Here is a 57,671-nt window from a genome sequence, read left to right on the forward strand (position 1 = left end):
TAGTTGGGGTGACGCTCTATCTACCGCTACTGGTGAGTATCACCGGGGGTGGAGGCAGTACTTGGGTAATTTCGATGCTATTGGGAGGTACCTATTTCTTCTTTAGGATGCTACTTATTCACTATAGTATCACCATATTCCCGAAGCTACTTAATTTCCCTCTGCATTTAATTTTGTATCTTTGCACTTGCGAAATAGCTCCGTTGCTATTTTTGTTGGTATAAATCGATAAGGAAAGAGTAATGCCTCAAAAAATTAAGACCATTTTGGTGTCGCAACCAAAGCCAACCAATACTAAATCACCCTACTTCCAGCTGATGGAGGAGACGGGTGTAGAAATAGATTTTAAGCCGTTATTTAGTATCACTCCTGTGAGTGCTAGAGAGTTTAGAGATCAGAAGATTGAGATCTTGGAGCATACGGGTGTGGTACTCAATTCTAAGACTGTAGCCGATCACTTTTTTAAGTTAGTAAAGGAGCTGAGGATAGAGTTGCCAGAGGATTATAAGTACTTCTGTAATTCAGAGTTCGTGGCTACATATCTGCAAAAGCATATTACTGTAAGGAAGCGTAAAGTCTTTTTCCCAGAGAAGAATGGCAATGTAGGAGACCTCCTTTCGCTACTTCTGAAGTATGATAAGGAGCACTTCTTTGTCCCAGGGATTGACGGTGTGAAGGAGCGTTACTCCGAGGACTTGGCAGCAAATAATATTGTCCACACTCTCGGAGTTGTTAGCAAACTTGAGTTCACCCCCGTGACGAAAGAGGAGATAGAGGGCTATGATATGCTGATATTTTTCAGTCCTAATGGCGTGCAGTCGCTATTCCATAGCATCCCCGAGTATGAGCAGGGTGATCAATTGATCGGCTGTTTGGGTGAAGGTACTCTCAAGTCGCTCAAGGAGGCGAAGCTAAGAGTGGATATGCCTGTCCCTAATAAAGACTTTACCAGTATCAATGCGGCACTCGACCACCTTGTGAAGAGTACAAAAAAGAAACATGCCTGAGAGTCAGATACTCAAAAAGGAAGAGAGAATCTACCTCCGAAGCGAGCTCAATGAGCTATTCGCCTCGAGAGGTAGCTTTGTTTGTTACCCTTTTAGAGTGGTCTACTTGGAAGTCCCCCGACAAGAGCTTCCACTCAAGATGATGGTCTCCGTCCCCAAAAGGCGGCTGAAGCATGCCGTTGACCGCAACCGTATAAAGCGGCTCACTCGTGAAGCTTATAGGCTCACTAAAAAAGAGCTAGTGGAGCAGATTGATCCTGAAGTGACGCTCCTGATTGGCTTCATTTACCTAAAGGACCGGCTGAGTAGGTACTCCACAGTCCAGCAGGCAGTGGAGGAGGCCTTCAAGAAGCTACAACCACCTACTAAAGAACCGGTAGAAGATGATTAAGAGGTGTATCAAGTGGGTGTCGGAGCTATTGGTACAGCTCCTACTTTTGCCTATTTACTTTTACAAGCGGGCCATCTCGCCGATGCTTCCCCCTTCTTGTAGATTCACGCCTAGTTGTAGCACCTACGCTGTTGAGGCACTAAAAAAGCACGGCCCAATCAAAGGGCTCCTCCTCGCTATATGGCGCATATTACGGTGCAATCCATGGGGCGGAAGCGGTTACGACCCTGTCCCTTAAGTATATGATTCCTTACCTTGACTTCCATACCCACGCCGAGGGCTGTAAGAAATACCTCGCGGACAAAGATGTGATAGTCATTCAATCATTGCATCTGGGCGAAAAGGTTGAGCCTAGAGCCAACTTTGCTACTTGGGGGGTGCACCCTATGCTAGAGGGGACAAAGGAGTTCGTTGACCAGCTGACGCAAGATAGGGAGCAGCTGATTTCGGAGTGGTACCGCACCTTGTCATTGACCCCTAAACTCATTGGGGTGGGGGAGTGCGGTTGGGATAATCGCTCCCCTCTTTCACTCGAGGAGCAAGAGTTACTTGTAGACTTTCATATTGCTTTGGCCGACCAGCTCGGCTATCCACTTATTTTTCATATCGTGGGTGGATGGCACCACTTGCTAGCCAAAAAGAAGTCTCACTCCAAGTCCGAAGTGCCATGGATCGTTCATGGATTTAGAGGAAGCGCTGCTCTTGCAAAGCAACTTACTAGTGCAGGTATTTTTCTTAGCCTACACCCCTATTGCTCAAGTGGAGTGTGCGATAAGTATTTCTTGGAGACCGATGATACACCAATGGCAATAGAATCACACTACAGAGCCAGAGACTTGCTACGTGAAGAGCAACGACAGGGGGTAATTAACCTTTTTTGTGGCTTGTTTCCTGTAGAATCTCAATTAATTACGGTACATTTGTAGTGTGAGAGATGAATGAACTAATGTGTAATCATTAAATAAGGCAAGATTATGAGAAATAACGATGGTCTGAAGCTTTTGATAGGCGTAGCTATTGGTACCGCTATTGGTGCTGCTGTTGCCTACTTTTCCGACAATAAAAAGCGCAATGACTTTATCGATGATATGTCGGATTATGGTGATAAGGTGAAGAGCAATATCAAGGATGCCTATTACGATGGCAAGATCCGTGCTCGTAGAGCCAAGAGAGACCTTTCAAGATACATGGCTGACATTAAGGATGATGCTGGTCATCTATACGATGATGTAGTCTCTTCGGCTAAAAACATGGGAAAGAAGGTAAAGGAGGAAGCTGAGGAGTTGGCTGACCTTACAGAAGAGGAGCTCTCCGACCTAAAGGACGCTGCAAGAGAGGAAGCAGAGAAGCTTTCTAAGAAGTAACCACTCCAAGTAATTCGGTGATATTGACTCACCACACCACTTTACCAGTGGTACATGGAGAGAAAGATAGGATGGGTGGGTGACTCTATGGCCTCACGAGCTGATCGTGAGAGCATTGAGTCGCTCACCCATTACTTTTAATATTTGATTATAATAAATAAATGATATGCCAATGACAAGCATCAAAGAGACTTTTAGTGAGGTGATTGCCGAGCTAAAGGATTATATTGAGGCAAAAAAAAGCCTGATAGAACTCAAAGCAACAGAAAAGGGAGCCCCCATTGTTGCCAAGTCTATATATGGCTCTATTCTGGTGGTGCTGAGCTTAATTGTGGCGACTTTCACGTTGGTGGCTGCGATATTTGCCCTATCACTCGTCTTTGTGACCAATGGCACAGAGGCTTTTGCCACTCTATCGGCACTGACCTTTTCGGCGGTCTGCCTATTGGTATTCTTCCTACTCATTTTGGCAATACTGCTAGCATTGCGCAAGCGCGTAACGAGGAAGATGGAAAACCAATTGGTCAATAATTATCTCGATAAGCAAGAGGCCAAAGAACACAATCAGGAGAGAGAAACATTGATAGCAAGTGAGCAAACAGCCCTCGCTGCAACTGAAATAAAGGAGGAGGTACAATGAGCAACTTAACAACAACAACTCAAGCAAGGTTGAAAGCACGAGAGGATAGATTGGAAGCTCGTGCCAATATGCGACTAGATAGGGTCAAGGAAAAGATAAATTATCTCAAGAGTAATAGCGGTAAGATGGTCATTGACGATGCTATTGATAACCTACGAAAAACCTCACCCGGTGTAGGCAAGATAGCTAGCTTTATCAATGGCTTTATTAGTAAAAATAGAGAGAAGAAGGTGGCGAAGGAGCTCGCTCAAGAGCGGCTAGATAGCAATCCCACCAGTAGCTTTAGCACCCGAGATGACCAAAGCCAAAATGGCCTTCTCACAGGGATTAAGAGCTACCTCCTACCTACACTCTACTCCCTCGGTGGTATGCGATTGCTATCATATAGTCTCAAAGGGACTGGCAAGATACTCCGAAGCGGTGTAGGGAGATTATTTGGTCGACGTCGTAAACGAAAGTAAGCGAGAAAAGAGTTTGATTTTGGCTATACGATAGACCATTTCATTTAAGAGAGTGGTGAATATGCCCAGTACTTCAAATATTTTGGGTAAATTTGCCCTTGAAAGATGATGGGTGATGAATAAACTTATCCCTGACGAATAAATAATAATTAATACATAAATAAGAATACTGATATGATTAAGATTGGTATCAACGGCTTTGGCCGTATCGGACGCTTTGTGTTCCGTGCTTCAACAAAGAGAAATGACCTAGTAGTGGTAGGGATTAATGACCTCCTATCTGTTGACTATCTAGCGTATATGCTAAAATACGATACAATGCATGGTCAGTTTGATGGCGAGATCTCTTATGACCTTGATAAGAGCACTTTGACTGTCAATGGCAATACCATTCGTTGCACTCAAGAGCGTGATCCTAGAGACCTTAAGTGGAATGAGATTGGTGCTGAGTATATTGTAGAGTCTACTGGTCTATTCCTTACTGCCGAGAAGGCTCAAGCTCACCTCGAGGCTGGTGCTAAGTATGTTGTGATGTCAGCTCCTTCTAAGGATGCTACCCCAATGTACGTAGTCGGTGTAAACGAAGATAAGTACGAAAAGGGCACTAAGATTGTGAGCAACGCAAGCTGTACTACCAACTGTCTTGCCCCTCTAGCAAAGGTTATCCACGATCATTTCGGTATTAAGGATGGTCTTATGACCACTGTACACTCAGCTACTGCTACTCAGAAGACGGTTGATGGTCCATCAATGAAGGACTGGAGAGGTGGTCGTGCAGCAGGTGGCAATATCATCCCTTCTACCACAGGTGCAGCTAAGGCTGTGGGTAAAGTAATCCCTGACCTCAATGGTAAGCTCACTGGTATGTCTTTCCGCGTACCTACACTCGATGTTTCTGTAGTAGACCTTACTGTTAATCTAGAGAAGCCAGCTTCTTACGAGGAGATCTGTGCAGTGATCAAGAAGGCATCTGAAAATGAGCTTAAGGGTGTTCTTGGTTACACTGAGGATGCAGTTGTTTCAAGCGACTTCCTTGGTGATACCCGTTCATCTATCTTCGATAAGGAAGCTGGTATCGCTCTTACCGATAGCTTTGTGAAGCTAGTATCTTGGTACGATAATGAGATCGGCTACTCAAATCGTGTGCTCGACCTTATCGCTACTATGCACAAGGTAAATGGCTGATAATTAGAGGTCACTCTAATTGTGAAATAATAAGTCACCCTAAGGAGATATTCTCCCTAGGGTGACTTTTTTAGTCCCCATACCAAGCAAAAGCATTCATTCCCCTCCCAATGAGAATGGCACTTCGTGCAACATTCTCATTTGGAAAAGGCAAAACGACTGCTTGCGGTCGGACGGATCCTAGCCCCTGGTCGGAGGGCCTAGCCCGAACGACAAGGGGAATACAATAATCTTCCCCCCCTCACACGACCTCCCCTCGTGGAAGGTCGGACAACTTGAACTGGGACTTTACCTGTTTTTTTAAAAAAAAACGATGTTCATGTATTCTATGGTACAGATTTATACCGTGCGACATTCTTCTATAAGGAATATTGGATGAGGGTAAAAACTCTAAGGTAGTAGGTCAAAAGTCGAGATGCAACTAAGCAATCGGCGAGATGCAACTCGGCACTTGCTTAGTTGCATCTCACCGATTGCTTAGTTGCATCTCAGCAGACGCTTTGGTATGGTATTGAATTACAGATGGTTGTGGAGGGGTATCTGTGATCCCGTTTTTAGCCGGATTTTTACTTTGTAATCTCTGCCTGGGAGAGTTGCTATTGGTGGGACTGCATGGTGGATGTCCGACGTATCAGATGGTGGAGCTGGCTGATTAGCTTCTCTCTTATCTTTTCATCTTGGATGATTGATAAGGCTGTTAGTCCCTTGTCAATCAGCAGCAAAACCAACTCTCTATTTTGCAGTTGTTTATCCCTTATCCTTTCAATTAATTCGCTAGGTTTCTCTTTAATCGTCCAGTGACCATCCTCATTCCTCTGATAGTCGGCAATTAATTCCATTCCGAAGAGAGCATACAGGCGTATTCTGTCAATGTCTGTATTCTCGTAGGCGTCGTCCAACGTCTTAAGTATACCGTTACAAGCTTGGTTGTGGCTTTCAAAGTCGGCTAGTCTGCCGCTATCCATAAGTTGTACCTCACTGGCATATCTTGAAAAAAGATTGACAGCAGTGAGTTCTGGTGGTGCAGAGATACACATTAGCTCTACCTCAAAGCCAGCCCTTTTGAACTTTCGAGCGGTGTCAGCTACTACTTCGCTTCGCCTCATAGTCCCTTCTACCGATACATTTAGCCGATTTCTTATGGCTTCGTCTATCAATCCCTCTGTAAATACATTGGAGAATATCTGCGTTTCAGATGAGTACTTAAGGGGCTCCTTTATCAGTTCTTTGTGTAGTGGGTGGTGCTCTCTATACTTGTCGCCATTTATGGTGAGTATACTTGGAAGCTCATTTTGGGCTATCTTTGCGAGTGCACTCTTTCCAGCAGATGGTTGTCCTCCCAATATGATAGCTCTTGGGTGTCCGCTAGGCTCTTTATCACTAATATAAAACCCCTTAAGCTGAGTCAATAGTGCTTCTACATCACTTCTCTTCATAATATGCTTTTAGGATGGGTGAATAAAGCTTTACTACTTTGTCTTGAATGTTTTTTGAGACTTCATCGTCTCCCAAGACCGCCATTTCCTCATACTCTAGGGTGGCCTGTTGCTCTATAAGGTTGGCTCGCTCTTCGGGGTCTTCAACCGTTAGAAGCTTATTCAGCGTCAAAGTCCTTAGCTTGGCGATGGCATTTGCCATCACCTCTTTGTCGGTAAAGGTTCGAGCAATTTCTAGTTGTCTTTCGGTCATAATGGTATGGTATTTATCTTTATCTATTCGATGAAATGGTGGAGCGACGGACGAGGAGGTACCAGATGCCGGCAACGATGCCCTTGAGAATAGAGGAGGCACCGATGATCCACCAAAGGGTGGTGATATCCTTGGTGAGGGGCAATAGGAGGAGGGCGGCGGGAATCCGGAGCAGGTTGCCAATGATACTGATGAGGGAGGGGGGGAGTGTCTGGCGGATACCGTAGAAGAAACCTTGGCTGGTGATCTCTATCATACTAAATACTTGTGGTACTGCTTGAATGGATAGGTAGATGCCACCAGCAATGTAGGCGGCTTCCTCAGGGACAATGAGTGCGAAGAGCCCTTCGCCCCAAAAGAAGTAGATGCAGAAGCCCAGGACGCCCACAATCAGCGATAAGATCAGTGTGTAGCGCACCCCTTTGTAGATGCGGTCTATCTTATTAGCCCCATAGTTTTGCCCGGTAAAGGCACTAAGGGCGGTAGAGAATCCTTGGGCGGTATTCCAGCAGAGCCCCTCTAGCTGCCCTCCAGTGGTGAGTGCCATCACTCCGAGATGCCCGCCATAGAGCGAGGCAAGGTGACCTAGTGTGAGGTTGATAAAAGCAAATAGGCTATTCATCACAGCCACAGGGGTGCCGATACGCAGTACGCTGTAGGTAATCCCTTTAGTTAGTTTGATGAATATCTTGATTCCACCCAGCAATTGGTCTCTGTAGCACATCTGTAAGAGGAAAAGAGCTAGCACGATCCCTTGGGAGAGGATGGTGGCGAGTGCTGCCCCCCTAACCCCCAAGCCCGCTACAAATATAAGGAGTGGGTCGAGGAGCATATTGAGAAATAGTCCTATACTACTTATAATGAAAGGAATCTTGGAGTGACCCGTAGCATTGTAGATGCCGGTGTAGGCGACCGTGGGAAAGATGAGGGGTAACCCTAGCGCCACTATGGAGAGATAGTCGGTCCCCATCTTGTGGATAGAGGTCTCGAGCCGATAGATGCCTATCAACCCTTCATTAAATAGGAGGTAGATAGCCATCACCACCACGCCCATAATGATAGCAATAGTAGAGGTGTGGCTGGCGTACTGGCGAGCTTCATCCTGCTCTCCTCTGCCTAGAGCATTGGAGACCCCCACCTCGGCAGCTACCTTATTCAGCATAGAGAGTGAGCTGGCAATCCACGTAAAGACCGAGGCTGCTCCCGTTGCTGCCACTGCCTCGGAGGAGAGACGCCCTACCCACGCCATATCGGTAAAGCTGTAGAGCATCTGTATGAAGGAGGTCCCTAGTATCGGGAGGGCAAGGTGCACCAGATGAGGCCCGATCGGTCCTCTCGTGAGGTCTTTTGCTTGGCGGTAGGTAGCCATCTTATCCGTAGGGGGTTACTTTTTCTTTTCTGTGGAGAGCATACCACACGCTGCCGATATATCTTCGCCACGTGAGCGTCGGGTGGTGGTGCATAGTCCGTGCTTATTGAGGTACTCCTCAAACCAAAGCACCTGTTCCGAGGTGGGGGTATGGTAGGGAATGCCTGGGATAGCGTGGTACCGAATAAGGTTGACCCTACAATCGAGTGGCTTGAGGAGGGCTATCAGACGGTCGGCGTGTGCCTTGGTATCATTGAGACCCTCAAATAGAATGTACTCGAAGGAGAGCCGCCTCTGACCCGAAAAGTCGTATTGGCTTAGCTGTTGCACCACCTCCTCTATATGGAAAGCTCGCTCCACAGGCATCAATTGTAGTCGCTCCTCGGGTATCGCATTGTGTATACTGATAGCGATGTGTACGCTCTGCTCCCGTAGAAGTCTATTGAGCCCTTCCTTTACGCCTATCGTGCTGACCGTGATCCGCTTGGGGCTCCACGCCAGACCGTAGTCGGCGGTGAGTATCTCTATCACCTTTGCTACCTCCTCATAGTTGTCCAAAGGCTCGCCCATCCCCATAAAGACTAAGTTGGTGAGCTTATCGGAGTGGGGGATACTGAGCACCTGATTGATAATATCGGCACTTGATAGATTGGCCAACCAGCCCATTTTACCCGTGGCACAAAATGAGCACGCCATCTTGCACCCTACCTGACTGCTGATGCAGAGGGTGGCTCGATTAGCTTCGGGAATGTAAACGGTCTCAAATTGGTAGGCGGGATTGGCAAGTAGAGGGAAAAGGTACTTCTCTGTGCCATCCGTGGAGATCTGTCGGTGCGTGAATGGAGTGCGACCGACCTGATAATTCTCCGCCAATTTAGCTCTAAACGACTTAGAGAGATTGGTCATCTCCTCAATGGAAGTGGCTCGCTTTTGGTAGAGCCATTCTGCTATCTGCTTGCCTCTAAAGCGAGGTTCACTCAAAGAGGTAACTAGCTCTTGGAGCTCCGAAAGTGTTTTGCCAATGAGTGGGGTCATAGCCATGGTGTTATTTCTTTACTTCTACAATCTCTGGGGTCTTTTCCCAATTCCATAGATATCCCTTTGCTTGGTAGCCCATCTTCTCTAGTAGGGTAAGGTAGCCTTTGATCTGAGCTCGGTACTGCGGTATATCTGTATTCTCGCCAAACTTATAGTCAATCACGATGGCATTGCTCCCCTCTATGATCAGCCTATCGGGTCGCCTATGCTGGTCGTACTCACCGATGTAGATAGATTGCTCGGTGAGAATGCTCCTTCCCTCCTTGGGGGTAAACCAGTCTCGTAGCTGTGGGTCTTCTGCCAGAGCTGTATTAAATTGGTTGATCAGGGTCTGCTTCTCCTCCTCTGTCTTAGGTAGGCGGGCAACGGCGTGCTCAAAGTCGTCCCACGAGATCACTCTCGACATCACATCGTGCATCTTAATCCCGTGCTGAATAGCTTCACTATCAAAGGCGGCTTCGGACTCTATCCGCCTAAGAATTGATTGGCGTGGCTCTTTATTAAGGTGTAGCTCCACCTTTGTCGCTACTTCTTCCTTAGTGGAGGTCTCCTCTTTCTTCTTATCCCCCCTTTGCTCATTACCATAGGTCCAAACCTTTTCATTCTCACACTGTAGCATACTATCCTCGCTGGGGTCTAGCTTCTTGAGCAATCTTAGTCGCTCGTGTACGATACGGGTCACTTTCTTAGTGGTGGGTTTCTCTTTAGTATAGAGGTAGAGCCGCTCTTTCGGGCGTGTAAATGCCACGTAGAGTAGGTTGAGATTATCGAGGTAGTTGGCCTCGTGTATTTCTCTATACTTCCTGCCAATGAGCGAATTGAGGTGTGGTGCAGAGGGGGCTTCAGGAATGATATAGAAGGGGAGTGGATGCTGCACAAAGCCCTCAGGAAGGTACTTCTCGGTGTCACAAAACTCCAAACTGTTATTTAAGCTAAGCTTAGAGATATCCCAATCAAGATAGGGCATAATCACCACGGGAAACTCCAACCCCTTTGCTTTGTGAAGGGTGATCAGCTGTATCTTGTCGTTTTCGTCATTGCCCATGGTTACCATCTGCCGGACACCGATGCGCTTCCACCAATAGCTAAATTGGAGTAGCGTATTGGGCTCATTCTCTACAAACTCATGGAGTAGGTCTAGGAACGAATTGATATAGAGCTCCTCCTCACTTGGTATCTCGAGATTTGCCAGGAGTTCATTGGTTATCTCAAAGAGGGTAGCTCCCGTTTGCACTATTTGGATCAGTTGCTCTATCTTCTCCTCATCGGATATCCCAAAGGTGTGGCATGCCACCTCAAAGAAGACCTTTTTCTGGCTGTTTTGAGGGTCGGCTACATGCTGGTATAGTGCCGTGATCAGCTTCACTGTGCTTGAGTGGCTCACCAGTAGAGCTTCATCCGAGAGAAAGGCAAAGCAGTGGCGATTGGCCTTGTCCTCTGTGGCGAAGTTATTCAGCATCTCTGCTATCTTCGTTGCTTCATTATTGGTGCGTACCACGAAGGCGATATCCCCTGGGTTGTAGCCATCTTTGTGAAGGTCTAGGAGCAGATTTTTTATCCGATTAGTGAGTACCTCCTCTACCGGCTCGCCCTCATCGCCTGCCTCTAGTTGCTCAAAGCGTACGTAGCCATGCCCATTCTTCTTGTTAGGCTCTTGGCAGACGTTGCTCTCGTATATCTTCTTGTAAACCTCATTACTCTCCCCGTCGAGATCAGTATGGGAGGGGAAGTCGTAGATGTTATCAAAGAATAGGTTGTTGAAGCGCACGATGTTTTCGTCACTTCTCCAATTGATTTTCAGTGGGTCATCATTTGTAAAGTATTGGAGTATGCGGTCACTCTCCACCTCACTATTAAGTAGAGAGCTATCGGTACCTCGCCACCTATAGATGCTTTGCTTTACGTCGCCTACGAGGAAGTTCTCCTTCATCTGGCTCAGGCTTTCAATGAGTAGCACCCTAAAGTTTTCCCACTGCGTGCGGTTGGTGTCTTGAAACTCATCGAGCATATAGTGGTCAATCCTTCCGCCCACCTTTTCATAGATAAGGGGGGTAGAAGCACCGTTGATCACCTTTTTAACCAGTTCGTTGATCTCCTCGATCAGCACCACCTTGTGCTCCTCTTGGTATTGTGCTATCTCCGTTTGTAGCTGCGAGAGAATAGGGAGCAGGCTCAGATGCTCCTTGAGCAGTTTAGCGAGCTGATAGTCTCCTGCATATTGACCAATCACATCATTAAGGTCGTATAGCTTCTGCTCTATATCGTCAAGACCATTCATTAGCTCCGGAAACTGCTTTGCCACCACTTTGAAGTTCTTACTAGAGAAGATCGCCAACTTCCCATCTTTTCCCACCTTTATTCTGCCGTCGTATACAGGCTTTTGTGGGTCCGTGATCTTCCTAAGGATCAGCTCGGATAGCTCCTTCCCTTGCAGAGCTTTTAGGAAACCATAGCTACTAAGTGCCAGTGCTTCATCGGCGTATTCTGCAAGAGTGTCTTGAAGGATGTCGAAAGGCTTCTCCATCTCTGTGAGAGCTTCCTCGGCCTTTGTCTTCAATTCCATTGCAGCTAGATCAATATCCTTAGGGTCGAGAGCTTGGATAGGGTATTTATCCGCCTGAGGGTTGTAGAGCATCTCCTTGGCAAGATTGATAATAGCCGCACGAACATCAGTGCTATCACCCTCCTCCACTCGAGAGAGAAGCACTGAGCCCAATCGAGTAAATACATTGCTCTCTTGATTCAAAAGGAGACGATCCACCGACATCTCAATCGCCCCATCCCTATCGAGTGCCACCTCGGCATTGGCGCTACTATTCTCCAGCTCAATCACGAAGGTGCGGACAATCTCCTGAAAGAAAGAGTCGATCGTCTGTACCCTCAGAGATTCATAGTCGAGTAGGATCTCCTCCAGCACCTCCCTTGCTTTGCTTTTCTCTTTATCTATTTGTTGTGGTGTTTTCTTTGGCGCCCCCTTCTCTTGCTTTCTTCCGTTGAGAGAAATCTCATATAGCTCCTTCACAATCCTCTCCCGCAGCTCCGTCGTTGCTTTATTAGTGAAGGTAGCAACAAGGATCCTCTTGTATCCCCCCTCCATACCATCCGAAAGTAGCAGATCCAGGTACCGATGCACTAGCGTGTAAGTCTTACCACTCCCCGCCGATGCTTTGAATATATTAAGCGGTCTTTGCTCCTTACCTGCCGACTTATTAACCGCAACTTCCGTCATCTCCTTCTGCACTTTTCGTATCCCCACTGCTGAAGTAGAGTCACTACACGCTCCACCACCTCGCCCTGTATCAGTATTTCGCCCTCCTTGGCACTGCCACCTACACCACAAGCCACCTTCAGTCGCTTTGCTAGAGTCTGCAACTCATCATCACTGCCTATAAATCCCTCCACCAGCGTCACTACCTTGCCCTTCCGTCCTTTATTATCTCTGCGTACCACTAGAGGTTGCTTCTCAGGGGGCAAAGTCTCCACCTCAGGGGTGCTCTGGAGCTGGTCCATTAGGTCTCTATTGGTAGAAAATATCATACCGCCTCTATCGTGCTTCGCCATGGTGATGAGATTATTGGAGTGATGACTTCCGTAGAATGTCATGATACCGCTTTGGCGTACTCAAGATGTCCATAGCTCCCTGCATAGTAGGATCGTCTTGGAGTGTGATAGCAAACTGCCCCTCCTGCCCGAAATAGTGCTGAGCAAGGCTGCCTTGGAGCAGACGCACAATCTGACCCCGACTCTTGGCGAAAGCTTGCTCAATTGAGGGCGTAAGCGCTTTGCGAAGAGTGGCAAATGCCTCCTTGCTCACCTCTTCATATCCCTCAAACTTAGCTACCTGCTCCACCGACTTCAGCATCTCTAGGCTCATCTCGCCAAATTCAAAGTCCTCCCCCTTTAGCTCTCCAATAAACCGAGCCACCTCCTCATCCGAGATCACAATATCCTGTAGCTCCTTTGCCTGTGGGTGCTCCAAAAAGAGTTGGTTGGCAAATTGGAAGATCCGCCCTTGGTTGCTGAGGGCAATCGTAATGGCATCCATCATCTCTCCCTCAATCTCCACATCTGGTCGAATGCCACCGCCATCACGTACCTCACGCCCCCCTGCCGTGTGAAATACATTGGTCAAGCTATCGGGTACCGAGGCAACTGATCCATCGGGATTACGGTGTGAATAATCGAGCTGCTGAATGCAGCGCCCACTCGGTATGTAGTAGCGCGAAGTGGTCAGCTTGAGGATGCCATCATACGGGGTTGGAAGCGTGGTCTGTACTAGCCCCTTTCCAAAGCTCTTACTCCCTACGATCACCGCTCTATCCAGATCCTGTAAAGCACCTGCCACGATTTCACTTGCCGAAGCCGAGCCTCCATTGATCATCACCACCAGAGGTATCTCCAGGTCTATAGGCTCCTGCTCGGTAAAGTACTCCTGCGAAGTCTGTGGTAGCCGTCCCTTAGTATAGAGCACCTTGGTCCCCTTTGGTACAAACATACTGAGTAGCTCAATAGCTCCTCCCATTACACCGCCACCATTGCCACGGAGGTCTAGGATCAGCGACTTCATCTTGCCCCCCTTATTGAGCTCGGCATAGGCTCTCCTCACATCCTCAGCACTCTTCGTGGTGAAGCTATTGAGGCGGATATAGCCAATGCTATCTTGGTAAAGGCCACGGCTCACCACTTGATCCACCACCACAGATCCACGCACAATCTCCATCTCCTCTGGATCACTTTTCCCCAGCTTTAGTATCTTCACCCGTACACTAGTGCCAGCAGGGCCTTTTAGCTTACTACTCACCTTGGAGGGCGTGCCAGGCACTACTGATACCCCATCGATCTCCAAAAAGGCATCACCCATGCGGAGCCCTGCACGCTCTGCCGGCGACCCTGGCATGGGGTACTGTACATAGACTGTGCTATCCACTAACTGGATATAGGCACCGATGCCCGCATACTCCCCGGTGGTCATTACTTGGAAATCCTCCTTCTCCACCTCAGGGATATAATTGGTATAGGGGTCTAGCTGTGCCAGCATCGCATTGATGGCCTCTGTACTCACCTCCTGTATATCAAAGGTATCTACATAGTAGGCGGCTACTCCTGAGAGGGCAGAGTTAAATATATATTGTGCCCTACTTACCGCTATTTGGTTCTTGTCGTTGTGCGACTGGGCATATAGCCCTAGAGAGGGCATCAGCAGCATCAGCCCCGCCACCATTGAAATGATCTTATTTAGCTTCATATAGTTATTGCCATTACTTCATATATTATTATCAACAAATATACCAAATTCTACTGAATAGTAATGGAGATATGGTGCTTTATCGTGGTGTCCGGCTAGTCTGCCCTGTCCGACTTCTCCGATGAGGGTACCTACAAAGGGGTAACCACGTTAGTTCCCGCTTTAGCGGTTGCTCTAAGACCTTTTTGGATAGATCGATCCTGGGCGAATCTAGTGGGTATTCATCATAATTAGCTATGAGATAACTAGCTAAAATCACTACTAATGGGTATTGATGGGCGGTCAGTTATTGCCTACCTTTGCTCATGAATTGATAGGAGAATAAGCATTTTATCTTTACATACCATATAGTAAAATAGCAATAAGAGTAATATGAAGAAGATCTCAATTATCTACGGTACGTGTACCGATCATACCAAAGAGGCGGCAGAGTTGATCGCTTCTAAGCTGAGCGACTTCCAGCCTGAGCTACACAATGTAGCCGATTGTGGCACCGAACCATTTGAGCAGTCCGATTGCTTGATTCTCGGCACCTCCACTTGGGGTTGCGGCGACTTGCAGGACGACTGGGGCGATATGCTAGACAAGCTTTCGGGCGTGGAGCTAACGGGCAAGCAGGTGGCTCTCTTCGGGCTAGGCGACTCCTCGAGCTTCTCCGATACCTTTGTTGATGGCATGGGCGAGCTATACCACTTCTTTAATGACAAAGGCTGCAAGATGGTAGGCGAGGTGCCCACAGATGGCTACTCTTTTGATGATTCCACCGCTGTAGTCAATGATGAGTTTGTAGGTCTCCCACTCGATGCGGATAATGAGGAAGACCAGACCGAAGAGCGCATCGAAGGCTGGGTGAGCCAATTAAAACCCTTACTATAGAGATAGAAAGGAGGCGGATATGAGCGGAGCAATGGGAGTGCTATCTCACCTTACCTATGAGTATCACAAGAAACTTAGGAGCTTGGCACTTTATACTTTTCACTCCTCCCTTAAGGGTGAGGTGGAGAATTGGCTTTGTAGCCGTCATATAGAATATATCCTACAGAAGGTTACACCGGTCAAGTACAATGTCTTCTTTGGAGACGGTCCTTGCCTAGATGTTATCCGACATATAGGAGACGACAAGCCCCTTGCGGAGTACACCCCAGAGGAGGATTTTATGCTCGGAATTATGCTGGGATACGACCGATTGGAGCAGTGCCGTCGTTATCAAAAGCGAGTTGATCTATCTAGAGAGATAGAGACCCATTGACTTTCGATCCAAGTAGGCACACTGTTACTGTCCTAAAGTGCCTAGATGGAAAGAGGGTAAAGGCTCGCAAAGATCTACTCATTAGAGTGATGTGGTAGGTGTTAGGTTGGTGGTGACCTATTGGCTTTCTTCAAGTTTGTCCTTGAGGTGCCAATGGGTCCCCACTTTTTTATGCCCAAAACAGACGTCTGACCTGTCCGACTTGTCCGACCTGTCTGACCTGTCTGATGAGGTGCCCCCCCCCAATGAAGGACCTCCTCGCGGAGACCCTTTGAAATTGATGTTCTCAAAATAGGTTTCGGACGAGATAGGAGCAAAGCATTTATTGAGTTGCAACTAAGCGTTTGCTTTGTTGCAACTCGCCGATTGCTTAGTTGCAACTCGGCATTTGCTTAGTTGCAACTCAGTTTTCGGTTTCTTATCTTATTGTATTACAGTGAGATACAAAAGGGCATTTGGACTGCTGTATTTTTTTTCAATAAATAGCAGTGAATTAGGCGTAGATTGTATGCCAAAAGTACTCCCAAACTACCTCTAAAAATAATGGCTCAGATGTTTGGTTTATATTATAAACTTTTGTACCTTTGGTGCGAGAAAGGTGGTGCGCACCCTTTTTTATTGAACGAATGGTTTATAATGTAAACTTATTATTTCTGAAGATTATGGAAGAGAAGAAGATGAACGAGATGGAGAGTTTGGAGACGATCACCAAGATGCTCCAAGCTACTAAGGGTGAGGATATGCGATCCATCGTGATACGCTTTAGAGTGTGGGGAACGGCCTGCCTACTTGTGGGGTTACTCGCTTTCTTTGCCACCACTTATCTAATAAGTCCTTGGTGGCACACTATGTGGTTTTCAATGTTTTTAGTGCCCCTTATCCCTGCGGCACGTGGCGAGCATGAGGGGCATAGAGTCACCACCTTTCTTGATGAGAGTATCGCTAAGGTGCTAGGTGCTACGGGTACTTACTTTGCTGTGGCTAGTGTGGCAATTATTATTTTTGGTTTGTCTACCGGCAATTGGATGTTTCAGTTACTCGCCCCTCTAGCGGTGGTAATATTGAGCTTCAACTTGATGCAGGTATGGGCGTTGACCAAGCGACGTGGATTTTATCTCTTTTCGCTAGTAATGCTACTCGCAGGGATGCTGATGCTTTGCCGTGTGGTGCTCAATCTGCCTCTGTTTACCCCTTTGGATCATCTTTGTACTGGGATATTGCTCGGACTGCTATTCCTAGTCCCTGCCAACTTCAATAGCCGACCAAAAAAGGTAAGATCATGAGAGAGCTGGACCCATTATTGCATTCACAGCTGCGACTATCTATTGTATCAATATTGCTCTCTGTGGCCGAGGCGGATTTCGTCTATCTCCGACAGAAAACGGGTGCTACCAGTGGCAATCTGAGTGTGCAGATCGATAAACTCTCTGAGGCAGGCTACATAGAGGTGGAGAAGGAGTCGGCCGGGAGATCAAGCCGTACTACCTGTCGCCTCACGGCTAAAGGGCGTGCAGCATTGGAGGAGTATATCCAGATATTGAGAGAGGATTACTTCCACCTCCCATAGTATAGTTTCTTACCTAAGGCAAAAAAAGACCTCGGTAGAGGGGATCAGACAATCCAATCTAAGTCTGACCCCTCGGCCGAGGTTTCTGCTATCAGCTCACAATAATATTGGTGGAAGCGTCCGACCTTTCTCAATAATAAAGCTACTCACGCGTATAAAGTCAAACAGTCAAGTAGCAAATTAAAAGGTTTATCGGACACCAAAGGATAATAACTAAGAATCCTCTGTAAAAGCTCATAATTGGAGCTTTTGCAGAGGAGAATAATCAAATATAAAGGCGTTCCCTCAAGCTAGACAAGATGAAAACCATCAAAAAAAACAGACCAAAACTCCTAACCTCGAATGTGCAACAGTCTCTATTTAGAATTTTATGGATAAATTTGCACATCCAAATAAGAGATACAATGAAAACTAATTAACTATTGATGGAGATAACACTCTGCTATATGATAAAAAGATCACCCCAATGATCCTGCCGTTTGAGGTAAGCCACGTAATTGCAATATGCTCTTATAACCTCGCTACGTTTTGATTAGATAGGTAGAGTTGTCCCGATCAAAAAGTTCTGGGATCATCATCCTGAAATCCTATTCCACACTTCACCTTTCCCATTGTTCAGCCAATTGGCTTTTCACTCTATAGTATGCAAAAGAGAACGTTTAAACATTACTCATAATTATTCTTTATGATGTCTTATGGTAAAACATTTATTATCACTATGCTGTAAGCTTATAGCTCTTGTGCTAACCTTGTCAATAGCAGCTTCCTTGCATGCACATGCACAAAATAGTAGCACAGCACAGACCGTCAGAACACCTGAAGGTGCGATACGATGCAAAGTCTTATTCTCAGACCAAACACCAGCTGTTGGCGCTACCGTTTATCTCAATGGCAAGCCCGTAGCAGTTACGGGGGAAGGTGGAAGCTGTTTTGTAAGGATTACAAAATCTGAAAAAACAATTGAGATTGGAGCATCCTATGTAGGAATGTCGCCCGAAAAGCAAACCTATCATGGGGAAAAACAAATGACCTTCATTCTACAGACCGATAATGCTGAACTAAGCGAGGTGGTCGTGACTGGCTACCAGACTGTAAATAAGAGGCAATGGACTGGCTCTGTGGTCACTATTAAAGGTGCTGAAATAGCCTTCCCTGGTATAACCACGCTGGACAAAGGATTGGAAGGATTGGTACCTGAGATGTTGGTGATACCCACGGCGGGTGATGTAGGAATGACTCCTCGCTTACGTATTAGAGGAACCAGTACGATTCTTGGTGTTCGTGAACCTCTTTGGGTAGTAGATGGTGTGGTGGTGCGTGATCCAGTCACTATCCCAGCTGAAGACATTAACGACCCAGACTTTGTCAATCGAATTGGCAACGCCATAGCAGGTATCAATCCTGCTGATATTGAGCGAATTGACGTATTAAAGGATGCAGCTTCAACAGCGCTATATGGAGCACAAGCCGCCAATGGCGTCATCGTAGTAACTACTAAAAAAGGAGGGTACGGCAGACTTAGCATCAACTACGCTGGCGGGATAGGTCTGGCCGTTCGTCCTCGCTACACGGATAAAAATATTGACTTAATGAATTCCCAAGAGCGCGTTCTTTTTTCTCGTCAGCTAGTAGAGTCCGGATATTATTTCCCCTCTAATATGTATCAAGTAGGATACGAACATCTAGTGCAAAAGCTCTACAATAAGGAGATCAGCTTTGATGAGTTTGAAAATCGCGTGAATAAAATCTCGTCACTCAACACAGATTGGTTTGACCTATTGATGCGCGATGCGTTATCCACCGATCAGCACCTCTCTATTTCGGGAACTTCGGGTAATCTCAATTATTATGCCTCATTAGGTCACAGTTTGAGTAATGGAGTGGTGAGAAATAATCAGACCCAACGCACGACTGCGTACCTCAAAGTTATAGCCGATCTGAGTGTGCGTAGCCAACTAACAGTATGGCTGCGGACGGCATTAGAAAACCGTGCCTACAATGCCTCCTCTATCAACCCCGTGGACTATGCTTACAACACATCGCGTACGATTCCCACCCATGAGGAAGATGGCAGTTATTCATTCTACAAGCGTGGTGATGATGATTACTACAACTATAGATTTAACATCCTGAACGAGTTGGAGCACAGTGGGTACAGACAGGATCATTTTGACACCTCTGTCAATGCCGCTTATGATTTGAAACTGACCAATGATCTTTCTCTGTCGGCACTAATGACCCTTGCCACCTCAAACACCAATGGCGAAGAGCATCATGATGACCAAACTTATTACGTTGCAAACCTGAGGTGGACAGATTATGGAAGGGAATTCAGTAAAGTAGCCTTGGAACATAGTGAACTCCCCTATGGTGGTGAATTAAACCATTTCCAAGAACGCTTTCGCTCTCTTTCTGGCCGTTTGATGGTCAACTATACCCATACTTTTGAGAATGAGGATGTACTAGCTTTTCATATCGGCTCTTCACTAGAGAGCACACACACTAAAGGCATGAGACAGTTGCAACGAGGATACTTTCGCGATTATGGCGAGAAGTTCGTAGCGCCTGAGGATCTTGATAAATTTCCTGCATACAAGGCTTGGCTGATAAGTGAAGCTGCACAGCCCAAACGCATGGATGACCTTCTCAATCAAGGATCACTATTCGCCACTTTTTCTTACTCATTTCATAATAGACTCACTCTAGGGATAAATGGTCGTACCGATGCATCCAATCGTTTTGGCTCCCAAAGTAATCGCAAACTATTACCCGTATGGTCACTCTCTGGCAGCTATGATTTCTCAACTCTTCTACCAGAAAACTCGTGGCTAGACTACCTCTACCTGCGCACTTCATATGGCACTCAAGGAAATATGCTACGTGATCAATCTCCAGTGCCCATAATTCAGAAACTAAGTACCGACCCTTACTACAATGAGAAACTTGCTATTTTGGCACGCTACCCCAATCCTGATCTAAGGTGGGAAAAGACACATTCCTTCAGTGCTGAACTAGACTTTTCGGCATGTGATCGAAAGATTGCTGCCACCCTATCTTATTACAACAAATACACAAGCGATGCCTATATGAATTTAGATATTGATTTAGTCAACGGCATTCCCTCTTATGTAGTAAATAGTGGTGACCTTCGCAACCAAGGATTCAGCTGTGCCTTATCTGTACAGCCAGTGCACACGAAAAACGTCACATGGCGTATTTCCACGTCATTCTCCAAAAGTTTCAACCGCCTAGATAGCAAGCCCGAGTATGAGCGTTTCTCGGCAAAGGACTTCCTTCATGGGCGAGCCTTAGTCAAGGGTGAGGCTTTGGGTACTTTCTACACCTATCGCTTTAAAGGACTCAATCCAGAGGACGGAGGCCCACTCTTCTACGATGGAGAAGAACGTATGGAGGATTTCTTCGGAAAGAGTAATTACGAGGTCTACCAGCAAGTGCTAACTAAATCGGGAACACGACTTCCCTCTATGTTCGGAAGTTTTCGTAACCTCATAACTTGGGGAAATGTCACACTCCGCTTTAACCTCTCGTACAGTTTAGGAGCTAAGACTCGTCTCTTCAAACCTTATCGAAACGCTAAAAACTTCCTACCAGAAATGAACGTAAATAGGATGTTTTTGGATCGCTGGATGGCTCCAGGTGATGAACTGCACACCAATGTTCCCGCCGTAATAGACCAAATGGTCCCCGCCGTTTCAGCGAAGTACAACCGCCACTATTCACGTAGGCAATCCAAGAATATGCCAGTCATAGCAGAAAACTCATGGGAGATGTACAATTATGCTGATATCCGTGTTGTTTCTGCTGATTACCTGAAGTGTACAAATCTCAGCCTCAGCTACAGAATACCTGAGAATTGGCTCAAGCGTTTCCACATTGAGAATGCTACACTCACACTATCTACAAACAATTTATTTATAATAGCACGTCCAGAATTAAAGGGTCAAACCCCTGTACAAGGAGGATTCACAGAGGTCAACCTATCTGAGCGTCCACAATATAATCTACAATTTAACTTCACCTTATAGACTTGCAACCTATGAAACGAATAGCACACTATATATTGATCATTGCCATTACACTATCGACCCTTGGGATCGTCACTATGACTTCCTGTAGTGGCTTTCTCAACGAACGTTCAAATGACTTAGCCTACATTCACACAGCAGATGATCTAGACGAGTTACTTATCGGCTCTTGCTACCTATCCGTAGCACCCACCACGCCACGAAAATATGAGAGCTATTACTTCTCATACCTTCAATATATGGCCGATGAGACTGAGGAGTTGATTGGCAATACCCGCTATAATCCAGAAGCGAATATTCGTCCTCGTGTATTTGGATATTACACGTGGCAACAGCATGTGGGTGATGCTTTTGATGGTCTTAAAAGCTACAAGGAGAGCATCGATTGGCTAAGAGTATACAATCATATCCTCACCCTTAATATTGTATTAGATGAAGCCGAACGAATTGACACTCCCACAGTGGCAGACCAAAATCGTATCAAGCGAATAAAAGCTGAAGCACACTTTCTGCGTGCTGCCTATTATTTTCAATTGGTCAACCTCTATGCTCTGCCCTATGCTCCAGAAAATCTAGATAAGCCAGGTGTGCCCCTCAAGGAATCACACTTCATCGAAAAAAAGAAGTTTACACGTGCCACCATTTCTGAAGTATATGCCCTAGTATCCAACGATCTAAGCTTGGCTATAAAGGAGATTGAAGGGCAACAGACACGCTCCCTATATCGAATATCAGAGGCAGGAGTACTACTCTTTGCTTCACGAGTAGCACTTTATATGCAAGAGTGGCAGAGAGCTGAAGAGTATGCCTCAAAAGCATTGAGCCTACATCCCACTCTTTGCAACCTCAATGCTTTGGGAGTGGATAGCTACTTCTTTTCGGTTGATAACCCCGAGCTAATTTTTAGCATGGGGGGAGGGTTAGTGTGCGCAGAGATGGGTAGTAGCTCACCCATTGGAGGCTTCTCTGTCTCAAAAGAATTATATCAACTATACAATAAGGACGACCTACGTGGCACCCGCTTTATCGAACGTATCAAAGTCAAAGGAGCACAGCCAAATGGCTACCAGCTAAGGGCATGTAAGACAACGCCAAAACTTATGGGAAAGAGCGAGGTGTCCGATGTATTTGTGCTTCGTAGTGCAGAGATATATCTCAATCTAGCAGAAGCTTTGGCAATGCAAGGCAAAAGTGCAGAGGCTGTGCGATTTCTTAAACAACTACACCAAAATCGCTACAAGGTTGGAGTGGCATTACCCGATATTGACACCTCCCCAAAAGGATTAATAAACGAAATCCGCAAAGAAAGACGAATGGAACTCTGCTTTGAGAGTCAACGATGGTTTGATATTCGCCGTTACCGCGTTCAATCTCAATCCCCAGAGAAGATAGAGCTGACCCACACCTACACTATATACAAAAAAGAGGGCAGAAATAGCTTCCCTGATATCACTTACTTCTATACACTTCCGGCTAACGAAGATGAGGGATATGTATTACCCCTACCTCGCGAAGAACGTACTTTCAATGATATTATTCAAGAGAATCCACGCATTGAGCGCAAACCAACTAAAATAATTCAACATGAGACCAAATAGTTATTCACACATCGCCATTTTCCTGTTACTTGCGTTATCAGTAGCTTGCTGCAACAAAGAACACATGATGGTTGAGATTGCTCCTGAGATAAATCTCTTTGCTCCTGATGATACTGACCACTCGCCAGAAGCGACACTTCGACGTTCATTTTACGAGCAAACCGGAGCCTACTTGCTCTTCAACGACACGCTCAAACGTGAAGGTCGCAGTCGTGTGCTCAGCATCCCTTACAACGTCACGATAACAGGAAGTGACTACTACGAGGCACAACTCTATCGTCTAAAGTATTTGACTACAATAGGTCAGCGAACTGAGGCTGCGAACTTCATCCAAAACAATGTAGCAAAGTATATCAGCAAAAAGGCTATGCCTTACTCAGTATTATTAGTGGATACGATTATTGCCTACCCATATGATAGAGTATTAAAGACTTACAATATGGAGAAGCCCAACAGAAAGCAAGTCACAGTCTTTGGAATGCAGACGCTAGCTATAGCACACCTAATCGACATTGGCACAAAAAACCAAGAAGAGCAACAGAAATTAGCACGAACCATTCTAAATAATATGGTTAATGAAATGATGAGTCACACGCCAGAGAAATCCTTAGCCCCTTTCTATGCCATCAGTGCAGCTTATTACGACAAATCATTTTCGAAAGAAGAGGGCAATCTACCAAACGTCAAAGATATGCGTGAATTAGGATTTATCAAGTGCTATCGCTTCAAACCTGATTACATGTCTTTTTATCCAGCTGAGAGAGACTTAAAAACCTTCCTTAAAGTATTACTAGACATGCCAGAAGCTGAATGGCGAAGTAAAAACAAGGAGTTTCCTTTAGTCATTCAAAAGTTTGAGCTCCTCAATCAGATCATAGAAAAGAGAGGAATAAGCCTAGCATACTTGAATATGTAATGACTATCGCACAAAGCTAATCACCGTCGTATAACAGTTTCTCCAATGGGTGTAGGCACGACGGAGGGCGTCCCAGTAGCTACGTTGCTGGAGGGGTTGTCCGTCGAGTGCTATGGTCTCCTTTGCCAGAAGGTAGTGCTCAGAGGGCTTAGTGACCGGCTCTCCTTTTTGGTTTTTCGGCTCTGTATCTATTTGTTTTTGTGGGGGTGGGTTATCAAAAAATTGGTAAGTTTGTGGTTGAATAGAGTGGCTATCACGGAGAGCAGTTTTTTGGGAATGGAAGTAGATAAAGAGGAGTACACACCTCAGCAAGGTGGGGTAGAGGATCGCAAAGCTTTTGTCAATAAGTTTTGGGACTTTGTGGAGGGGCATATCTTGGAGCGTGCCTTCAATGGTCGTATGATCGCATGGATTGTGGCGATTGCCCTCTATGCGGTGGTCCAGGTGGCGTACAACTACTCTGCGATGCGTAAGATCCGTATGATCTCCACGAATAATACCACGCTACAGGACCTCCGGATGGAGCATATCACCCTCTCTACTGAGCTGATGAATGATAGCCGTATCACTAGTATTGAAGAGAGGGTGGAGGCGGCAGGGCTATCGATCTGCACGCCCACCACAGCACCTATAGAGATTGAGAAGTAATGACGGGCGAGGATCTACGAGAGAAGTCGCGGCAACGCAATAGCTTACAGCGGACAAAGCGAATCCACAAGGGGTGGGAGCTCTACATGAAGTTTGGACTCGTCCTCCTTTTGCTAGGGGTGGTGGTACTAGTAAAAGTAGTCATTACCTCTACCGTGCAGGCGAAGCAGTGGGAGGCACTGGTTCGCTATGCTGGGAAGTCGCGGAGTGCCATTGACCCCCTTCGGGGCAATATCTACAGTGACCAAGATGTGCCGGTAGCGATTACGGTGCCAAGGTACGAGGTAGCTCTTGACATGGGAAGTGACTCCTTTGATGGAGAGTTTTTTGAAGCTGGAGTGCAAGAACTCTCCGAGGGACTTGCAGAGGTAGTTGGGGGGCAGTCGGCTGCTAGCTACAAGCAGGGGCTTTTGCGAGCTCGCCAGAAGCGCTCGAAGTACTACCGTCTATTTGGTTCGCGTGAGCTCTCCTATACCGAGCTTCAGGCACTGTTGGAGCTCCCCTTCTTCAAGGGTCGTTCCAGGTATCGCTCGGGCTTGATCACCACGAAGTATATCCGCAGGGAGCACCCCTATGGCAATCTTGCCTTCCGTACCATTGGGCGAATCATGAATGAGCCCGACTCCTTGGGTATGACGCACGGCAATAGCGGGTTGGAGATGAGGTTTGACTCCCTCCTCTGTGGCAAAGCAGGAGTGAATCGCTGGGTGCGGGTGCCCCCACGGTGGGAGCCAGTGGAGGAGGTGCCTGCCACCAATGGAATGGACGTCTATACCACGCTCAATGTGGATATTCAGGATATCGCCGAGAAGGCACTTCGTCGTAAGTTGGTGGAGGTGGATGCCGATTGGGGCTGTGTGGTGGTGATGGAAGTGGCTACTGGAGCGGTGAAAGCTCTAGCCAATCTGGATCGTATGGGCGAGGGAAACTATATGGAGCGAACCAATCATGCTCTAGCCGACCTGATTGAGCCCGGCTCTACTTTCAAAGCGATCTCCATGCTGGGGGTACTGGATCGAAAGGGAGTGAACCCACAGGATACCGTGGATGTGGGGAATGGTCTCTACACCATCGGCCGAGGGCTTACAATCCGTGACCACAATGCTCATAAAGGGGGATATGGCAAGATTACCTACAATGAGGCGATCTACTTCTCCTCCAACGTAGGAGTGGCAAAGGCGGTTCTGAAGACCTACGGCGACGACCGTCAGGGCTATTTGGATGAATTGAATAAGATGACAATCTTTGACCAGATTGACTTTGAGATCCCAGGCACTGCCCGCCCACGCTTCCAGCAAGATGTAGAGAAGTGGTCCAATAGTACGATGCCGTGGAGCTCTTATGGCTATGAGATATTAATGCCACCAATCTACACGCTTCGCTTCTACAATGCCGTGGCAAATGGGGGTAAGATGATGGAGCCCTACCTAGTTCGCGAGGTAAGTAGCGGTGATAAGATTGGTTACAAGCGAGAGCCAAGAGTGGTTAATAAACAGATCGCCTCCTCTAAGGCGATTGAGGAGCTTCAATTGATGCTCCGTGGTGTAGTGACGGAGGGTACCGGAACAGCTATGAACTCTCCCTATGTCTCTATTTCGGGTAAGACAGGTACGGCTCAACGACTTGGTGGAGGTGCCTTTAAGGGGGCAGGTCACAATGTAACCTTCTGTGGCTACTTCCCAAGTGAGCGACCACTCTATAGCTGTATTGTAGTGGTGAGCCGTCCGAGAGGCGTTTACCCTTCGGGTTCTATCCCAGGGGCAGTGCTTCGTGAAATTGCGGAGAAGACCATCGCCACTTCCTACACCCAGTCGCTTGGTGAGGTGCTTCCCGATTCTTTAGCCACCTTTGGCCAAAGGGTGCTGGGCGGTACCACCGAAGGGGTGAAGCATGCGATTAAGTATACAGGAGCAAAGGTAGATCAATTACATAGCAGTGGGACGGAGTGGCTATCGCACCAAGGGGGGGATAGCCTACAGATACTAAGTGCACTCAAACCAGAGGTGGGCACGATGCCCGACCTTATGGGGATGAGTGTGATGGATGCCCTCTACCTTGCCGAAAAAATGGGGCTAGATGTTCGGCTCAATGGACAAGGAGGAGTGGTAAAACAGCAATCAATCCATAAGGGAGGAAGGACAAAGCAAGGACAGTTATTAATATTGACGCTACGCAACGAGTAGAGTATGAAACTAGATAGATTGATGAAAGGAATCGCCCACGATGTAGTGTCGGGCGAACTAGATAAGGAGATTCGGCAGATTACGGCCGACTCAAGAGTGGTGGAGGAAGGCATGCTCTTTGTGGCACTCCGTGGAACGGTCACGGATGGTCACGACTTTATCGATATGGCTATTGAGAAGGGAGCCACCGCTATCCTATGTGAGGAGGTGCCTCAAGAGCGAAAGGAAGGGATCACTTACCTCCGTGTGGAGCATACCGATGTGGTGATCGGTGAGGTGGCTGCCAACTTTTACGACCACCCTTCCCGTAAACTCAAGTTGGTAGGGGTGACAGGGACCAATGGTAAGACAACTATTGCGACACTCCTTTACCGCCTATTCTCCCACTTGGGTCATAAGAGTGGTTTGGTATCAACGGTCTGTGTGATTGTGGATGGGGAGGAGATTCCGAGTAAGCTCACCACCCCTGATGCGCTCACCCTTCAGCGATATCTCTGGCAGATGGTAGAGGCAGGCTGCGAGTATGCCTTTATGGAGGTCTCTTCGCACGCCGTGCATCAGCACCGTATCGGAGGCACCTATTTCAGGGGAGGTATCTTTACCAACCTCACTAGAGACCACCTTGATTATCACGGTACCTTCCTCAATTACCTCCACGCAAAGCAAGGCTTCTTCGATGGACTGCCCAAAGAGGCTTTTGCCCTCACCAACTTCGATGAAACCAATGGTATGGTGATGGTGCAAAATAGCGTGGCAGAAGTGCATACCTACGCTATCAAGCGTGATGCCGACTTTAAGGGAAAGATACTCGAGCAACACCTAGATGGTACCGATATGCTTTTTAATAGCCACGAGGTCTATACACGCCTAGTAGGGAGCTTCAATGCCTACAATATGTTGGCGATATTTGGGGCAGCTATTTTGCTCGGACAGCCTGAGGAGGAGGTGCTGAGAGAGATGAGTCGGCTCACCCCAGTGGATGGTCGCTTTCAGACCGTCACAGCACCCAAGGGGTATGTGGCTGTGGTTGATTATGCCCATACGCCCGATGCTCTCGCCAATGTGCTGGGGACGATTCAGGAGCTACAAAAGCACCACGGCGGTCGTATCATCTCAGTGGTTGGTGCGGGAGGTAATAGAGATGCTGGCAAGCGGCCCATTATGGCCGCTACCACAGCCAAACTCTCAGATATCGTAATCCTCACTTCGGATAACCCTCGTCGCGAAGATCCCGAGCAGATCATCGACCAGATGATGGAGGGGCTCGATGAGGAGATGAAGCGACGTACGCTCAGGATCACTAGCAGAAGAGATGCGATCCGCACCGCCTGTACTATGGCGATGCCTAGCGATGTGATTCTCATTGCCGGTAAGGGCCACGAGACCTATCAGGAGGTGAATGGCGTTCGCCACCACTTTAGTGATATCGAGGAGGTAGAGAAGATCATCGAAGGGGAGAAAGGAGGAGCTACTCACTGATGCTTTACTACCTATTTGAGTCGCTCAATGCACAAGGTGTCCCAGGAATGGGTGCCTTTACTTATATCTCTACTCGCGCGGCCCTTGCCCTTATCGTTAGTCTACTGATCAGCACATTGATCGGAAGTAAGATCATCGATTGGTTACGGAGTAAGCAGATGTCGGATGCCATTCGTCCCCTTGATATTGAGGGGCAGATGGCAAAGGTTGGGACCCCCACTATGGGTGGTATCATCATCATCATTGCCATTATTATCCCCACACTGCTTTTCAATAAACTCAATAATCTCTACATCATCTTGATGCTAGTCACCACAGTATGGCTGGGAGCTCTTGGCTTTGCCGATGACTATGTGAAGGTGTTTAAGAAGAATAAAGAGGGCATCCACGGTCGCTACAAGCTTATTGCTCAGCTAGGGCTAGGGGTGTTGGTGGCTCTGGTACTGATGACTAGTCCAGCGGTGGTGATTAAGGAAAACGTAGCCACCGAGACGGTCAATAAGGAGCTAGTGGTGAAGCACTCCGGAGTGGAGACAAAAAGCACCAAGACCACGATTCCCTTTGTGAAGAATAACAACCTAGACTATAGCGACCTAGCCAAGAATCTTGGACTGAAGCAGAATGCCAAACTCTTTACCCTGATACTCGTGACGCTCATCTTTGTATTCATCGTGATGGGCGTCTCCAATGCAGCCAACCTCACCGATGGACTAGATGGTCTAGCCGCTGGCTCCTCGGCGATTATCGGCGTGGCGCTCGGAATATTCGCCTACGTGAGTTCGCACATAGAGATGGCGAGCTACCTCAATATTATGTTTATCCCTGGAGCGGAGGAGCTGGTGGTCTATGCTGCTTCATTTATCGGTGCCACCGTTGGCTTCCTTTGGTACAATTCCTACCCCGCACAGGTCTTTATGGGCGATACTGGTAGCCTTACCCTCGGCGGAATTATAGCAGTATATGCGATTATCATTCGTAAGGAGTTGCTCCTTCCTATCCTTTGTGGAGTATTTATGGTAGAGGCGCTTTCGGTGATTATCCAAACCGCTTACTTTAAGTACACAAAGCGAAAGACTGGTACCGGCCGAAGGGTATTCAAGATGAGCCCACTGCACCACCATTTCCAGAAACCAGCTGGAGTGATCGACGCAGTGATCCAAAAGCCTACTCGACCTATTGCTGAGGCAAAGATTACGGTTCGTTTTTGGTTGATCGGGATTCTCCTTGCAGTGCTCACCATTGTGACGCTCAAACTTAGATAAGTCATCATTATTATGAAGTGCAATTTACTTGTTTTGGGTGCTGGAGAGAGTGGCGTGAGTGCTGCCCTTTTGGCACAAGAAAAGGGGTATCGACCCTTTGTGTCGGACTCAGGTACCATTCGCCCAGAGATGAAAGCGGTGTTGACAAAGGCGGCAGTTCCCTATGAGGAGGGCGGGCATCAACTCCCCTATCTGAAGGATACAGAAGAGGTGATTAAGAGCCCTGGTATTCCCGATAGTGCTGAGGTGGTTCGCCGTTGTGAAGCACTTGGGTTACCGATCCTCTCGGAGATTGAGTTTGCTGCTCGTTACACTACCCCCAAGCAGTTAATCTCTATCACTGGTAGCAATGGCAAAACCACCACTACTACGCTGATTGACCTTGCCCTACGTGCTGCAGGAGTGCAGAGTGTAGCGTGTGGCAATATCGGAGATTCCTTGGCTCGGGAGGTGATGGAGGGGGGTGCCGACGTATATACTATGGAGCTGAGTAGCTTTCAGCTAGATCATATGTACCGCACCCATAGCCATATTGCCCTTTTACTTAATATCACACCCGACCACCTCGATAGGTACGATCACCATTTGATCAATTATGCTCGTGCCAAGTGGAGAGTGTTTCAAAATCAAGGAGCAGGTGACTATGCCATCATCAATGCAGATGACCCGCATATTGCAGAGCTTCAGCAAGAGGCTCCTTTGCAGGCAGAGTTTGTCAAGACCTTTTCTACCCGCAATCCCAAAGCTTCTGCCTACTTTGATGGTCAATTAATTCACTTCAAGGGGGGTGTCACTTACGACTACACCCAGTTCCTCCTCAAGGGTCAGCACAATGCCGAGAATATTATGGCAGTGGGGCTAGCACTTCAGGCATATGGCGTGGATATTGATCGGCAGGAGGTTCGGAAATGCCTATCCACTTTCGGAGGTGTTCGCCACCGCACTCAGCTGGTTGGTACGTGGCATGGAGTTACCTTTATCAATGACTCCAAAGGTACCAACCTCGATGCTACAGCCCACGCTCTTGGTGCGATGCCCGATGCCAAGACGGTACTTCTACTCGGAGGTACCGATAAGGGTAACGACTATTCGCTTATTTTCGACCTGGTAAAGTCAAAGGCGAAGGCACTTATTTTTCTTACCCTAGATACCGATAAATTGCATCGTAGTTTTGATTGCCTCGCACTTCCCACCACCGTGGCACATAGTATGGCGGAGGCTTTTGAGCAGATAACAGCACTGGATTTGTCTGAGGGCGATGTGGTCTTGCTCTCTCCTGCATGTGCCAGTTTTGACCTGTTCAAGAACTATGAAGATCGAGGCGATCAATTTATTGATGCCTTTGAAGCTTTATCATAATGGCACCCTTTATTTTGCTATTTTGCTGATAATAGGTACATTTGCAACGAAAGAGGTAGGTAATTAATGCTAATTTATAGGAGGAAAGATGATGATTGAACAGATTGGAACCAATGCAGGGCTCGTATGGCATGCCCTGAGTGATAGTAAGAAGCCATTGACCGTAAAGGAGATCCAAAAGAAAGCTGGGATACGCACCCAAGATGAAGTGCGCTTTGCACTCGGTTGGCTAGCCAAGGAAGGCAAGGTTGCCTTCGACGGTAGCGACAAAGATTGCAAAATCTCTCTCCGCTAAGCTTTAGGAGTTTACTGGATATCGTGAGAGCCGATACTAGGCACCCTCTTCATTAGGGTACCTAGTATCGGCTCTCTGTTTTTACTCAAAGGGGCAAAAAACACTCACGTGCAAGAGAACCGAGAGTGAATTGAGACTGTTGCACGAAGTGCCATTCTCACACATTTGACGCAAATGTGCTGAGACTTTGAACGAAGGATGATATGCAAGGCCTGAGGATGAGGGCAAGGTGCACGCAGGGCACCAAGGCCCTAACGGGCTGAAGGGAGCGTACTAACGTACGTGACCGAAGCCGAATTCCGAAAGCAACTTTATGTACCTTGGCATCCTTACGGAAGCCTAGGCGTAGCAGATCGCCTTCGTGCAACAGTCTCGAATTGCGAAAGTATCGGAGTCAGCTAGTCTTTGTGCAATGAGAAATGGGAGTGAAACTGCGAGTGAGACTTGATGAAAGTTGAGTTGCAACAAAGCAAATGCTTAGTTGCAACTCGTCATTTGCTTAGTTGCATCTAAACTTTTGCTTAGTTGCAACTCAGTTTTTGCCCCTAGAATAAGATAAAAAGAAAAAGGTGCTAAAGCGTTGAGATCAACACTTTAACACCTAATCTGCGGTATGGACGGGACTCGAACCCGCGACCCCCTGCGTGACAGGCAGGTATTCTAACCAGCTGAACTACCACACCGTGCTTTAGCCGTTGTTGTTATGGCTTTGCTCGGCAAAGATAGCAAGGATTTTTCAATCCACCAAATATTGCCACGAAAAAGTATTTATTTTGTCGCCTAATCCCACCAGCAGTACCAGATATGCGACTTGTGTAGGTGCGATGCTAGGGAGGGTAGATTGGTCTCTACAGTGTCTTGGGCGTAGGCAAATAGATTCTTGGCTAGGGAGGTAGTGTCTCCCATAGGGGGGTAGGGGGTGTAGTACAGAACGGAGTCACTAGCGATCTTAATCACCACTGCCCCATACGATTCGTACCAATATCGGGCAATCTGAGCGTGCTCCTCTGCCGTGGGGCATTCGTTCCAACCGCCATAAGAAAGATAAGTAAATACCTGCCAAGGCTCTTTTATCGGCATCTCTACTAAGATTGGTGTGCTGAAAAAAGTGAATTCTTTTGGGCAATCAGATTCAAATACCTCGCCATCTACCAGTTCTTTCCACGCATTAGCGCCCTCCTCCCCATCCGTCAGGTAGCTCTCTTTGAGCTCCTCAAACCTGCGCTGGAGTATCTGTTGCCCATTATTTTCAGTGGAGTTGAGTAGCTTCGTCCGCCACTGCTGGAGCTTCACCTCGTCGTACCACTCAGAGAGCTCATCCAGGTAGTCAAAGAAGTCACCATATATCGACTCCAGTAGCACTGGGTAGTAGCCACTCACTTTCCAATTTTTGTATTTCTCCAGCCAGAGGTTCTTAACCTCCTCTTCAGTTAAATTAGGTTCCAGCTGAGATACCTTGCAATCCTTAAGAAGTGTCTTGATCCTCTCAAAAAACTTCTCTTGCGATTCCTGTTCAACAGCATAGTCCGTTTGATTTTTTCGTGCGATCTTTAAACCTTTCGCAGAGGTATAGTAATTCCATCCTGCTAGAGCAAAGAAAACTAGCGTGGAGTAGATCTGCTGGTGATTCATTAGCCGTAAGATGATGAGCAACATAACTAATATCGTGATTATGGCCCAAACGATCATCTGTCTACGCAGAATACGGCTTGCCGTTTCCCAATCATTGGCTTTGATGCTCTCCTGAAGCTTTTGCCCCAGTTGATTAGAGGCCTTCTTTTTGCGTTGGTGGAGAAAGGAGGCGATGAAGATAACCACTGCTACTATCGCAACATACAGGAAAAATTGAGTCCAGTCCATTTCAAATAAATCTATTATGTAATCACAAAGATAATAAGAGGTTACGATATTTGGTGAAGCGACGAAATATTTCTATCTTGCTGAAAAATCAAGAGCTACTTAAAGTGGATATTAAGTTATGAAGAAAGTGGTTGTATCATTACGGGCTTTACTCTCTGCTGGAGCCACCGCATTGCTGGGGGCTTTAGGCTTTTCGAGCTGTGCCGAGAATATCAATAATGGCATGGCAGAGTATGGCACGCCTACCGTACAGTATAAGCTCAAGCTAAAGGTGACCGACCAAGCAGATCAGCCTATCCCGGGACTTTCACTTAAAGCTATTGGTCAGAGCAAGACAAGTGATGCGGAAGGAAAAGCATTGATAGAGGGGCGGGATACTGGATTTTACAAAGACCACGAAATTGTGGTAGAGGTGAAAGATATTGATGGCGATGCCAATGGCGTAGTGAAGGATCAGGTGAAGCACATCGCCATATCCAAGAGCGACTTTACCAGTCATCAAACTAAACGGTGGCTGAATGGCACTGTGGAGAAGGAGATCAATCTAAAAGTGGAGCGAAAATGAAAAGAAAGTATCGCCAAGTGAGGGTAAAGCTGGCCGCAGGCACATTGATACTGCTCGGTGGACTAGGTGTGGCAGGTTGTAAGACTAGCCAAAAAGTAGAGCCCACTCCTAGAGAGCGGGCGAGGGAGGCGTTGCGGCTCGACTCTATTCCCGACAGTTATCCCGAAGCTGTGGCGATGTATGGCACTCCCTACCGAGAGTTTCAAGAGCAAAAACAAGTACCTACTCAACCAAAGAAAAAGAAGGATAAGTGATGTCGCTTCTCTTTCCACAAAAACAACCCTCGCTTGAGCCGACTCTGAAGCAAAGACTCGCTCTCAATGCCCATCGGGTACTTCGAGACGAAGCGATCAGAGAGCATCAGATGACCACTCTCTTTTGGGAGTGTACTCTGCGGTGCAACCTCCATTGTGCCCATTGTGGTAGTGATTGTAGGGTAGAGAGTGGGGTGGAGGAGCTGAGTGTGGAGGAGTTTCTCGGGGTGATTGACCGACTTACCCCGCACATTGATCCGCACAAACTCTTGGTGATCTTTACTGGTGGCGAAGCACTGGTGCGTAGAGATATAGAGGAGGCAGGGCTGGCACTCTACCATCGTGGTTATCCATGGGGGATTGTGACGAATGGTATGCTCCTTGACGAGAAGCGACTTGAGAGCCTTCAGCGGGCGGGTATCCATACTGCTACGGTTAGTCTGGATGGCTTTGAAGAGGTGCACAATAAGATGCGGGGGCACCCCCAGAGCTATGCAAGAGCTTGGCGTGCTATCCAATTGCTTTCCGAGGCAGAGGATATTGTATGGGACGTGGTTACTTGTGTTCATCCTTTGAATTATGATTCACTCCCTGCCCTACGCCAACAATTGATTGATCAAGGGGTAAAGCGGTGGCGGCTATTCTCCATATTCCCAGTGGGGCGTGCCGCTGAAAACTCTCAACTACAGCTCTCCGACCGGCAGTATTTCGACCTGATGAACTTTATCTGCGAGACCAATGAGCAGGGCAAACTACTTGCACAATATGGTTGCGAAGGGTACCTTGGTCGCTTTGAGGGGCGAGTGCGGGAGCAGTTTTATATGTGTCGTGCTGGGGTGAACATTGCCTCGATCCTCTGCGACGGCTCTATCAGTGCGTGTCCTAGTATCCGTTTCGATTACAAGCAAGGAAATATCCATCACGACGACCTTTGGGAGGTATGGCAAAATCGGTTCGAGCAATACCGTGACCGTAGTTGGGCAAAACGAGGACCCTGTGCCACCTGCAAAAGCTGGAAGAACTGTCTCGGTAATGGGATGCACCTCCGTGATGATAATGGCGACCTCTTGGTTTGCCACCTCGACCGCCTCAAGGCTGGCGCTCACCGCTAGCAAAGGCGTACAATAGTTATTGTGTGCTCTTAGGTGCTGTGCGACATTGTGTTGCTTCTGAGTGAGCATCTGAGGTTATGCATTAGAAAAGTCTGTGTGGCATTCATTGGAGTATTATTGGGGTAAGGACCTCGGCAGAGGTCCGTGTTAAATAGGCACAGGTCGGAGGAACGTAGTCCCAAACGACCTGTGTGTAAGAGCATATTCCCTACCTTTATGACCCCGGCTGAGGGGTCAGATCTAGATAAGAGACTGTTGCACGAAGGCGATCTGCGGCGTTGCTTTCGGGATTCGGGCTCGGTCACGTACGTGAGTACGCTCCCAGCACCCTCAGCGCCTTGCATCTCATCCTTCGTTCAAAGTCTCAGCACATTTGATTCAAATGTACGAGAATGGCACTTCGTGCAACATTCTCGATAAGGTTGTCCGACCCCTCAGCCGGGGTCGTAAGGGCGTTTTGCACATCGTTATACACAGGTCTTTGGCACTGCGTGCCTTGACCTGTGCCTATTTAACACGGACCCCTCAGCCGGGGTCCTCCCCTATAGACTCACCTATGAATACCCTACGGCAAGACCTTCCTAATGCGTAACACCTAGAGTATATCTTTTGAGATTCGGATTATTTTGAATATATTGCTTTGACTGCTTAGCATGGTAGGTGCCGAGCCGGTATTTACCTTGTAGGGGGAGTCCATTTAATTATTTATGAGAGAGGAAGAAGGTATGATCCAACAACTTAAGGAGTGGCTGAGAGAAGGAGATTTTGCGAAGGTGCGAACGGAGTTGGAGCCTTTGAGGAGTGCCGATATCGCCGATTGTATGCTGGAGATGGAGCCGAAAGAGGTGCTGCTGGTTTTTAGTATTCTTCCCAAGGAACTATCGGCTGAGGTCTTTTCTCACTTTTCGGCAAGTGAGAAAAAGCATTTGGTGGAGGCTTTTACGGATGAGGAGACGCTCGACCTTCTCCTACACATGCAGATGGATGACCGAGTGGACCTTTTGGAGGAGTTGCCAGCTAATCTAGTGAATCGCCTTCTGAGCCTCACCGAGCCATCGCTTCGCCAGGAGATCAATAAGTATCTTGGATATGATGAGGAGAGTGCTGGTGGGGTGATGACCTCCGAGTTTGTAGCTATCCGTAAGGATCTCACTATTACGGAGGCTTTGGAGACTTTTCGGACGTCGAGCTATGCACGTGTGAGTAGCAATGAGCTATTCGTGACGGATGAGTGCTGGACGCTAGAGGGGGTGGTCTCCCTCAAGACACTACTCCTTTCTCCTACGGAGGCGAAGGTGGCTGAGGTGATGGACGGTCATTATGTATCTACTACGACTAGTACAGATCAGGAGGCGGTGGCTAAGCTATTTATGAAGTATGACCTCCGAGCGATGCCGGTGACAGATAATGATCAGCGACTGGTGGGGGTGATTACAGTGGATGATGTAATGGATGTAGTGGTGCAGGAGCAGACGGAAGACATGCAGAAGATGGCTGCTATGACACCTTCGGAGCTGCCTTATCTGGAGCAAAATATCTGGAGCCTTTCGAAGCACCGGATAGGCTGGCTGATGATATTGATGGTGACTGCAACGATTACTGGCGGAATCATAAGTAGTTATGAGGATGTATTAAGTCAGACCGTGGCTCTTGCGATCTTTATACCTATGCTGATGGATACTGGTGGTAACGCTGGTGCCCAGTCTTCTACTCTTTTGATCCGAAGTATTGCCCTAGGACAAGTGGAGTTTAAGGATTTCTTCAAGGTGCTTTGGAAAGAGCTCCGTGTGGGACTTCTCTGCGGCTTGGTGCTAGCACTGCTCAATACCATCCGAATCCTTATGATTAGTGATGCCCCTTTGGCAGTAGCCATTGTGGTCAATATCAGCATCGTTGCCACAGTAGTCTTTTCTAAGGTTCTGGGTGGCATTCTGCCTATCCTCTCCGATAAGGTGGGGCTAGACCCTGCGATGATGACTGGCCCGCTCATCACCACAGTAGTAGATACCTGTGCATTATTGATTTACTTCGCACTTGCGAGCCTATTGTTGTAGCGATTTCTGCATTGAGACTATTTAAGTATTCAAGTGGCTATAATAGAGATGGCGGATTTTCTAGCGAAACTATTTGTCTATTTCCATTATTTGTGTATCTTTGCCAACGCAATCCAAGCAATGCTCTCTACAAATGCCCAAGTGGCGGAATTGGTAGACGCGCTAGTTTCAGGTACTAGTGTCAGCAATGACGTGCAGGTTCGAGTCCTGTCTTGGGCACTAGTGATGATTGCATCGATATACAGGCGCAGGTGGCGGAATTGGTAGACGCGCTACTTTGAGGGGGTAGTATCGGTTTAACGATGTGTGAGTTCGAGTCTCATTCTGCGCACGATTTTTGTTTTTGCTATAATTTTTGTGGCTTTGGGAGTAATTCCAAAGCCATTTTTTTTGCCATACTTATGCTATCTCTGTTGCTTTTTTGAGACTGTTGCACGAAGGCGATCTGCTTCGTTGCTTTCGGGATTCGGGCTCGGTCACGTACGCTAGTACGCTCCCAGCGCCCTCACCCTCAGCGCCTTGCATCTCATCCTTCGTTCAAAGTCTCAGCACATTTGATTCAAATGTGCGAGAATGGCACTTCGTGCAACATTCTCTTTTTAGAAGGAAAAGGGGCAAGGATTTGTTAGTGTCGAAAATTAATACTACCTTTGCATTTAGAAATCGCGGGGTGGAGCAGTGGTAGCTCGTTGGGCTCATAACCCAAAGGTCATAGGTTCGATCCCTATCCCCGCAACTAATTGAAAAGAGGCTAGCTTCATAAGAAGTTAGCCTCTTTTATTTTTGTAAGGGATTAATTCTATATTTTTCACTTCCTTAATCAGCGAATAGGGAATTATTTATGTATCTTTGTGGGTGAAAAGTAAGTAAGAAGGTTTATAAACTTATTAGGTAAAAAAGAGATTATGGAGATTATCAGTATTCATGGACGAGAGATTCTTGACTCTCGCGGAAATCCCACGGTTGAAGTAGACGTAGCACTTGCATGTGGTGCCTTTGGTAGGGCAGCTGTGCCAAGTGGAGCTTCTACAGGCGAGCACGAGGCATTGGAGCTTCGTGATGGTGATAAGTCACGCTACCTTGGTAAGGGGGTGACAAAGGCTGTGGAGAATATCAATAATATTATTGCACCTGCTTTGATTGGTGCCGATGCAAGCAATCAGCGTTTGATCGATAAGATGATGATTGATCTTGATGGTACTCCTACTAAGAGCAAGCTGGGTGCTAATGCGATCCTAGGCGTGTCACTAGCTGTGGCTAAGGCTGCTGCCGATGCACTTTGTATGCCACTTTATCGCTATATCGGTGGTACCAATGCACACATTTTGCCAGTCCCAATGATGAATATCATCAATGGTGGTAGCCACTCTGATGCCCCTATCGCATTCCAGGAGTTTATGATTCGCCCTATCGGAGCTACCAATATGAAGGAGGCAGTTCGTATGGGTGCGGAGATTTTCCATGAGCTTAAGACGGTACTTCACGATCGTGGACTTAGCTCTGCAGTAGGAGATGAGGGTGGTTTTGCCCCTGCTTTGGATGGTACTGAGGATGCTTTGGGTTGTATCCTTAAGGCTATTGATCTTGCAGGCTACAAGGCTGGTGAACAGGTGACTATTGCTCTTGACTGTGCTTCGAGCGAGTTCTATGAGGATGGTATCTACAACTACGCTAAGTTTGAGGGATCAAATGGTGCTAAGCGTAATCGTGAGGAGCAGGTTGCTTATCTTGTAGAGCTAATCAATAAGTTCCCAATCGATTCTATTGAGGATGGTATGAGCGAGAATGATTGGGAGGGCTGGAAGCTACTTACCGAGGCTATTGGCGACAAGTGCCAGTTGGTGGGTGACGACCTCTTCGTGACCAATGTGGACTTCCTCCGCCGTGGTATCGCTGAGGGGTGTGGCAATTCTATCCTCATCAAGGTAAATCAGATCGGTACCCTTACTGAGACACTTGATGCTATTGATATGGCACACCGCCATGGCTATACTAGCGTTACGAGCCACCGCTCTGGTGAGACTGAGGATGCCACTATTGCTGATATCGCTGTGGCAACCAACTCTGGTCAGATCAAGACTGGTTCTATGAGCCGTTCCGATCGTATGGCTAAGTACAACCAGCTGCTCCGTATTGAGGAGGAGCTTGGTGAGGTAGCACAGTTCGGTTACCAGCGTATTAGGTAAGCTGATAAATATATTACATATAAGTAAATGGGCTAGATCATCATCGGATGGTCTAGCCCATTTCATTTACTATGTCTTTGATATCTATCGGATTAGTTTGGTAATGATGCTCTTTTAATGTATATTTGGAGAGTTAAATGATACTATGATTTTCATGTTGGTAAAGGGCTGGTGGTAGTTCTATCTTCTGTGACAGTTTTCTGCTTTTCATTATTTGCATTTGCAGATGATGTGTCTACTACAACGCAACTAGCTTTTGTTGAGCAAGAAGTTTTGGCGGGGAGTGCTCAAGGAGATGATGTTCAAATGCATTGTGCATGGACCTCTTGTGCCGGCACCTATTGCGATGATACACTTGCTGACCAAGAGTTCCTCGTTGAGTATATGGAGGCTTTTGATCAATGTTACGACTAAGTTGTAATTCTATGAAGCTAAACACATTTTTCATCCTGATGTTGCTTTTATTTGTTGCTCAACCAATTAGTGGGCAATCAGTTCGAGCTATGTACGAAGGAGAAGAGGTGAACTTGTATGATGGAGAGGTCACGCGCGACCTCTTCATTCTACAGATTTCACGTGAGGGATTAAGCTCCTTTCAAAGTTATTTCACCCTACAGCGAGACTCCATCAGAGATGCTTGCGTACAGCAGGGGATAAGTACCCAAGAGACGGTGGCGAGAATGCGGTCGATACCACCAGGGACAAAGTGTAGGCTTTATTACAATCCTAGAGAAAATAAGTATACCGAAATGGATTATGGTCTCTATTACTTTAAGGCAACAGAAATTGCCAGCAAGTTGGATGTCGTATTTGAAGACTCTACAAAGGTGGTTTTAGGCTTTCATTCTGAAATGGCAAAAGCTCACTATTATGGAAGAGATTGGGTTATTTTCTATACGACAGAGATCTCGTTGCCTTATGGACCTTGGAAAATAAATGGTTTGCCTGGTGTGGTTACTGAAGCCTACTCAACTGATGGCGCGTATAGATTTCAATTAAAGGGATTTGAGGTGTCTGAAAAAGAGATTGATATCACCATCCCAACAATGATGCTCAACCAAGCTGTTATAGAAGTTAGTAGTAAAGAACTTGCGTGGATTCGTAAGCAAGCGGCTTGTATGGACTTAAGACCAATCATAAAGAAGTATTCAAAGAACTTTGATATGAGTGGAATGTATCACGATAAGATTGATCAAAGGTATCGCGAATTATCCAAGCGATACCAATATATAGAGCAATAACTTCTATGCTGAGACAATGGTGTCTTGAGGTAGCAATAAAAAGGACGTAATGAAAATATCATTAAGAGACAAATGGCGATTAATTAGACTTCCTTGTTGAGTCTTTAGTCTGCCAAAAGTCGGGAAACCAAAAAACAATCAATAAGCACCCGACCAAAGCAATAAAACCTAAGCCTGCGGAATTGAGGATATTGGATTGGGTTGGTGGCGATGCTTTTTTTAATGTATATTTGGAGAAGTTAAATGATACTATGATTTTCATGTTGATAAAGGCCTGATGACAAATGAAAGTACGGATATTATATTTTGCTCTGCTCTTGTGTGCCACCGCACTACCACTCTCAGCTCAGTCCTATTTTGCTTTATATGAAGGGAAGGAGGTCAATCTATATGATGGAGAGGTGTCGGAGGATCTCTTTGTCTTGCAGATTGCTCCAAATGGTGATAGTTCATTTAGGAGTTATTGTCAGGTAAAGAGGGATTCAGTAATGTATGCTGGGCTGGCAGAGGGTTTAAGAGGTTATGATCTAGTCAAAAAGATGAAGGTGTTTCCTCGTGGCGTCAAAGATCAACTCTATTACAATTCTAAGCTGCAGGAGTATACTGAGCTGGTCTATGGGGTCACTTTCTTTAAGACGGTGGAGAAGGCACCAAATATCAGTTATCAATTTGGTGATGACACTCAAGTGATTTGTGGATATCCCTCCGAGGTGGCTACCGCTACACTCTATGGTCGAGAGTGGAAAGTCTATTATACCAATGAGGTACCTATTCCTTATGGACCGTGGAAGCTTATTGGGTTGCCAGGGTTGGTTACTCAGGCACGCAGCCTTGATGGTGCTTACTCTTTCAAGCTTGTCGGTTTTGAGAAAAGTGGGCAGCCTTTGGAGGTGGTAGTCCCTCAAGTATTGCTTAGCAACCCTGTTGTGGAGGTTAGTAAGGATGAGCTTTTGTGGATACGTAGGCAAATGGAGTGCGGTGACAGTGGTCCTGTATTTAGGAAGTATAGCAAAGGCTATAATGATAGTGGAGTGTACCACGATAAAGTAGCTAGGCGTTTCCGCAATCTATCAAGGCGTTATCAGCACATTGAGAAATAGGTGAGGTGTTTGAGGGTTAGCAAGATGAGACGGCTCTTTATACTTGTATTAGTGCTACTGGCACTCTCTGGTCCAGCTCTCTGGGCACAGACGGAGCTAAGGGGCATTGTGGTGCAAAGTGACAATGGCTCGAGAGTAAGTGGTGCTATGCTGTTTCTTATTGATGCTGAGACCAAGCAGTCGCTAGCTACTTCACAGAGCGATGATGATGGGAAGTTCCTTTTTAATTGTCGTACTTCGCTAAAGGAGGGTCAGTCGCTTATCGTGAGAGGGTCTCTCCTCGGATATAAGGCTTATAAGGAGGCACATTATTTCCATAAGGGGCAGGAGCTGAAGATTGTGATGGAGGCCACTTCGTATCAACTTAAGGAGGTGAAAATCCATGCATCGGCCATTAGGGAGGAGGGAGATACTATTATCTATCGCACCTCTGCCTTTGCCCAAAAGCAGGATATGACGCTCTCGCAAGTGATTGAGCGTATGCCTGGGCTCGAGGTGGTAGGAGGTGGGCAGATTCGATTTGAAGGCAAGGCGATCAATAAGTTTTATATTGAGCAAATGGATCTCCTTGGGCGTCGGTATAGCATTGCTAGTAATAGCCTTCGCCCCGATGATGTCGCAGCGGTGGAGGTGTATCGCCATCACGAGCCTATCCGTATGCTCTCTGAGCACTCTTTATCGGATAGGGCGGCACTCAATATCCGGCTGACGGAGCGTGCGAAGGGGCGTTGGCTGGCGTGGCTTTCGGCGGGCGTTGGGGCGGCTCCTTTTCTCTACGACTTGAATGCTCGTGCGATGAGGTTTAATGCCACGACGCAAGGAATCTATCTCGCCAAAGCCAATGATACGGGTAAGGATATGTCGGCAGAGCTCAGGGAGCAGGAGCTCTCTATGAGGCGCAAGCTTTCCTTTTCGCTTAGCCAGTTTGCATCGCTAGACTTCTACCAGAGTATGGGCGAGGTGATTAAGGATTCACCTGTGGGGAAGCGGGCTAGGGTCAACCACTCCTATGCGTTGTCCGGCAATCAATTGGTCAAGCTTGGTCAGCATCAATTCCTTCGGCTGAGTGCTACCTACCTAGATGAGCAACTTGCTTCCTCTCGGGGTGAGACGATTGAGTATACAATGCCCAATGGCGAGGTGAAGCACCTTTCGAGCGATCAGCAGTATCAGTTGCACGAACGCAGTATGGTGCTAAGTGGGGAGTACGAGCATAATGGTGATCGCTCTTTCTTCTTGAATAAGAGTAAAATAGAGCACCAGTCTAAGAGGAGTATCGACCTTCTTCGGCAAGATATGAAGGATTATAGCCAGGAGCTATCGCTCCCCTATCTCAGGGTGGAGAATAGTACGGAGTGGCTCTTCAGGGTAGGGGGCACTCTGGTGAAGCTAGATAATGTGGCTAAGTATCTCTCTCGCCATCACTTTATGGAGATCTCTCTACCACTCTCGCAATCGGTTGCCAGTCAACTCTTTGATAATAGTTTGATGCTGGGGATCAACTGGCGGTGGGGTGCTCATCAACTCGATAATAATTTCCAATGGGATATACAGCACCACCGTATTGGTGTGGAGAGTAGTTGGCTATCCAATCGAGATACCTCTCCTTCAGACTACCTCTCAAGTAGCCTTACTTGGCGACCTGAATACAATTGGAAAGACCACGGGTGGCACGTTAAGCTACAATTGCCAATTAGTTACTTCTATTTTCGCTACCCCGAGAGTCGGGAAGGCTTTGTGAAGTCGGATCCCTTGATCTCTGTGAGTAAGTTTTGGGATAATAACTTCAAGGTCAATGGCTCTTACCAGCTCATTCATAATATAGTGGGTGCTGCCAAGCAGTTTCCAGGGCTTAAGCTGAGGGACTCACGGCAGCTCTCTGAGCAGTTGCCTCGACCCTATCAGGGCTATGGGCACTTTGCTAGGTTGGGGCTCTCCTACACAGTACCTATGACGGGCACTTCTATTATCGGAGGCGTGCACTTTTCGGAAAACCAACGACGCTACACTTCATCAACGGGGCTGAAAGAGGGCTATATCATTTACAAGCAAATTGAGAAGCCTTCTACCTCAAGTCGGGTGGGTGGCAACTTACGACTCTCTCAAACCTTTTGGAAGGCCAATTTGGATGTGGCGTTGCAGGGGTCGTTTGATCGCACTTGGTCGGAACTCTATCTGCAACAGCAGATGTTGGAACTCCTCTCTGATAATTATGTGGGGCGCTTGGAGATGCATTACCGTCCGATCCCCGATCTTTCCATTGATTACGAAGGGTCACTGATTGGTAGTGTGGCAAAGGAGCATAGTGGTCGATTGGAGCATCTGCCGAAGTTGCTTCAGCAACGACACAAAGGAAGCCTTCTATTTTGGTTGGCAGAGAACTGGTCTGCTACGCTCTCTGCTGAGTATCACCATACGTCGGAGCGGAATAGTAAATCTTATGCTGAAGCGACCTTTTTGGACTTCGGGCTAAAGTATGATACCAAGAGGTTTGGTGCGGAGCTCAACCTCTCCAATATTACCAATCAGAAAGCCTACGAGGTAATCACTATCAAGGAGCCACACACCTTCCGAGCGGTAACAGCATTGAGGCCTTTTGAGGTGCTATTAAGAGTCAAATTCTCATTGTAATGAAAAGGGGGCAAGTCTCATGAGACTTGCCCCCTTTGGTTAACTGATATAGGGTTATTTGGTGGGTGCTGTGGCAGGCTTAGGGAGCTTGAAGCTGACAGGGATGGTAAAGCGGACTCTTACTGGCTGGCCATCCTGCATGCCTGGCTTCCAGTTGGGCATGGCATTGACCACTCTTAGCGCTTCGTTGTCTAGTAACGGATCTATGCTCCTAATGACTTTGGCATTGGAGACGGAGCCATCCTTCTCTATGACGAATGAGACCATCACACGCCCCTCAACCTTGGCATCAACTGCCTCCTTGGGGTACTGCATATTTTGGCCAAGCCACTCCATCATTGCCTTTCCTCCTCCTGGGAATTCAGGCATATCATCTAGGTACTCAAAGACCTTTTCCTCTTGCACTGCAGGCTGGGCAAACTTAAAGCTGACTGGAAGAGTAAACTGGCATCTTACTGGTTGACCATCCTGTTTGCCTGGTTTCCAGTTGGGCATCGCACTGACTACTCTTAGAGCCTCCTTATCTAGTGACTCGTGCACGCCCTTTGTTACTTTGGCATTGGAGATAGAGCCATCCTTCTCAATGATGAATGAGACGATCACACGTCCCTCAATATTGCCGTCAACAGCTTCCTTTGGGTATTGTATATTTTGGCTGAGCCACTGCATCATTGCTGCTTGCCCTCCTGGAAACTCAGGCATATCATCTAGGTAGTCAAAGACCTTTTCCCCTTGCACTGCAGGCTGGGCAAACTTGAAGTTGATTGGCACGAAAAAACGAGTCCTTGCAGGTTGCCCATTCTCCATGCCAGGTTTCCACTTAGGCATGGCATTGACTATTCTTAGAGCCTCCTTATCTAGTGATTCGTACACCCCTTTCGTTACTTCCGCATTGGAGATGGAGCCATCCTTCTCGACAATAAATGATACCACTACACGCCCCTCTATCTTGGCATCTATCGCATCCTTAGGGTACTGTATGTTGTGGTTGAGCCACTGCATCATTGCTTTTCCTCCACCAGGGAATTCTGGCATTTCATCTAGCTTCTCGAAGACCTTGTCTTTGGTTGGTGGCGGAGCCACTTCTGTGATGGTGCTTGCTTGGGCTTGCTTGATCGTGACCATCTGAGTACCGAGTGCCAAGAAGGCAAGTACTGGAAGTGCCGAAAGTGCGTAAACTATGGCTAGTTTCTTGTTGGTTTTGTTCTTGCTGTTCATCATTACGATTCGTTTCTTTAGGTTTTGCATAGAAAATGAGAGCGAGGGTAGCTCTACCTTTCGGCCTAGTGTACACTCCAGTAACTGGTACTGGTAGGTCTTTCGGTCTCTTCCCTCTCGCAACACCCCTTGGTCTGCTAGGTATTCAAGGTTGGTGCGCAGTTGTTGGAGCAATCCCCACGCACATGGATTCCACCACTGTAAGGGCTGCAGCACCGTACTGATGATGATATCCCAATAGTGCTTCTGCCTGATGTGCTCCAGCTCATGCGACAGAATAGTGGGTGTGATATCGCTATTGGATAAGGACTTGGGGATAAAGATTGCCTTCCCAATCGTGAAGGGGGCAAGCTCCTCATCCACCTCATAAAGTGTGGCATTATTACTGAGCTCGCGCTTCGTGGAGGTGCGGCATAATCGATAGAGTTTGTACCCGCCCGAGGTGAGCCAGATGAGTGTACTCGCTGCACCAATAGCCCAAGTTGCCATCAGCACTTTGGCCCAGTCTATTGAGTTTCTCTTTGTAGCAGGTGCAGTGATGGTTGGCTCCTCCTCTATCACGATGGTGAAGCTGGGGAGCAACCTATTTTGTGCCTCCTCTACATCCCTTTCTGTTACTGCTAAAGAGATCAGAGGGAGCAGAAGGCTAGAGGCGATGGCGATGAGGTAATACCACCGCTTGGCACGGAGTAGGGTGCTTTTGCGGAGCAATGCTACTCCTAGAAGGTAAAAGAGAGCAATCCCTATTCCCGACAGCCCTAGATATTTCAACCAAATCATCATACCACTTATTCCTCTTCAATTAGTTTCAGAATCTCCGAGATCTCCTCCTTGCTCACCTTCTCCTCCTGCGCAAAGTGTTGCACCAGACTTTTGTATGAACCTTTGAAGAAGTTGGCAACAATGTATTTGATGGTCTTATCGGTGTACTCCTCCTGGCTTACCAATGGGGCATAGAGGTGACCACGTCGCTTCCCCGTGCGAGTAACATACCCTTTGCTCTCCAGCTTATTGACCACCGAAGCCACCGTAGTGTAGGGGGTGTCCGAATGCTCCATCAAGGGGATAGCATCGCTTATCTCACCCTCTCCGATATGCCATAGTGCACGCATAAAGTCCTCCTCAAGAGGGGATAGTCCGTTTAGAAAGTTAGGCTCACTCATATTGTTGTTATCTACGATCAATGTCCTTATTACGATTTATTCGTAGCAAAGTTACGACAATTTCGTAGATAAACAAACTTTCGCCCAACATTTTTATCCCACATCGCTAGAAGTGGCTTGCAGACAAGCTTCTTGATTTTGATATTCCGGCAATATTCCGTATGCCTGCGGAATGCATTCCGTATGCGTGCGGAATCTATTCCGTATACAGGCGGAATCCATTCCGCACGCATAAGGAATATGAGGTTGTGTGGTATTCCTGAAAATAGTACACACGGGTTCATGTATTCCTGTTATTGTATACACTGGTTATTTGTTATTCCTGAAAGTGTAGACAAATAGATAAATAATTGTGCTGATGACAGGGGATAACCACGAGTGGCGCAGGAGTTATGGATTAGGAGAGACTGTTGCACGAAGGCGATCTGCGGCGTTGCTTTCGGGATTCGGGCTCGGTCACGTACATGAGTACGCTCCCAGCGCCCTCACCCTCAGCGCCTTGCATCTCATCCTTCGTTCAAAGTCTCAGTGCATTTGATTCAAATGTGCGAGAATGGCACTTCGTGCAACATTCTCTAGGAAGGTGTTGCCATGTGGCATTCATTGGAGTGTTTATGGAAAAGGACCTCGGCAGAGGTCCGTGCTAAATAGGCACAGGTCGAGGCACGTAAGTGCCGAAGACCTGTGTATAAAGAGGACAAAACACCCTTACGACCCCGGTTGAGGGGTCGGACAATTATATCTAAGTCTGACCCCTCAACCGGGGTCATGGAGGTAGTGAATATGCTCTTTTACACAGGTCGTTCGGGGCTTTTGCCCCTCCGACCTGTGCCTATTTAATAGGGACCTCTCCGAGGTCCTTACCCGCTTGTCTAACACGTGCTAAATAAATAGGTCATGGGCTTAAGCATATACTCCTAATCAGGGGTTACGCATTAGAAAGGTCTTTATTGAATTGCCTATGGGTAAGGACCCCCTCGGGGGTCCGATTTGTAGTAGCCCCTAGTCGGAGGGGCGTCAGCCCCGAACGACTGGGAGTATTTAATGGCGCACGTATACATTCGACCCCTTGCGGGTCGGACAATATGAGCTAGGATGTCAATGTTAATCCTAGAATAGGTTGTCCGACCCACAAGGGGTCGTGGATTTTGGTCGCCTTACATACCCCCATTCATCGGCTCTGCGAGCCTCGAATGGGGGCTACTACAAATCGGACCTCCTCGAGGAGGTCCTTAACTATTGGCTCTCTGATGAATGTCTCGTGGTAAGACTCTTCTAATGCGTAATCCTTGGTGAGAAAAGAGCGGAAAAGAAATCAGCCTGAAGATGCGGGGCGATCTTCAGGCTGATTTATATGGTGAGGAATGATAGTGGTTGCTATCAGTAGCCTTATTTAGTTGGCTTTAGCGGTATAGAGTGTTCCCTTCTCCTTAGCCGACTGTATCCACTGTGGTACTGTGACCTTTTTGAACTCCTCCTTCTTGCGGTGTAGCTCATCGGGATTGAGCCCAATGTATTTCTGAGCCTTCTCCTTGGTACTAATGTCGGGGAGTGGGATATCTCCTACAAATCCATGTTGGGCAACTACTTGACTAATCTTTAGTCTCGCTTCCATCGCCTTTTCAAGTCCAGCACTTAGGATGCGTGTTATCTCTTGTGGTGCGTGGAAAGAGCCTCCATGAGTAGCCACTCCGTAATCCCAGCGCCACTGGCTTTGGCGAATCAACTTAAGGACGGGAGCCATCTCGCTCTCGGTAGCACCTTTCTTCCATGCAAACTCGGCCTCTAGGTGTGCCCGTACCAGTTGTTGCTCTAGCTTATCTCGTACCTCAAGTGCCATTGCTTGGCGATCGTAGACATTCTGCTTGAGTGTCTCTTCGCTCTCTCTATGGCAGGTTTGGCAGGTACGGTCGATGTGCTTTAACGGGCTAGTGATGTGGTGGTCGCTAAACTTCACACCACCCTCGCTCATATATGGCATATGGCAATCGGCACAAGAGACCCCTCTCTGTGCGTGGATACCTTTTTGGGCTACCTCAAAGTCGGGGTGCTGAGCTTTGAGGATCGGTGTTTTACTAAGCGGATGGATATAATCGTAATAGTCGGTCTCATCGTAGTACTCTTCGCCACCCTCCACGGTCATACCTTTATCCCAAGGGAAGGTGAGGTAGGAGGTCTCTTTCTGGAAGTAGTACTCTACGTGGCATTGTGCACAGACAAGGGAGCGCATCTCTTGGTGTGATGCCTTGGTGATATCAATGCCTTGCCTTTCGAAAGCCTCAATAAGTGCTGGGCGGGAGATCTGAAGTTCCATATTCTCAGCGTTATGGCAATCGGCACACCCGATAGGATTAACGATCTCGTCTCCGAGCTCACTCCATTGAGACTTATAAAACTCGGCTACTCCAATTTTATTCATCATACGTGGCACGTCAGGCGACTTGCAGGTCCAGCAGGTACCTGGCTGCATATCTTTATCCCCTTCAATACCTGGATTACCTACACGTAGGGTATTTCGCATATCCTCAATAGCGTGCATATGCCCCCTAGGGGTACCATACTCACGGCTAAAGGCATAGCCAGCCCAAAAGATGACCATCTCTGGTCGTTGAGCTAAGACATCGACGATATCACTACTATTGTACTTGCTAACGAATGTGGTGTCAGCGGTGTTTTGCCAAGTCTCGAACTGTCTAGGGTAGTTGATACCATAGATTTCGTTTCTTGCTTCACCATTGGGGATCTCCACCTTTTTATTGGCATAAATGGATTGTATCTCGGCTCGCCGTTCAGTGACTGAGGCTGCGAGTAGACCAAGTAAAAAGACGATTACCAATGCACCACCAAATAGCAACCATCCTAGCCAAGGCTTAAGTCTTCGTTGATTTGTCATAGCTATTATTTCTCTAATTAGTTTTTACTCTTTAATTTACTTATCCACTCTGGCACTGGGCTCTTGGGGAGTGGCGTAATGGCATTTGGGGTGCGACTCAGTGTGGCAACCCCTCCGTGAGGTACCTCTCTGTGACAATCCCAGCAGGCGAAGTTGCTATCATCGCTGATTTGGTTCCCTGCGAGTAGCCCCGTCTTTACCATCTCCGTATTGAGCTGATCGTGACAACGTACGCAATTATTGTAAATCACCCTTTGGCTAGCTGGAATAGCCTTCATAGCTTGTGGCTCCCCTCGCATGGTAAATACATAGGAGTGCCGAAGCCCATCCGTCGCCTTGAAGTAGTATTTGCTGAAAATATTATCGTGAGGCACGTGGCAATCGTTGCAAGTGGCGTCACGACCGTGCGAGCTATGCAACCACGTGGCGTAGTAGGAGTCCATCACGTGGCAATTGATGCAAGTAGCAGGGTCATCGCCTAGATAGCTCCAAACCCTCGACATATAGATAAGGTAACAGCCTAGCCCTGCCATGGTGCCGAGGAGCAGTACCGCACCTACTTTGCTTTTGTAGGTTGGTAGTAGGGTGTTAATAAGATGGTTCCACTTTTCTCTTAGTTTCATCTCTGCTATCGGCTTTGCCTTGATTGTCGTTAGATTTATTAATCAAAGTTAGCTAAAAACCTTGTAATTACAAGTCATTTCTTGAAGATAATCGCTGTAATTGACAATTTGGTATAGGTGCAATGCCGCTATTGTTGGGAAAGATATAAAAGTTCCAGTTATTGCACACCGTAGGTGTGTACACTTTGTGCTGCAGAGGGTAGATAGTTAACCCCATACCAGCACATTTGCAGGCATAAGAAACTAAAGATGAGTACCACCACTGCCAGCTTTACCCGTCTTGGGTGGAAGTGGCGAATGTGCAAAAATATCAAGTAGCTACACATCGTGATGGCGGCCCAAGTCTCTTTGGGATCCCAGCCCCAGTATGTGCCCCATGCTGCTTTAGCCCAGACTGCTCCGAGGAGAAGCCCAAACATCAAGAAGCCTAGACCTGTGTAGACGAGGTTGTCCATCACATAGAGCTTGCGATAGTCGTTTTCTTTTTTCTTCCAAAGAATGTAGATGCCAATGAGGAGCGCCACACCTAGCAATCCGTATGAAAACATATAGGAGATAACGTGTGGTACAAAGTAAAAGCTCTGTAGTGCCGGCATCATGCTCTTGCTATGGAGCTGAGGCTTGAGGATATTGGTGATGATAAAGACGCCCGCTAGGATTGTGCTGAAGCTAAATATCCATTTGTAGCCCCATCTGATGTAGACCAATAGACCAGAAAGGATAACGAAGAGGGAGTAGAAGAGACGGGTCTCCCCTTGTGTCCTCATAGGTGGGCGTTCTTGGCTCATCCACATTCCTGCGATAAAGACACTGAATACAATAAGGGCAAGAACCATCCCTGCAATAGCAATGCTTTTCTTGTCTTTCCACGCTAGATATGCCGATACGCCGCTCAGCAAGATAGTGATTATCCCAAAGAAGGGGAATACTTCCCAATCGGCCAATAGTAAGATCTCATTCATAGTTATTCCTCTTCTTTTTTAGTTTGCTTGTAGATAGAGTTGGAGGGGCCTAGGAGCAAGAAGATGGCTCCTGTAAATAGCACCCAAATGGAGATGAGCACTGGTGTGAGCCAAGGGTCGTAGACCAATTCGACCTCGGTGCTAGTAGCCCACCGCCGCATCTCCTCATCAAAATTGAGCTGATACACGTACCAATCCTTTACCTTGAGGGGGTCGTTTACGGAGATCACCTTACTCCCCTCTCCTCCCTCTTTGAGGTAATAATCTAGTGTGGCGTAGTATTGCCGGATCTCTGGGAAAGGCATAATGATACAAGTGGTCTCATCAAGGGAAAGTGCTCTATGCGGAAATAAGAAGCTTCCACAGCTCACCCAACCATTGTAGGTCTCTCCGCCCTTGTGTGCGGTGATATGTGCTGCAGGGGCACCGCCAGAACTGGCGAATTGGCTAAAGACAATAGTGGAGTCCCTCACCAGTGGAGCACCGAGGGGCAGAAGTTCCTCTACCGAGACCTCCCAACCATTAAGTAGCCCAGTGGTAGGTACCTCCTCAATGTTGATCATATCGGGCAGACTTTCAGGGAGTACTTGCCCTGTTTCTGTATTAAGTAGCATCAGCTTTGGTGGATACTCCTCAAGCGTAAAGTGCTTCAGCTCTAATGCAATTGGTAACTCCTCCACTGCATGGGTCGCTTGGTTGGTTCCTCGCCACTCCACTTCGTCTTGAGTCAGTGCCATAGTGTACCTCTGCATATTGCTGCCACTGACTAAGGCAAAGAATAAGAATCCATAAAGCCCTAGGTGATTGAGCATAAAACCCAACTCCCTCACTGAAAACTTAAAGGCTAAAAGTCGCCGAATGGTAACGGAGCCAAGCACCAGTAGTAGGTAGATGTAGATGGTATTGAAAGGGTGTGAATGTACCATTGCACTCCAACCCGCAGTGTGGAATAATCCGCCAAGACCATCCGCCATCCTGGGATCGATCTGTTTGGAGAAACCCATGATGGTCAAGAGCAAAAGAAATGCCACGAGTGAGGTGATGGTAGCAGCAGGAGAGACAATAAAGCGGACAAAGGGTAGCTTGCTCCCCTTCTTCCTAGAAAGAATGCCGATGAGCAGAGTGGCAACAATGAGAGCACCGAGTACTACCGTACTAATGGGGTGAGTAAAACCGCCTGAGGGAATAGGTCCCATCACCCATTGCCATATATAGCTAATCAGTAGGAGCCCCCCTACTATTGCCCAGCCCTCGGGATAGCCCCATCGGCCACTCCAGATATTTCGCTTCTTTTCCTTCATCATCTAAGACTTGATTTAATATACCTTGAGACTGTTGCACGAATGCGATCTGTGGCGTTGCTTTCGGAATTCGGCCTCGGTCACGTACTTCAGTACGCTCCCTTCGCACTCATCCTCAGCGCCTTACATCTCATCCTTCGTGCAAAGTCTCAGCACATTTTAGCAAATGTGCGAGAATGGCACTTCGTGCAACATCCTCACTTTGCAAACTTACAAAAAATAACTTTCGTCGGGCCATTGAAAATGGTGGATAGCAGGGGTTGTGCATTAGAAAGATCTTACAGTGTGATATTCATCGGAGTGCCTATGTTTAAGGACCTCCGTAGGAGGTCCGATTTGTTGTAGCCCCTAGTCGGAGGGGCGTTAGCCCCGATCGACTGGGGGTAATCAATGTGACACATATATATACGACCCCTTGCGGGTCGGACAATATGAACTAAGACATTGTGGTTTCCTGAAAAAGGTTGACTCGGTTAATGTTACGTTGTTATTAATCCTGCTTTATGTTGACTTTCTAGCCTTTAGTCCTGTGAGGGGTTGACTGGAGGGCGTAGCCCGTAAGGAAACCCCTCACAGGACTAAAGGTACCAAAACTTGGGCACCTATCCTATTTTTTGATTTTCAAGGTACTCCTCTCTATAGCTTTTCCACCTCTTGGGGATTTTCCCTTTGCACTTTGAGGCTTCAACAGGTGTCATATAGTCGAGACTCATGTGAGGCCTTTTTGTGTTGTAAAACTCTATGACTGAGGTTAATTCAGCCTTTGCCTCTTTGATGGTTTTAAAACGTTTGCCTTTTAAGAGCTCATTCTTTATAGTGTTATTGATCCTCTCTGCTTGTGCATTATCTTTGGGATCTGGGGTTTCTGTCATACTTATATCTATGTCATTCTTTTTAAGAATATCCACATACTGGTGGCTGGCATACTGGCAGCCTCTGTCTGAGTGATGAATGAGCTTATCGTTAGCTTTACCATTCGATTTAAGTTTCTTAAGTGCCTGATTTAGAGCTTCAATAGGGTACTTAGTGTCTAGGCTATCGCCTAGGCTCCACCCGACAATTTCTTTTGAGTATGAGTCTAAGATCACGGATAGGTAGCTAAACTTATGATGTACTCCGTCATAATGGATGGGGATATACGTTATGTCGCTCACCCATACCTGATTAGCTCTTTCTGGTATCATATCTTTTACGAGGTTACCATAGAGCTTAAAACCGTGATTGGAGTTGGTGGTTCTCGGCTTTCTTTTACGTTGCCTTAGCTTCAAGCCGTGCTTGTCTAGAGTGTCAAGAAAACGGTCTCTCCCTAGTGGAGTCCCCTCCTTAAACTCTCGCTTATACATATGCCACAGCTTCTTACCGCCCATGCCAGGGGCTTTCTCTCGGGTCTCAAGAACGTACTCAACAGCCATCTCTTCAAGTGCCATATTGGCATGAAGTTTTGACTTTTTTCGCTTGTAATAGGCTTGCTTACTTACACCAAACAGGTCGCAAAGGAGCTGTATTGTATATTTCTTCAGATCCTGTGCGTGCAAGCGATCTACCGTTTGGTGCCAGCTTTTTTTCTTATTTGGATGCGGAAATTCTCTTCTGCCACATTGATTAATTCATTCAATGCATCTGTCAAAACAGTCTGCCTAAAAAGCTGTTTTTCAAGCTCTTGAACCCTTCTTTCTAAATCAACTGAGCTTTTCTCAGGCGCCCCGCCTGACGCCCCGCCTGACGCCACATCCGAATAATAATACCTGCGATATCCGCGGTGCTCTTCTTGTTTCTTCTTTTTCTTCGCCTTCATCTCTATAACTTCGTCTAACCCAGAATCTAGGTACCTATGAACCCACTCCAGGATCGTAGTCCTTCCAATAGGGACAAGGTGTGAAATCTGGGTATAACCTAAGTTTTCCTCAAAATAGAGGTGAATAACTCGGTCAAAATAAATCTTCTGGAGTTGACTCCTTTTTACAAACTTACTCATAAAAATCTATCTATGAGTCAACTTTTTCTAGGACAAGACACATCAAAGTTAATCCTAGAATAGGTTGTCCGACCCACAAGGGGTCGTGGATTTTGTTCGTCTTATTTACCCCCATTCATCGGCTCTGCGAGCCATGAATGGGGGCAATCTATGATCACCACCAAATTTATATGGTTAAAAAGTGTTATTTCGACCTATGCTCGTTTTGCGTCATAATCAGAATAGAATTTGGTCCTTCTCGTGGCGATTGTAAAGGCAACCGTAAGTAGCTTGTTTTTGATGTTGTTCATAATGAGCAAATGTGGCTTGCCTTTGCTCTTCAGCTTTTTCTTGTAGTCTATGAACTTCGAGTTGAATCTGCTCGCAGAGAGTGCCGCCATATGTAAAAGACTTGCAAAATAAGGGTCGGCAAACCAACTCCTATGATTGCCATTTTGGACGGATGTACCTGACTGATTCGGGTGTGGAGAGACCCCTAAAAAGCAGGCAAGTTGCTTGGGGTTATCGAACCTTGTAAACCCTCGAGTAACAACGATCAAAAGAAGGCTTGTGATCTTCCCGATACCTGGTATGCTCAGTAGGCATTTATGGATCTCATTAAGCTCCTCATTGGCTTTAATGATTTCTACCATTTTAGCTTCAATAGCCTTGATTTCTTTCTTTAGAAACCTCTCCTGCTTCTCTAAGCGTTGGATCATGAACTTTAGCGTCTCATCATTGGGTTCTGACTTAAGAATATGCTTATACTCTTTTATCTGACACTTCAATCGCGCTCTTTCTCTCACCTGTCCATATCGGTATGAATAGAGTCTCTCTAAGTTCTCCATATCCTTAGATAGGGGCTTATAGAGCCTAATCTGATCGCGAAAGCGATAGAAGTAGTAAGCGATCTTTTCTGCGTCTATCTTATCGGTTTTGTCGCGAACAATCTTGCCACTACCACATTTGATCGAATAAGCATTTTGTAAGGAGCAATCAATCCCCAGCACATAAAGCTGTTTAGGCAGCGTGATGCTATAGTTACCTGTATCTTCTCCACCTACGAGCACCGAGGAATAGTCGCCAGCCAATGCACAAGTCTTATTCAGCCATTTTACAAATCGCTTACAACCTGGCACATCGTTTTTGAACTGCTCATTACCAATGATCTTTGGATCAATAGAGCTCTCTTCAGATACCTTGAGGATAGCTGCGTCAAACGTTTCTTTTGAGAAATCAATTCCCACAAATAAATTTTTATTCATAACTTTGTACTTGAAGTGGTTAGATAGCCATTAGTCAAACGATAGCTGTTTGTACTCAAGCTGTAAATAGGAGTGAAATCCTAACAATCTATATAGTATCCAACAGCGTGATTAGGTGTCCTTATTGCCCCCAATAGGTTCTATGACCTCGCTACGGTATTAAGGTTTCTCACCTAATCGACTAATGGCTATCTTTCTACAACAAAGATACGACATTAGTCTCGCTATTAGACTATTTTTACTGGCTATTTCATCTTTGATATACCCTTTAACTACGCATTTGAATTTAACTTTTTTTGTTTGCTTTTGACGGGCTTCGATAAACTCGCCCGGGCTACCTGCAAACTTACAGCTACGACAAATCGGACCTCTCCGAGGTCCTTATCCGTTTCTCCAACACAAGCTAAACATATTAGGTCATTAACTTAAGCATATACTCCTAATACGTAATCCTTGTGGTAGATAGGCAGTTAGTGTGCTTTGGGCTTTTTGGAGGCTCCTGTCACGGCGTCAACACTGCTGGACATTGCTTTCGCTTTATCGCCCAGTAGGTAGCTAGCCACTTCGTTGTAGGAGCTAAGGGTAATGGCGTTGTAGCCCTTGGTGCTGAGGAGGTCGGTGATCTTCTTCCCAAGAGTGATGATAGTTGCCTTGGGGGTAATCACATTGATGCCTTTTGCTTCGCAGAGCTTAAAGTAAGCCTCCACACTCTTGGTGTTTGAAAAGACAATGTGGGAAAACTCTAGTTCCTTGAGCATCTCTAGGTAGTCGTTGCTATACTTATCAGGGTCTTTGCTAGCAATGGTCGTCGCCACAGCTATGCCATCCTCTATCCTTGGTGTGAGCTCGCTCACCTTTCTATTGAGGGTGATAGAGAGCACCTTCATACCATTATCGTCCTTAGAGGGTTGGTAATTCTCCGTCACATTAACCACCTCTCCCACGAGGAGCAGACCAGGTGTGAGCTTCGTGTAATCGGTGTAATTTGGGGTGAAGTCTTTGAGCACTCCACGATAAGACTTCTGATCGGGCAGAGTTCCCTTACTAATAATAGCTGCAGGGGTATCGGGCGACATTCCAGCTTTGATCAGTTGCTGGCAGATCTCGGGGATTACTCGTACCCCCATATAAAATGCGATGGTACCCCCTTGCCCCACAAGAGACTTCCACTTCACCGACTCAGCAAGGTTGCTATCTTTGGTGCTTGCGGTAACAAGGGTGAAGGACCTTGCTAGCGCACGGTGCGTCACAGGTATTCCTGCATAGGCTGGTGCTGCGATCGCTGCTGTCACGCCAGGGATCACCTCGGTATCAATGCCCTTATCAAGCAGAGCGAGTAGCTCTTCACCGCCACGTCCGAATACAAAAGGGTCACCTCCCTTCAGCCTTACCACAGTATTTCCCTTCAGTGCCTCATTAATGAGTAGTTGATTGATCTCCTCTTGTTTTGGCGAAGGTTTGCCAGCTCGTTTCCCCACGGGGACCAATCTCACATTCCCCTTGCAGTGGAGTAGAATAGATGGATTGGCGAGTGCGTCATACAGCACTACATCGGCTTTGCCGAGCACTTTCGCCCCCTTCACGGTGACGAGGTCAGGATCGCCAGGGCCCGCACCTACTAGATATACTTTTCCACTTTGGGCTAAGAGATTCGGGATAGCAAGCAATAGTGCAAGGGTAAGAAATAATGTCTTTCTCATAAGATATAAATGATTGATTGCACAAATATAATAGGGTGGATACAAAAAGTATCCACCCTAGTTTCTTAGTCAATAGTTAATTATTTGCCACCTTTTTTGGTGAAGAGGCGACCAATAAAGATGAGGATGCAGGCACCGATGATCGCTACCACTAGCCCTGCCCACCAGCTATCGCCTGCAGAGAGGTCGAGTAAGCTAAGTACCCAACCACCTACTACGCCACCGAGTAGTCCAAGAATGATGTCTACGATCCAAGAGTTGCCTCCACCTGGCATAAGCCATGCGGCTATACTACCAGCGATAAAACCTGTAATGATTGTGATTAGCATAATTCAATTACTTTTATATGTTATTAATATTATGTGCAAAGAATGAGAAGTGTACCGTCCCATATCTGCGCATCTCCACAAAATATTGCTCTTTGCTGAAATCGTACTCCTTTGGATGCTCCACTACCAAGCAGCCCTCTGGCGAAAGTAGCTGGCTACTCATTATCCGTCTAGGTAGCTCTGCTAGTAGTGGTAGATCATAGGGAGGGTCAGCAAATATCAATTCAAAGGTACCAAAAGATTCGCTCTTTTCAATAAAAGCGAAGACA

At 47.0% G+C, this 57,671-nt stretch carries 50 protein-coding genes and 4 tRNA genes (2 of these 54 cut by a window edge); 33 read left to right on the plus strand and 21 right to left on the minus strand.

Annotated features, from left to right (window positions below; all coding sequences use genetic code 11):
• From MWL85_RS00885 to gap, 9 genes are all read left to right on the plus strand, one after another.
• On the plus strand, window positions 1-224 hold the end of the coding sequence (locus tag MWL85_RS00885) for a DUF4271 domain-containing protein (RefSeq protein ID WP_244401015.1). The gene continues 406 nt to the left of window position 1, outside the view; 224 of the gene's 630 nt are visible here — the last part of the coding sequence; the start codon falls outside the window, past its left edge; its stop codon occupies window positions 222-224.
• Between the two features lie 18 nt (window positions 225-242).
• Complete coding sequence (locus tag MWL85_RS00890; protein WP_244401017.1) at window positions 243-1,007, plus strand: uroporphyrinogen-III synthase; 765 nt, start codon at window positions 243-245, stop codon at window positions 1,005-1,007.
• Window positions 1,000-1,398, plus strand: coding sequence for a ribonuclease P protein component (locus MWL85_RS00895; protein ID WP_244401019.1), 399 nt, complete (start codon window positions 1,000-1,002; stop codon window positions 1,396-1,398). Before MWL85_RS00890 ends, MWL85_RS00895 begins: the two co-directional genes overlap by 8 nt.
• Complete coding sequence (gene yidD, locus MWL85_RS00900) at window positions 1,391-1,636, plus strand: membrane protein insertion efficiency factor YidD (RefSeq protein WP_244401021.1); 246 nt, start codon at window positions 1,391-1,393, stop codon at window positions 1,634-1,636. Before MWL85_RS00895 ends, yidD begins: the two co-directional genes overlap by 8 nt.
• A gap of 4 nt (window positions 1,637-1,640) precedes the next feature.
• Entirely contained in the window at window positions 1,641-2,324 is a 684-nt protein-coding gene (locus MWL85_RS00905; protein WP_244401023.1) for a TatD family hydrolase, read from the plus strand.
• Window positions 2,325-2,372: 48 nt separating this feature from the next.
• Complete coding sequence (locus MWL85_RS00910; protein WP_018028654.1) at window positions 2,373-2,762, plus strand: YtxH domain-containing protein; 390 nt, start codon at window positions 2,373-2,375, stop codon at window positions 2,760-2,762.
• Window positions 2,763-2,928: 166 nt separating this feature from the next.
• Window positions 2,929-3,402 carry a hypothetical protein gene (locus MWL85_RS00915; RefSeq protein ID WP_155799456.1) on the plus strand — a complete coding sequence of 158 codons (474 nt, stop codon included), beginning with the start codon at window positions 2,929-2,931 and terminating at the stop codon, window positions 3,400-3,402.
• Window positions 3,399-3,863: a hypothetical protein gene (locus MWL85_RS00920; RefSeq protein WP_021903149.1), complete on the plus strand. Its 465-nt coding sequence runs from the start codon at window positions 3,399-3,401 to the stop codon at window positions 3,861-3,863. Before MWL85_RS00915 ends, MWL85_RS00920 begins: the two co-directional genes overlap by 4 nt.
• Before the next feature lie 174 nt (window positions 3,864-4,037).
• Window positions 4,038-5,048 carry a type I glyceraldehyde-3-phosphate dehydrogenase gene (gene gap / locus MWL85_RS00925; protein WP_021903148.1) on the plus strand — a complete coding sequence of 337 codons (1,011 nt, stop codon included), beginning with the start codon at window positions 4,038-4,040 and terminating at the stop codon, window positions 5,046-5,048.
• 596 nt (window positions 5,049-5,644) lie between these two features.
• Here gap and MWL85_RS00930 read toward each other — a convergent pair.
• From MWL85_RS00930 to MWL85_RS00960, 7 genes are read right to left on the minus strand one after another with little or no spacing between them, the layout of a single operon-like run.
• Entirely contained in the window at window positions 5,645-6,484 is an 840-nt protein-coding gene (locus MWL85_RS00930) for a zeta toxin family protein (RefSeq protein ID WP_244401025.1), read from the minus strand.
• A complete protein-coding gene (locus MWL85_RS00935; RefSeq protein WP_018028659.1) occupies window positions 6,471-6,737 on the minus strand; it encodes a hypothetical protein in 267 nt (88 codons plus the stop codon). Before MWL85_RS00935 ends, MWL85_RS00930 begins: the two co-directional genes overlap by 14 nt.
• A gap of 19 nt (window positions 6,738-6,756) precedes the next feature.
• Window positions 6,757-8,106, minus strand: coding sequence for an MATE family efflux transporter (locus MWL85_RS00940; protein ID WP_244401027.1), 1,350 nt, complete (start codon window positions 8,104-8,106; stop codon window positions 6,757-6,759).
• A 15-nt stretch (window positions 8,107-8,121) separates the two neighbouring features.
• Window positions 8,122-9,147, minus strand: a complete 1,026-nt coding sequence (rlmN, locus tag MWL85_RS00945) for a dual-specificity RNA methyltransferase RlmN (RefSeq protein WP_244401028.1) — start codon at window positions 9,145-9,147, stop codon at window positions 8,122-8,124.
• Between the two features lie 4 nt (window positions 9,148-9,151).
• Window positions 9,152-12,373, minus strand: coding sequence for a UvrD-helicase domain-containing protein (locus tag MWL85_RS00950; RefSeq protein WP_244401030.1), 3,222 nt, complete (start codon window positions 12,371-12,373; stop codon window positions 9,152-9,154).
• Entirely contained in the window at window positions 12,370-12,705 is a 336-nt protein-coding gene (locus MWL85_RS00955) for a translation initiation factor (RefSeq protein WP_244401836.1), read from the minus strand. Before MWL85_RS00955 ends, MWL85_RS00950 begins: the two co-directional genes overlap by 4 nt.
• 10 nt (window positions 12,706-12,715) lie before the next feature.
• Window positions 12,716-14,389 carry a S41 family peptidase gene (locus tag MWL85_RS00960; RefSeq protein WP_244401032.1) on the minus strand — a complete coding sequence of 558 codons (1,674 nt, stop codon included), beginning with the start codon at window positions 14,387-14,389 and terminating at the stop codon, window positions 12,716-12,718.
• A 372-nt stretch (window positions 14,390-14,761) separates the two neighbouring features.
• Between MWL85_RS00960 and fldA the strand changes: the two genes are divergently transcribed.
• The 13 genes from fldA (at window position 14,762) to MWL85_RS01025 (ending at window position 30,991) form a co-directional block, all read left to right on the plus strand.
• On the plus strand, window positions 14,762-15,265 hold the full coding sequence (fldA, locus tag MWL85_RS00965; RefSeq protein WP_018028665.1) for a flavodoxin FldA: 504 nt from the start codon (window positions 14,762-14,764) through the stop codon (window positions 15,263-15,265).
• A gap of 19 nt (window positions 15,266-15,284) precedes the next feature.
• A complete protein-coding gene (locus MWL85_RS00970; RefSeq protein ID WP_244401034.1) occupies window positions 15,285-15,638 on the plus strand; it encodes a DUF2023 family protein in 354 nt (117 codons plus the stop codon).
• A 662-nt stretch (window positions 15,639-16,300) separates the two neighbouring features.
• On the plus strand, window positions 16,301-16,921 hold the full coding sequence (locus tag MWL85_RS00975; protein ID WP_244401036.1) for a hypothetical protein: 621 nt from the start codon (window positions 16,301-16,303) through the stop codon (window positions 16,919-16,921).
• The gene (locus MWL85_RS00980) at window positions 16,915-17,205 is read left to right on the plus strand and encodes a winged helix-turn-helix domain-containing protein (protein ID WP_244401837.1); all 291 of its coding nucleotides are present in this window, start codon (window positions 16,915-16,917) and stop codon (window positions 17,203-17,205) included. The genes MWL85_RS00975 and MWL85_RS00980 overlap by 7 nt, the downstream gene beginning before the upstream one ends.
• Window positions 17,206-17,900: 695 nt before the next feature.
• Complete coding sequence (locus tag MWL85_RS00985) at window positions 17,901-21,251, plus strand: SusC/RagA family TonB-linked outer membrane protein (RefSeq protein ID WP_244401037.1); 3,351 nt, start codon at window positions 17,901-17,903, stop codon at window positions 21,249-21,251.
• Between the two features lie 11 nt (window positions 21,252-21,262).
• The gene (locus MWL85_RS00990; RefSeq protein WP_244401039.1) at window positions 21,263-22,849 is read left to right on the plus strand and encodes a RagB/SusD family nutrient uptake outer membrane protein; all 1,587 of its coding nucleotides are present in this window, start codon (window positions 21,263-21,265) and stop codon (window positions 22,847-22,849) included.
• Window positions 22,850-22,913: 64 nt separating this feature from the next.
• Window positions 22,914-23,765 (plus strand): hypothetical protein, encoded by an 852-nt coding sequence (locus tag MWL85_RS00995; RefSeq protein WP_244401041.1) that lies wholly within the window; start codon window positions 22,914-22,916, stop codon window positions 23,763-23,765.
• A 276-nt stretch (window positions 23,766-24,041) separates the two neighbouring features.
• Window positions 24,042-24,413 carry an FtsL-like putative cell division protein gene (locus MWL85_RS01000; protein ID WP_155799431.1) on the plus strand — a complete coding sequence of 124 codons (372 nt, stop codon included), beginning with the start codon at window positions 24,042-24,044 and terminating at the stop codon, window positions 24,411-24,413.
• A complete protein-coding gene (locus MWL85_RS01005) occupies window positions 24,413-26,596 on the plus strand; it encodes a PASTA domain-containing penicillin-binding protein (RefSeq protein WP_244401043.1) in 2,184 nt (727 codons plus the stop codon). Before MWL85_RS01000 ends, MWL85_RS01005 begins: the two co-directional genes overlap by 1 nt.
• 3 nt (window positions 26,597-26,599) lie before the next feature.
• The gene (locus MWL85_RS01010; protein ID WP_244401045.1) at window positions 26,600-28,075 is read left to right on the plus strand and encodes a UDP-N-acetylmuramoyl-L-alanyl-D-glutamate--2,6-diaminopimelate ligase; all 1,476 of its coding nucleotides are present in this window, start codon (window positions 26,600-26,602) and stop codon (window positions 28,073-28,075) included.
• Window positions 28,075-29,337 (plus strand): phospho-N-acetylmuramoyl-pentapeptide-transferase, encoded by a 1,263-nt coding sequence (gene mraY, locus MWL85_RS01015; RefSeq protein WP_244401047.1) that lies wholly within the window; start codon window positions 28,075-28,077, stop codon window positions 29,335-29,337. Before MWL85_RS01010 ends, mraY begins: the two co-directional genes overlap by 1 nt.
• A 12-nt stretch (window positions 29,338-29,349) precedes the next feature.
• Window positions 29,350-30,696 (plus strand): UDP-N-acetylmuramoyl-L-alanine--D-glutamate ligase, encoded by a 1,347-nt coding sequence (gene murD / locus MWL85_RS01020; protein WP_244401049.1) that lies wholly within the window; start codon window positions 29,350-29,352, stop codon window positions 30,694-30,696.
• Window positions 30,697-30,784: 88 nt separating this feature from the next.
• On the plus strand, window positions 30,785-30,991 hold the full coding sequence (locus MWL85_RS01025; protein WP_317221526.1) for a winged helix-turn-helix domain-containing protein: 207 nt from the start codon (window positions 30,785-30,787) through the stop codon (window positions 30,989-30,991).
• A gap of 609 nt (window positions 30,992-31,600) precedes the next feature.
• On the opposite strand, the gene MWL85_RS01030 is transcribed toward MWL85_RS01025, so the two are convergent.
• Window positions 31,601-31,674 (minus strand) — tRNA-Asp (locus tag MWL85_RS01030).
• A gap of 97 nt (window positions 31,675-31,771) precedes the next feature.
• A complete protein-coding gene (locus MWL85_RS01035; RefSeq protein ID WP_244401051.1) occupies window positions 31,772-32,851 on the minus strand; it encodes a DUF4253 domain-containing protein in 1,080 nt (359 codons plus the stop codon).
• A 118-nt stretch (window positions 32,852-32,969) separates the two neighbouring features.
• On the opposite strand from MWL85_RS01035, the gene MWL85_RS01040 reads away from it, so the two are divergent.
• From MWL85_RS01040 to MWL85_RS01090, 11 genes are all read left to right on the plus strand, one after another.
• Window positions 32,970-33,416 carry a radical SAM-associated putative lipoprotein gene (locus tag MWL85_RS01040; protein WP_244401052.1) on the plus strand — a complete coding sequence of 149 codons (447 nt, stop codon included), beginning with the start codon at window positions 32,970-32,972 and terminating at the stop codon, window positions 33,414-33,416.
• The gene (locus MWL85_RS01045; protein ID WP_244401054.1) at window positions 33,413-33,670 is read left to right on the plus strand and encodes a hypothetical protein; all 258 of its coding nucleotides are present in this window, start codon (window positions 33,413-33,415) and stop codon (window positions 33,668-33,670) included. Before MWL85_RS01040 ends, MWL85_RS01045 begins: the two co-directional genes overlap by 4 nt.
• On the plus strand, window positions 33,670-34,782 hold the full coding sequence (locus MWL85_RS01050; protein ID WP_244401056.1) for a TIGR04133 family radical SAM/SPASM protein: 1,113 nt from the start codon (window positions 33,670-33,672) through the stop codon (window positions 34,780-34,782). The genes MWL85_RS01045 and MWL85_RS01050 overlap by 1 nt, the downstream gene beginning before the upstream one ends.
• Before the next feature lie 707 nt (window positions 34,783-35,489).
• Entirely contained in the window at window positions 35,490-36,836 is a 1,347-nt protein-coding gene (gene mgtE / locus MWL85_RS01055) for a magnesium transporter (protein ID WP_244401057.1), read from the plus strand.
• 135 nt (window positions 36,837-36,971) lie between these two features.
• Window positions 36,972-37,055, plus strand: a tRNA-Leu gene (locus MWL85_RS01060).
• A 26-nt stretch (window positions 37,056-37,081) separates the two neighbouring features.
• Window positions 37,082-37,167 (plus strand) — tRNA-Leu (locus MWL85_RS01065).
• 333 nt (window positions 37,168-37,500) lie between these two features.
• Window positions 37,501-37,572, plus strand: a tRNA-Met gene (locus tag MWL85_RS01070).
• A 169-nt stretch (window positions 37,573-37,741) separates the two neighbouring features.
• Window positions 37,742-39,022, plus strand: coding sequence for a phosphopyruvate hydratase (gene eno / locus MWL85_RS01075; RefSeq protein ID WP_244401059.1), 1,281 nt, complete (start codon window positions 37,742-37,744; stop codon window positions 39,020-39,022).
• A gap of 425 nt (window positions 39,023-39,447) precedes the next feature.
• Complete coding sequence (locus tag MWL85_RS01080; protein WP_244401061.1) at window positions 39,448-40,263, plus strand: GLPGLI family protein; 816 nt, start codon at window positions 39,448-39,450, stop codon at window positions 40,261-40,263.
• Window positions 40,264-40,547: 284 nt separating this feature from the next.
• A complete protein-coding gene (locus MWL85_RS01085; RefSeq protein WP_244401063.1) occupies window positions 40,548-41,363 on the plus strand; it encodes a GLPGLI family protein in 816 nt (271 codons plus the stop codon).
• 24 nt (window positions 41,364-41,387) lie between these two features.
• Entirely contained in the window at window positions 41,388-43,994 is a 2,607-nt protein-coding gene (locus MWL85_RS01090; RefSeq protein WP_244401065.1) for a hypothetical protein, read from the plus strand.
• A gap of 54 nt (window positions 43,995-44,048) precedes the next feature.
• On the opposite strand, the gene MWL85_RS01095 is transcribed toward MWL85_RS01090, so the two are convergent.
• From MWL85_RS01095 to rsmD, 12 genes are all read right to left on the minus strand, one after another.
• Complete coding sequence (locus MWL85_RS01095) at window positions 44,049-45,995, minus strand: M56 family metallopeptidase (protein ID WP_244401066.1); 1,947 nt, start codon at window positions 45,993-45,995, stop codon at window positions 44,049-44,051.
• Between the two features lie 5 nt (window positions 45,996-46,000).
• On the minus strand, window positions 46,001-46,375 hold the full coding sequence (locus tag MWL85_RS01100; RefSeq protein WP_018028279.1) for a BlaI/MecI/CopY family transcriptional regulator: 375 nt from the start codon (window positions 46,373-46,375) through the stop codon (window positions 46,001-46,003).
• A gap of 1,393 nt (window positions 46,376-47,768) precedes the next feature.
• Window positions 47,769-49,268, minus strand: a complete 1,500-nt coding sequence (gene nrfA, locus MWL85_RS01105) for an ammonia-forming cytochrome c nitrite reductase (RefSeq protein ID WP_244401068.1) — start codon at window positions 49,266-49,268, stop codon at window positions 47,769-47,771.
• Window positions 49,269-49,285: 17 nt separating this feature from the next.
• A complete protein-coding gene (nrfH, locus tag MWL85_RS01110) occupies window positions 49,286-49,891 on the minus strand; it encodes a cytochrome c nitrite reductase small subunit (RefSeq protein WP_244401070.1) in 606 nt (201 codons plus the stop codon).
• Between the two features lie 158 nt (window positions 49,892-50,049).
• Window positions 50,050-50,853 carry a cytochrome c biogenesis protein gene (locus tag MWL85_RS01115; RefSeq protein WP_244401072.1) on the minus strand — a complete coding sequence of 268 codons (804 nt, stop codon included), beginning with the start codon at window positions 50,851-50,853 and terminating at the stop codon, window positions 50,050-50,052.
• A 2-nt stretch (window positions 50,854-50,855) separates the two neighbouring features.
• Window positions 50,856-52,157: a putative glycosyltransferase family protein gene (locus MWL85_RS01120; RefSeq protein WP_244401074.1), complete on the minus strand. Its 1,302-nt coding sequence runs from the start codon at window positions 52,155-52,157 to the stop codon at window positions 50,856-50,858.
• A 599-nt stretch (window positions 52,158-52,756) separates the two neighbouring features.
• Window positions 52,757-53,689, minus strand: coding sequence for an IS3 family transposase (locus MWL85_RS01125; RefSeq protein WP_244400171.1), 933 nt, complete (start codon window positions 53,687-53,689; stop codon window positions 52,757-52,759).
• A gap of 5 nt (window positions 53,690-53,694) precedes the next feature.
• Window positions 53,695-54,129: a hypothetical protein gene (locus MWL85_RS01130; RefSeq protein ID WP_244400172.1), complete on the minus strand. Its 435-nt coding sequence runs from the start codon at window positions 54,127-54,129 to the stop codon at window positions 53,695-53,697.
• A gap of 194 nt (window positions 54,130-54,323) precedes the next feature.
• Entirely contained in the window at window positions 54,324-55,373 is a 1,050-nt protein-coding gene (locus tag MWL85_RS01135) for an IS110 family RNA-guided transposase (protein WP_244401075.1), read from the minus strand.
• Between the two features lie 470 nt (window positions 55,374-55,843).
• Window positions 55,844-57,073 carry a uroporphyrinogen-III C-methyltransferase gene (gene cobA, locus MWL85_RS01140; RefSeq protein WP_244401077.1) on the minus strand — a complete coding sequence of 410 codons (1,230 nt, stop codon included), beginning with the start codon at window positions 57,071-57,073 and terminating at the stop codon, window positions 55,844-55,846.
• A gap of 80 nt (window positions 57,074-57,153) precedes the next feature.
• Window positions 57,154-57,402 (minus strand): GlsB/YeaQ/YmgE family stress response membrane protein, encoded by a 249-nt coding sequence (locus MWL85_RS01145; protein ID WP_021903040.1) that lies wholly within the window; start codon window positions 57,400-57,402, stop codon window positions 57,154-57,156.
• Window positions 57,403-57,415: 13 nt separating this feature from the next.
• Window positions 57,416-57,671: the 3' end of a 16S rRNA (guanine(966)-N(2))-methyltransferase RsmD gene (gene rsmD / locus MWL85_RS01150; RefSeq protein ID WP_018028282.1), read on the minus strand. Its footprint extends 299 nt past the window's final position; 256 of the gene's 555 nt are visible here — the last part of the coding sequence; its start codon lies off the right edge, out of view; its stop codon occupies window positions 57,416-57,418.

Origin of the sequence: Porphyromonas somerae, from assembly GCF_022845615.1 — a bacterium.
GTDB classification, from domain to species: Bacteria; Bacteroidota; Bacteroidia; order Bacteroidales; family Porphyromonadaceae; genus Porphyromonas_A; species Porphyromonas_A somerae.

Bases quoted from the DNA above. Each gene is read 5' to 3' on its own strand.
- MWL85_RS00890 (WP_244401017.1), top strand. From the start codon at position 243: ATGCCTCAAAAAATTAAGACCATTTTGGTGTCGCAACCAAAGCCAACC.
- MWL85_RS00895 (WP_244401019.1), top strand. From the start codon at position 1,000: ATGCCTGAGAGTCAGATACTCAAAAAGGAAGAGAGAATCTACCTCCGA.
- yidD (WP_244401021.1), top strand. From the start codon at position 1,391: ATGATTAAGAGGTGTATCAAGTGGGTGTCGGAGCTATTGGTACAGCTC.
- MWL85_RS00905 (WP_244401023.1), top strand. From the start codon at position 1,641: ATGATTCCTTACCTTGACTTCCATACCCACGCCGAGGGCTGTAAGAAA.
- MWL85_RS00910 (WP_018028654.1), top strand. From the start codon at position 2,373: ATGAGAAATAACGATGGTCTGAAGCTTTTGATAGGCGTAGCTATTGGT.
- MWL85_RS00915 (WP_155799456.1), top strand. From the start codon at position 2,929: ATGCCAATGACAAGCATCAAAGAGACTTTTAGTGAGGTGATTGCCGAG.
- MWL85_RS00920 (WP_021903149.1), top strand. From the start codon at position 3,399: ATGAGCAACTTAACAACAACAACTCAAGCAAGGTTGAAAGCACGAGAG.
- gap (WP_021903148.1), top strand. From the start codon at position 4,038: ATGATTAAGATTGGTATCAACGGCTTTGGCCGTATCGGACGCTTTGTG.
- MWL85_RS00930 (WP_244401025.1), bottom strand. From the start codon at position 6,484: ATGAAGAGAAGTGATGTAGAAGCACTATTGACTCAGCTTAAGGGGTTT.
- MWL85_RS00935 (WP_018028659.1), bottom strand. From the start codon at position 6,737: ATGACCGAAAGACAACTAGAAATTGCTCGAACCTTTACCGACAAAGAG.
- MWL85_RS00940 (WP_244401027.1), bottom strand. From the start codon at position 8,106: ATGGCTACCTACCGCCAAGCAAAAGACCTCACGAGAGGACCGATCGGG.
- rlmN (WP_244401028.1), bottom strand. From the start codon at position 9,147: ATGGCTATGACCCCACTCATTGGCAAAACACTTTCGGAGCTCCAAGAG.
- MWL85_RS00950 (WP_244401030.1), bottom strand. From the start codon at position 12,373: ATGACGGAAGTTGCGGTTAATAAGTCGGCAGGTAAGGAGCAAAGACCG.
- MWL85_RS00955 (WP_244401836.1), bottom strand. From the start codon at position 12,705: ATGGCGAAGCACGATAGAGGCGGTATGATATTTTCTACCAATAGAGAC.
- MWL85_RS00960 (WP_244401032.1), bottom strand. From the start codon at position 14,389: ATGAAGCTAAATAAGATCATTTCAATGGTGGCGGGGCTGATGCTGCTG.
- fldA (WP_018028665.1), top strand. From the start codon at position 14,762: ATGAAGAAGATCTCAATTATCTACGGTACGTGTACCGATCATACCAAA.
- MWL85_RS00970 (WP_244401034.1), top strand. From the start codon at position 15,285: ATGAGCGGAGCAATGGGAGTGCTATCTCACCTTACCTATGAGTATCAC.
- MWL85_RS00975 (WP_244401036.1), top strand. From the start codon at position 16,301: ATGGAAGAGAAGAAGATGAACGAGATGGAGAGTTTGGAGACGATCACC.
- MWL85_RS00985 (WP_244401037.1), top strand. From the start codon at position 17,901: ATGGTAAAACATTTATTATCACTATGCTGTAAGCTTATAGCTCTTGTG.
- MWL85_RS00990 (WP_244401039.1), top strand. From the start codon at position 21,263: ATGAAACGAATAGCACACTATATATTGATCATTGCCATTACACTATCG.
- MWL85_RS00995 (WP_244401041.1), top strand. From the start codon at position 22,914: ATGATGGTTGAGATTGCTCCTGAGATAAATCTCTTTGCTCCTGATGAT.
- MWL85_RS01000 (WP_155799431.1), top strand. From the start codon at position 24,042: ATGGAAGTAGATAAAGAGGAGTACACACCTCAGCAAGGTGGGGTAGAG.
- MWL85_RS01005 (WP_244401043.1), top strand. From the start codon at position 24,413: ATGACGGGCGAGGATCTACGAGAGAAGTCGCGGCAACGCAATAGCTTA.
- MWL85_RS01010 (WP_244401045.1), top strand. From the start codon at position 26,600: ATGAAACTAGATAGATTGATGAAAGGAATCGCCCACGATGTAGTGTCG.
- mraY (WP_244401047.1), top strand. From the start codon at position 28,075: ATGCTTTACTACCTATTTGAGTCGCTCAATGCACAAGGTGTCCCAGGA.
- murD (WP_244401049.1), top strand. From the start codon at position 29,350: ATGAAGTGCAATTTACTTGTTTTGGGTGCTGGAGAGAGTGGCGTGAGT.
- MWL85_RS01025 (WP_317221526.1), top strand. From the start codon at position 30,785: ATGATGATTGAACAGATTGGAACCAATGCAGGGCTCGTATGGCATGCC.
- MWL85_RS01035 (WP_244401051.1), bottom strand. From the start codon at position 32,851: ATGGACTGGACTCAATTTTTCCTGTATGTTGCGATAGTAGCAGTGGTT.
- MWL85_RS01040 (WP_244401052.1), top strand. From the start codon at position 32,970: ATGAAGAAAGTGGTTGTATCATTACGGGCTTTACTCTCTGCTGGAGCC.
- MWL85_RS01045 (WP_244401054.1), top strand. From the start codon at position 33,413: ATGAAAAGAAAGTATCGCCAAGTGAGGGTAAAGCTGGCCGCAGGCACA.
- MWL85_RS01050 (WP_244401056.1), top strand. From the start codon at position 33,670: ATGTCGCTTCTCTTTCCACAAAAACAACCCTCGCTTGAGCCGACTCTG.
- mgtE (WP_244401057.1), top strand. From the start codon at position 35,490: ATGAGAGAGGAAGAAGGTATGATCCAACAACTTAAGGAGTGGCTGAGA.
- eno (WP_244401059.1), top strand. From the start codon at position 37,742: ATGGAGATTATCAGTATTCATGGACGAGAGATTCTTGACTCTCGCGGA.
- MWL85_RS01080 (WP_244401061.1), top strand. From the start codon at position 39,448: ATGAAGCTAAACACATTTTTCATCCTGATGTTGCTTTTATTTGTTGCT.
- MWL85_RS01085 (WP_244401063.1), top strand. From the start codon at position 40,548: ATGAAAGTACGGATATTATATTTTGCTCTGCTCTTGTGTGCCACCGCA.
- MWL85_RS01090 (WP_244401065.1), top strand. From the start codon at position 41,388: ATGAGACGGCTCTTTATACTTGTATTAGTGCTACTGGCACTCTCTGGT.
- MWL85_RS01095 (WP_244401066.1), bottom strand. From the start codon at position 45,995: ATGATGATTTGGTTGAAATATCTAGGGCTGTCGGGAATAGGGATTGCT.
- MWL85_RS01100 (WP_018028279.1), bottom strand. From the start codon at position 46,375: ATGAGTGAGCCTAACTTTCTAAACGGACTATCCCCTCTTGAGGAGGAC.
- nrfA (WP_244401068.1), bottom strand. From the start codon at position 49,268: ATGACAAATCAACGAAGACTTAAGCCTTGGCTAGGATGGTTGCTATTT.
- nrfH (WP_244401070.1), bottom strand. From the start codon at position 49,891: ATGAAACTAAGAGAAAAGTGGAACCATCTTATTAACACCCTACTACCA.
- MWL85_RS01115 (WP_244401072.1), bottom strand. From the start codon at position 50,853: ATGAATGAGATCTTACTATTGGCCGATTGGGAAGTATTCCCCTTCTTT.
- MWL85_RS01120 (WP_244401074.1), bottom strand. From the start codon at position 52,157: ATGATGAAGGAAAAGAAGCGAAATATCTGGAGTGGCCGATGGGGCTAT.
- MWL85_RS01130 (WP_244400172.1), bottom strand. From the start codon at position 54,129: ATGAGTAAGTTTGTAAAAAGGAGTCAACTCCAGAAGATTTATTTTGAC.
- MWL85_RS01135 (WP_244401075.1), bottom strand. From the start codon at position 55,373: ATGAATAAAAATTTATTTGTGGGAATTGATTTCTCAAAAGAAACGTTT.
- cobA (WP_244401077.1), bottom strand. From the start codon at position 57,073: ATGAGAAAGACATTATTTCTTACCCTTGCACTATTGCTTGCTATCCCG.
- MWL85_RS01145 (WP_021903040.1), bottom strand. From the start codon at position 57,402: ATGCTAATCACAATCATTACAGGTTTTATCGCTGGTAGTATAGCCGCA.